This window comes from Nocardia sp. NPDC003345 (genome assembly GCF_053589395.1).
This window is the reverse complement of sequence record NZ_JBSFRU010000004.1, coordinates 1-57,671: the sequence shown is the minus strand read 5'-3', so window position 1 is coordinate 57,671 and position 57,671 is coordinate 1. Positions and strand designations below refer to the sequence as shown.

Annotated in this window: 40 protein-coding genes and 1 pseudogene (1 of these 41 running past the window's edge); 26 read left to right on the top strand and 15 right to left on the bottom strand. The window is 69.3% G+C overall.

The annotated features are described in order from the left end of the window. From ACWDU1_RS01265 to ACWDU1_RS01245, 5 genes are all read left to right on the top strand, one after another. A protein-coding gene (locus ACWDU1_RS01265) for a condensation domain-containing protein (protein WP_449994784.1) crosses the window boundary here: on the top strand, nt 1-2,801 show its 3' portion. It extends 1,564 nt beyond the left edge of the window; only the last 2,801 of its 4,365 coding nucleotides appear in the window; its start codon lies off the left edge, out of view; the stop codon is at nt 2,799-2,801. Next, entirely contained in the window at nt 2,798-3,652 is an 855-nt protein-coding gene (locus tag ACWDU1_RS01260) for a 3-hydroxyacyl-CoA dehydrogenase family protein (protein ID WP_449994782.1), read from the top strand. The genes ACWDU1_RS01265 and ACWDU1_RS01260 overlap by 4 nt, the downstream gene beginning before the upstream one ends. Further along, a complete protein-coding gene (locus ACWDU1_RS01255; RefSeq protein WP_449994780.1) occupies nt 3,639-8,621 on the top strand; it encodes an amino acid adenylation domain-containing protein in 4,983 nt (1,660 codons plus the stop codon). Before ACWDU1_RS01260 ends, ACWDU1_RS01255 begins: the two co-directional genes overlap by 14 nt. 25 nt (nt 8,622-8,646) lie before the next feature. Further along, on the top strand, nt 8,647-13,047 hold the full coding sequence (locus ACWDU1_RS01250; protein WP_449994778.1) for an amino acid adenylation domain-containing protein: 4,401 nt from the start codon (nt 8,647-8,649) through the stop codon (nt 13,045-13,047). 144 nt (nt 13,048-13,191) lie between these two features. Beyond that, nucleotides 13,192-13,623, top strand: a complete 432-nt coding sequence (locus tag ACWDU1_RS01245) for an ATP-binding protein (RefSeq protein WP_449994777.1) — start codon at nt 13,192-13,194, stop codon at nt 13,621-13,623. A 213-nt stretch (nt 13,624-13,836) separates the two neighbouring features. Here the strand turns inward: ACWDU1_RS01245 and ACWDU1_RS01240 are convergent, their stop codons facing one another. From ACWDU1_RS01240 to ACWDU1_RS01230, 3 genes are all read right to left on the bottom strand, one after another. Further along, nucleotides 13,837-14,922, bottom strand: a complete 1,086-nt coding sequence (locus tag ACWDU1_RS01240; protein ID WP_449994775.1) for a cobalamin B12-binding domain-containing protein — start codon at nt 14,920-14,922, stop codon at nt 13,837-13,839. Further along, nucleotides 14,919-16,457 carry a PP2C family protein-serine/threonine phosphatase gene (locus tag ACWDU1_RS01235; RefSeq protein WP_449994796.1) on the bottom strand — a complete coding sequence of 513 codons (1,539 nt, stop codon included), beginning with the start codon at nt 16,455-16,457 and terminating at the stop codon, nt 14,919-14,921. Before ACWDU1_RS01235 ends, ACWDU1_RS01240 begins: the two co-directional genes overlap by 4 nt. A 134-nt stretch (nt 16,458-16,591) precedes the next feature. Further along, complete coding sequence (locus ACWDU1_RS01230; protein WP_449994773.1) at nt 16,592-16,930, bottom strand: STAS domain-containing protein; 339 nt, start codon at nt 16,928-16,930, stop codon at nt 16,592-16,594. Nucleotides 16,931-17,253: 323 nt separating this feature from the next. Here ACWDU1_RS01230 and ACWDU1_RS01225 point away from each other — a divergent pair, with 323 nt between their 5' ends. The 5 genes from ACWDU1_RS01225 (at nt 17,254) to ACWDU1_RS01205 (ending at nt 23,883) form a co-directional block, all read left to right on the top strand. Then, nucleotides 17,254-18,534 carry a cytochrome P450 gene (locus tag ACWDU1_RS01225; protein ID WP_449994771.1) on the top strand — a complete coding sequence of 427 codons (1,281 nt, stop codon included), beginning with the start codon at nt 17,254-17,256 and terminating at the stop codon, nt 18,532-18,534. 432 nt (nt 18,535-18,966) lie between these two features. Then, on the top strand, nt 18,967-20,226 hold the full coding sequence (locus ACWDU1_RS01220; protein ID WP_449994769.1) for an ABC transporter substrate-binding protein: 1,260 nt from the start codon (nt 18,967-18,969) through the stop codon (nt 20,224-20,226). Nucleotides 20,227-20,307: 81 nt separating this feature from the next. Further along, complete coding sequence (locus ACWDU1_RS01215) at nt 20,308-22,311, top strand: ABC transporter permease (protein WP_449994767.1); 2,004 nt, start codon at nt 20,308-20,310, stop codon at nt 22,309-22,311. After that, nucleotides 22,304-23,104, top strand: coding sequence for an ABC transporter ATP-binding protein (locus ACWDU1_RS01210; RefSeq protein WP_449994765.1), 801 nt, complete (start codon nt 22,304-22,306; stop codon nt 23,102-23,104). The genes ACWDU1_RS01215 and ACWDU1_RS01210 overlap by 8 nt, the downstream gene beginning before the upstream one ends. After that, nucleotides 23,101-23,883: an ABC transporter ATP-binding protein gene (locus ACWDU1_RS01205; protein WP_449994763.1), complete on the top strand. Its 783-nt coding sequence runs from the start codon at nt 23,101-23,103 to the stop codon at nt 23,881-23,883. Before ACWDU1_RS01210 ends, ACWDU1_RS01205 begins: the two co-directional genes overlap by 4 nt. A gap of 33 nt (nt 23,884-23,916) precedes the next feature. On the opposite strand, the gene ACWDU1_RS01200 is transcribed toward ACWDU1_RS01205, so the two are convergent. Then, complete coding sequence (locus tag ACWDU1_RS01200; RefSeq protein ID WP_449994761.1) at nt 23,917-26,658, bottom strand: AAA family ATPase; 2,742 nt, start codon at nt 26,656-26,658, stop codon at nt 23,917-23,919. 235 nt (nt 26,659-26,893) lie between these two features. Here ACWDU1_RS01200 and ACWDU1_RS01195 point away from each other — a divergent pair, with 235 nt between their 5' ends. From ACWDU1_RS01195 to ACWDU1_RS01185, 3 genes and pseudogenes are all read left to right on the top strand, one after another. Beyond that, nucleotides 26,894-27,721, top strand: coding sequence for an alpha/beta fold hydrolase (locus tag ACWDU1_RS01195; protein WP_449994759.1), 828 nt, complete (start codon nt 26,894-26,896; stop codon nt 27,719-27,721). Between the two features lie 41 nt (nt 27,722-27,762). After that, nucleotides 27,763-28,482, top strand: a pseudogene (locus tag ACWDU1_RS01190) (alpha/beta hydrolase); the annotation flags it as partial. After that, nucleotides 28,449-29,201 carry an alpha/beta hydrolase gene (locus ACWDU1_RS01185; protein ID WP_449994794.1) on the top strand — a complete coding sequence of 251 codons (753 nt, stop codon included), beginning with the start codon at nt 28,449-28,451 and terminating at the stop codon, nt 29,199-29,201. The pseudogene ACWDU1_RS01190 and the gene ACWDU1_RS01185, both read left to right, overlap by 34 nt. Here ACWDU1_RS01185 and ACWDU1_RS01180 read toward each other — a convergent pair. Then, nucleotides 29,185-30,123, bottom strand: coding sequence for a LysR family transcriptional regulator (locus tag ACWDU1_RS01180; RefSeq protein WP_449994757.1), 939 nt, complete (start codon nt 30,121-30,123; stop codon nt 29,185-29,187). The genes ACWDU1_RS01185 and ACWDU1_RS01180 overlap by 17 nt on opposite strands. Nucleotides 30,124-30,225: 102 nt before the next feature. Between ACWDU1_RS01180 and ACWDU1_RS01175 the strand changes: the two genes are divergently transcribed. Both ACWDU1_RS01175 and ACWDU1_RS01170 read left to right on the top strand, forming a co-directional pair. Continuing rightward, complete coding sequence (locus ACWDU1_RS01175) at nt 30,226-31,278, top strand: YeiH family protein (RefSeq protein WP_449994755.1); 1,053 nt, start codon at nt 30,226-30,228, stop codon at nt 31,276-31,278. 195 nt (nt 31,279-31,473) lie between these two features. Next, nucleotides 31,474-32,733: a cytochrome P450 gene (locus tag ACWDU1_RS01170; protein ID WP_449994792.1), complete on the top strand. Its 1,260-nt coding sequence runs from the start codon at nt 31,474-31,476 to the stop codon at nt 32,731-32,733. Between the two features lie 19 nt (nt 32,734-32,752). On the opposite strand, the gene ACWDU1_RS01165 is transcribed toward ACWDU1_RS01170, so the two are convergent. Continuing rightward, nucleotides 32,753-33,355: a hypothetical protein gene (locus ACWDU1_RS01165; RefSeq protein ID WP_449994754.1), complete on the bottom strand. Its 603-nt coding sequence runs from the start codon at nt 33,353-33,355 to the stop codon at nt 32,753-32,755. 158 nt (nt 33,356-33,513) lie between these two features. Here ACWDU1_RS01165 and ACWDU1_RS01160 point away from each other — a divergent pair, with 158 nt between their 5' ends. Both ACWDU1_RS01160 and ACWDU1_RS01155 read left to right on the top strand, forming a co-directional pair. Further along, entirely contained in the window at nt 33,514-33,933 is a 420-nt protein-coding gene (locus ACWDU1_RS01160) for a hypothetical protein (RefSeq protein ID WP_449994752.1), read from the top strand. Between the two features lie 118 nt (nt 33,934-34,051). Continuing rightward, complete coding sequence (locus tag ACWDU1_RS01155; protein WP_449994790.1) at nt 34,052-35,272, top strand: styrene monooxygenase/indole monooxygenase family protein; 1,221 nt, start codon at nt 34,052-34,054, stop codon at nt 35,270-35,272. Between the two features lie 59 nt (nt 35,273-35,331). Here ACWDU1_RS01155 and ACWDU1_RS01150 read toward each other — a convergent pair whose 3' ends face one another. The 3 genes from ACWDU1_RS01150 to ACWDU1_RS01140 all read right to left on the bottom strand — a co-directional run bounded on the left by ACWDU1_RS01150 (nt 35,332) and on the right by ACWDU1_RS01140 (nt 40,297). Then, nucleotides 35,332-36,567, bottom strand: coding sequence for a cytochrome P450 (locus ACWDU1_RS01150; RefSeq protein ID WP_449994788.1), 1,236 nt, complete (start codon nt 36,565-36,567; stop codon nt 35,332-35,334). A gap of 170 nt (nt 36,568-36,737) precedes the next feature. Next, nucleotides 36,738-39,302, bottom strand: coding sequence for an ATP-binding protein (locus ACWDU1_RS01145; RefSeq protein WP_449994750.1), 2,565 nt, complete (start codon nt 39,300-39,302; stop codon nt 36,738-36,740). 59 nt (nt 39,303-39,361) lie between these two features. Further along, nucleotides 39,362-40,297, bottom strand: a complete 936-nt coding sequence (locus ACWDU1_RS01140) for a LysR family transcriptional regulator (RefSeq protein WP_449994749.1) — start codon at nt 40,295-40,297, stop codon at nt 39,362-39,364. Nucleotides 40,298-40,358: 61 nt separating this feature from the next. On the opposite strand from ACWDU1_RS01140, the gene ACWDU1_RS01135 reads away from it, so the two are divergent. After that, nucleotides 40,359-40,769 (top strand): DUF5997 family protein, encoded by a 411-nt coding sequence (locus ACWDU1_RS01135; RefSeq protein WP_449994747.1) that lies wholly within the window; start codon nt 40,359-40,361, stop codon nt 40,767-40,769. Nucleotides 40,770-41,111: 342 nt separating this feature from the next. Continuing rightward, nucleotides 41,112-41,960, top strand: coding sequence for a SigB/SigF/SigG family RNA polymerase sigma factor (locus ACWDU1_RS01130; protein ID WP_449994745.1), 849 nt, complete (start codon nt 41,112-41,114; stop codon nt 41,958-41,960). A 141-nt stretch (nt 41,961-42,101) separates the two neighbouring features. On the opposite strand, the gene mbp1 is transcribed toward ACWDU1_RS01130, so the two are convergent. Beyond that, entirely contained in the window at nt 42,102-42,344 is a 243-nt protein-coding gene (mbp1, locus tag ACWDU1_RS01125) for a microaggregate-binding protein 1 (RefSeq protein WP_449994743.1), read from the bottom strand. A gap of 223 nt (nt 42,345-42,567) precedes the next feature. Here mbp1 and ACWDU1_RS01120 point away from each other — a divergent pair, with 223 nt between their 5' ends. Next, nucleotides 42,568-44,091, top strand: a complete 1,524-nt coding sequence (locus tag ACWDU1_RS01120) for an FAD-dependent oxidoreductase (RefSeq protein WP_449994741.1) — start codon at nt 42,568-42,570, stop codon at nt 44,089-44,091. Nucleotides 44,092-44,103: 12 nt separating this feature from the next. Here ACWDU1_RS01120 and ACWDU1_RS01115 read toward each other — a convergent pair whose 3' ends face one another. The 3 genes from ACWDU1_RS01115 to ACWDU1_RS01105 form a co-directional block, all read right to left on the bottom strand. Beyond that, on the bottom strand, nt 44,104-44,838 hold the full coding sequence (locus ACWDU1_RS01115; protein ID WP_449994739.1) for a GAF and ANTAR domain-containing protein: 735 nt from the start codon (nt 44,836-44,838) through the stop codon (nt 44,104-44,106). A gap of 205 nt (nt 44,839-45,043) precedes the next feature. Continuing rightward, entirely contained in the window at nt 45,044-45,511 is a 468-nt protein-coding gene (locus ACWDU1_RS01110; RefSeq protein WP_449994737.1) for an SRPBCC family protein, read from the bottom strand. Between the two features lie 124 nt (nt 45,512-45,635). Then, the gene (locus ACWDU1_RS01105) at nt 45,636-46,238 is read right to left on the bottom strand and encodes a hypothetical protein (RefSeq protein ID WP_449994735.1); all 603 of its coding nucleotides are present in this window, start codon (nt 46,236-46,238) and stop codon (nt 45,636-45,638) included. A gap of 668 nt (nt 46,239-46,906) precedes the next feature. Here ACWDU1_RS01105 and ACWDU1_RS01100 point away from each other — a divergent pair. The 3 genes from ACWDU1_RS01100 (at nt 46,907) to ACWDU1_RS01090 (ending at nt 49,897) form a co-directional block, all read left to right on the top strand. Further along, complete coding sequence (locus ACWDU1_RS01100) at nt 46,907-47,692, top strand: spirocyclase AveC family protein (protein ID WP_449994733.1); 786 nt, start codon at nt 46,907-46,909, stop codon at nt 47,690-47,692. Nucleotides 47,693-47,732: 40 nt separating this feature from the next. Then, a complete protein-coding gene (locus tag ACWDU1_RS01095) occupies nt 47,733-48,935 on the top strand; it encodes a cytochrome P450 (RefSeq protein ID WP_449994731.1) in 1,203 nt (400 codons plus the stop codon). 83 nt (nt 48,936-49,018) lie between these two features. Continuing rightward, complete coding sequence (locus ACWDU1_RS01090; RefSeq protein ID WP_449994729.1) at nt 49,019-49,897, top strand: mycofactocin-coupled SDR family oxidoreductase; 879 nt, start codon at nt 49,019-49,021, stop codon at nt 49,895-49,897. Nucleotides 49,898-49,914: 17 nt separating this feature from the next. On the opposite strand, the gene ligA is transcribed toward ACWDU1_RS01090, so the two are convergent. Continuing rightward, nucleotides 49,915-51,906 carry an NAD-dependent DNA ligase LigA gene (ligA, locus tag ACWDU1_RS01085; protein WP_449994728.1) on the bottom strand — a complete coding sequence of 664 codons (1,992 nt, stop codon included), beginning with the start codon at nt 51,904-51,906 and terminating at the stop codon, nt 49,915-49,917. Nucleotides 51,907-52,223: 317 nt separating this feature from the next. On the opposite strand from ligA, the gene ACWDU1_RS01080 reads away from it, so the two are divergent. The 3 genes from ACWDU1_RS01080 to ACWDU1_RS01070 all read left to right on the top strand — a co-directional run bounded on the left by ACWDU1_RS01080 (nt 52,224) and on the right by ACWDU1_RS01070 (nt 56,250). Continuing rightward, on the top strand, nt 52,224-53,486 hold the full coding sequence (locus tag ACWDU1_RS01080) for a cytochrome P450 (protein WP_449994727.1): 1,263 nt from the start codon (nt 52,224-52,226) through the stop codon (nt 53,484-53,486). A 477-nt stretch (nt 53,487-53,963) separates the two neighbouring features. Beyond that, nucleotides 53,964-55,004, top strand: a complete 1,041-nt coding sequence (locus ACWDU1_RS01075) for a radical SAM protein (RefSeq protein WP_449994725.1) — start codon at nt 53,964-53,966, stop codon at nt 55,002-55,004. A gap of 19 nt (nt 55,005-55,023) precedes the next feature. Beyond that, on the top strand, nt 55,024-56,250 hold the full coding sequence (locus ACWDU1_RS01070) for a cytochrome P450 (protein WP_449994723.1): 1,227 nt from the start codon (nt 55,024-55,026) through the stop codon (nt 56,248-56,250). A gap of 14 nt (nt 56,251-56,264) precedes the next feature. On the opposite strand, the gene ACWDU1_RS01065 is transcribed toward ACWDU1_RS01070, so the two are convergent. Next, nucleotides 56,265-57,671, bottom strand: a 1,407-nt coding sequence (locus ACWDU1_RS01065; RefSeq protein ID WP_449994721.1) for a glucose-6-phosphate dehydrogenase, incomplete at its 5' end; no start/stop codon positions are given.

The following is a 57,671-nucleotide window of genomic DNA, read 5'->3' as shown; positions in this document are numbered from 1 at the left end:
GCGTGGTGCTGCTGCTGTCCCCCGACGCCGTTCCGGTCCCTTCGCACCCGGCCGGTACCGTCGCGGCGCAGCCGCCCACCCTGCCCGCCGCGCTGCCCGCCACCGGAACCACAGCGGCGGTGCTGGCCGGACAGATCGCGGTGCACGAAAGGCTCACCGCGTGCGGTGTCCGGCTCGCGGCACTGCTGAGCGCGGGATCGTCACGCTTCGCCGCCCGGTACCTGCTCGGCTCCCGCGACGGCGTCGAACCGGCCGACCTCGCCGACGCGCCGCCCACCGTCGACGGCGACCGGCTGATCGGCGCGGTGCGCACCCTCATGGCCGAAGGACCCGTGGTTTTCGTGGAGCCCGGCCGGGACGGCAGACTCGCCCGGCTCATCAGCGACGCGGTACCGGAAGCCGAGATCGTCCGCGCGACCGCCGATACCGCCGATCTGGACGAACTCCTGGGCCGGTTGTACGAATACGGCGTCGACCTCGACTGGTCGGCCGTCGCGCCCGGCCACGCCCGCCGGGTACGTCTGCCCGGCCACCCGATGCGCGAAACCGGCTGCTGGGTCGACCTGCCCCGCGCCACGGCGTCCGCGGTCGTACCGCCCACAGTGCCCGGCACGTCGCACGACCACTCCGATCCGGTGCGCTGGCTGCGCAGCACCCTCGCCGAACTGCTGTACACCGACGACGAGATCGACGAGAACGCCGACTATTTCGCCCTCGGCGGCAATTCGCTGATCGCGGTGCAACTGGTGGACCGGATCGAGGAGGCCTACGGGTTCCGGCCGAAACTGCTCGACGTCTACGAGCGCCCCCGGCTGGCCGATTTCGCCGAGCTGCTCACGACCGGCCGCACCGCCGGTACCGCGCGCGCACCGATCCCGGCCCTGGTCGCGCACGACGAACCGGTCATGTCCTCGGGACAGGAACGGATGTGGTTCCACCACCAGTTCGATCCGCGCACGACGCTGTACAACTACCCGGTCGTCCAGCTGTTGCGCGGGCCGATCGACCCGGACGCGCTGCACGGCACCTTCGACGACCTCGTCGAGCGGCACGAGCCCCTGCGGTACAACTTCGCCGAAGTGGACGGTGTCGCGGTGTTGCGTATCCGTGATCGGCTGGAAGGCTACGTCCGCCGCGTCGACGTCTCCGCCGAACCCGATCCGCTCGCCGCGGCCCGCGACCTCGTGCGCGCTGCCGCCACCGAGCCGTTCGACCTCGCGGTGGACGCGCTGCTGCGGGTACTGCTCATCACCGTGGGACCGGATACCCATGTACTGCAATTGACCTGCCATCACGCCGTCACCGACGGTGCGACCCCGACTATTCTCGGGCGCGAGCTGCCGGAACTCTACGCCGCGCGGCGTGCGGGACGGCCGCACCGCCTGGCACCACTGCCGATCCGATACCGCGACTACGCGGCCTGGCATCGGGCACTGCTGGCGAGTTCGGCGCTCGACCACGAACTCGACTACTGGCGCGCCACGCTGGCCGGTGCCCCGGTGCTGCGGCTGCCCACCGACTTCCCACGACCCGACCGCAAGACCTATGTCGGCGACCTGCATCCGTTCACCATCCCCGCGCGGCTGCTCACCGATCTGCGCGCGCTGGCGGGTCGCGCCTCGGTCTCGTTGTTCGTGGTCCTGCTCAGCGCCTTCTATCTGACTCTCGCGCGGCACAGCGGCCAGCGCGATATGGTCGTCGGCACTCCTACCACCGGACGCGGTCGCAGCGAATTCCAGGACCTGATCGGCTATTTCAACAGTACGGTCGCCTTGCGCACCGACTTCACCGCCGACACCACATTGCCGGAGATGCTCACCCGGGTGCGCTCGGTCGTATTCGATGCGCTCGAACACCAAGAGATCCCGTTCGACCGGGTGGTCAGCGCGGTGGCACCGCAGCGCGACCTGTCGCGCACACCGCTGTTCGATGTGCTCTACATCCACCAGGTGACGCCACGAATGGAGCGGCTCGACGAGGCGGGCACGGAACTGTTCGATCTCGAGCACGCCGCGAGCAACGAGTTCGGCGGATTGCCCACCGGCACCGCGAAATTCGATCTGACGCTGATCACCTTCGAATACACCGACAGCGTCGCCCGCGATATCGGCGCGTGCCTGGAGTTCAGTACCGAGTTGTTCACCACGCAGACGGTCGCCGCGCTCGGCGACGCGTTCCTGGAGATCCTGACGGCGATGGTGTCGGACGCCGCCGCGCCGATCGAGGCGCTGATCGCCGGACCCGGGCGCCCGGACGTGACGATGTCGATCCCCACCGATCGGCCACGCACCGGAAACACCGCGGAATACGAGGTGGTCACGCGTGCGATGGAGCCGGCTCGCGCGGAACTCGATAGCTTCGGAACCGCGCTGTTCTACGCATACGCGGTGCTGCTCGGCTGGTACAGCGGCGGTGACCGGTTGCGTATCGGCATGCCCGGCGGAGCCGATGGTGCGCGCGACATCATCGTCACCATCCGGCCGGACACCACCTGGCGGATGGTGCGCGACACCCCGCCGGAATCGGCCGCGAGTACCGGCGCGACGCCCCTGCGATACCTCGGCGACGCGCGGGTCGCGCCGGCGGACACCACGACCGAACTCGCGCTCGCATGGGCGCCCGACTCCGCCGAGCTGCGTGTGTACTACGCGACCGCCCTGTTCGACCGGTCCTCCGCCGAGACCATCGCCGACGAACTGGTCGCGCTGGCGCGGGCCGCGATCGACAGACCGGACGAACCGGTGCACGACACCGTGCTCGGCATCACGGCCTGCCACGACGAACAGGAGATTCATTCGTGACCGCACAGCACCGGGTCGGCGTGGTCGGCGCGGGCACGATGGGCGCGGGTATCGCCCAATGCGTGGCCGCGGCGGGTATCCCCGTCACCGTGGTCGATCCCGATCCCGTCGCCGCCGAACGCGCCCGGCGCGGCATCCGCGCCGCGCTGCGTTCGAGCGTGCTGCTGGGCCGCGGTCCGCGCCCCGGCGAGCTCACCGAGATCACCGGCCGCATCAGGTGGTCGCAGCGCGTCGAGGAGCTGCGCGAGGCCACCTTCGTCATCGAATCCGTCACGGAGCGAGTCGCACTCAAGTACCGCGTACTGGCCGAACTCGACCGCGTATGCGCGCCGTCGGCGGTGTTCGCCTCGGGGACCTCGGCCATTCCCATCACCGACCTGGCTGCCCGCACCACCCGCCCGGAGCTGATGCTCGGACTGCATTTCATGAACCCCGCGCCGCTGACCGAGGCGGTGGAGGTGATCACCACCGCGCAGACCACGCCCGCGACCCTGGCCACGGCGCTCGACCTGCTGAACGCACTCGGCAAACGCGGGATCGTGGTCGGTGACGGTCCGGGATTCGTCATCAACCGGGTGCTCATGCTCGCCATCGCCGAGGCCGCCGCTGTCACCGAATCAGGGACCGACGCCGCCACGGTCGACGCCCTGTTCGAGGGCTGTCTCGGCCATCGGATGGGGCCGCTGCGCACCGCGGATCTGATCGGCCTCGACAATGTGGCCGACACCCTCGCGGTGCTGCGCGAGGCCACCGGTGACGGCCGCTATCGCGTACCGGACGCGCTGGCCACGCTGGTCGGGAACGGGTATCTGGGCCGCAAATCGGGAAGAGGATTCCATGCCTACCCCTGAGACGAGCACACTCGACCGCCCGTTCGAGCAGACGCCGGGACTGGGCCCGCTGGCCCGGCGCAGCGGCGGCGGGACAGCGGCGGTGGTGCTGGCCGCGCTGGCGGTGTACACGCATCGCCGCACGGGCGCGGACCGGGTGACCGTCGGCTATCGATCCGGCACCACCGCGATCGGAATCGGCGTGACGGTGGCGGCACGCGGCGACTTCCGCGGCGTCGCCGCCCAGGTCGGGGCGCTGCTCCGGCAGCGTTCGACCGGCGCCGCCGGACCGGAATGCCCGACCGCGGTGTACGACAACGACAACGGGTGGCACATCGGGTTGCCCGCGGTCGAGGTGCCCATCTTCACAGCGCTTTTCGCGCGACTCGTGGCCGCGCCCGGAACCCCGGTCGCCCGGGTCGACCTCACCGCCGCGGCGGACCGCGCGCGCATCCTGCGCCGCGGCGGCCCGGTGCGCGCCCGGGACCCGTACGCCACCACCCTGACCGGCTTCGAGTCGATCGCACGCCGGTCACCCGAGTCGATCGCGCTGGTATCCGGTGCGGAATCGGTCACCTACGGTGAGCTCGACACGCGCGCGAATCGACTGGCACGCGGTCTGATCCGGCGTGGTGTCGGCCCGGATAGGGTGGTCGGCGTCGCGATGGTCCGGTCGGTCGAAGCGGTCGTCGCGGTGTACGCGGTGCTGAAGGCCGGCGGTGCGTACCTGCCGCTGGAACCGGGTCATCCGGCCGCACGGCTGAATCGGATCCTGACAGCGGCCGCACCGGTGCTGGTGCTGAGCACGCGCGGGGCCGGCTTCGCCACCGACGCCGTGCCCGTCCACCACCTCGACGAGCCGGATGATGTGGACGAAGACGGCGCACCCCTGCACGACACCGACCGGCACGCGCCGCTGCGCTCCGGCAATCTGGCCTATCTCATGTTCACCTCCGGCTCGACCGGCGTGCCCAAGGGCGTCGCGGTCCCGCACGCGGCGGTGGTGGACCATCTGCGGTGGATGAGTGAGCACATCGGCCTCGACGAGACCGACACCGTCCTGCAGAAGACGCCGGTCACCTTCGACGTCTCGATCTGGGAGCTGTTCTGGCCCACGAGTACCGGAGCGACCCTTGCCATCGCACCGCCGTCGGCGCATACCGACCCGGCCGAACTGACCCGGCTGATCGCCGCGCACGCGGTGACGACCCTCCAGTTCGTACCCTCGACGCTGAGCAACCACCTCACTGTGGCGTCCGGGTTCCCCGCGTGCGTCCGCCGCGTGCTGACCATCGGGGAGACGCTCACACCCGCCCTGGCACAGCGTTTCGGTGCGGCGACCCCCGCGCGGCTGCACAACCTCTACGGGCCGACCGAAGCGACCGGCGCCGTGACGGGATACACGGTGCGGATGCCGGCTTCGGCGTCGATACCCATCGGTTCGGTCGCCACGAATACGCGGGCCTACGTTCTCGACGCGCGGCTGCGCCCCGTTCCCGACGGGCTGCCGGGCGAACTGTATCTCGCGGGCGCGCAGCTGGCGCGGTGCTATCAGGGCGAGCCCGCGCGTACGGCCGAGCGTTTCGTCGCGGACCCTTTCGAACCCGGCGCGCGGCTGTACCGCACCGGCGATATCGTCCGGTGGAATGCGGCCACCGAGCTGCTGGAGTACCGCAGCCGAGCCGATCTCCAGGTCAAACGCCACGGTGTGCGTATCGAACTGGGCGAGGTGGAGGCCGCGCTCGCGGCATGCGCGACGGTCGCGCAGGCGGTGGCGACGCTGCGCCCCGACGGAAGGCTCCTCGGTTATATCGTGCCGGTAGCGGGCGCGGACTGTGTTCCGGACGCACTCCGCACGGAATTGTCCGGCGCTCTCCCGGCCGCCATGATGCCCGACGATATCGTCGTGCTGGACGCGTTCCCCGCCACAACCGCGGGCAAGGTGGACCGGGCGGCACTACCCGAACCGGCGCCACGCGACATCCCGTACCGGGCGCCGTCGACGCCGGTGGAGCGGATATTGACCGATGTGTTCGGGCAGGTACTCGGCCGGGACGGGGTCGGTGTCGACGAATCCTTCTTCGCCATGGGCGGCGACAGCGTCATGTCGATTCTGCTGGTCTCCCGGGCGAAATCGCGGGGCGTTCACATCACCCCCGCGCAGGTCTTCGAACGGCCCACCGCGGCGGGGCTGGCCACGGTCGCCACGACCGGAGAACCCGGGCGGCAGGTGCTCGCCGAACTACCCGGCGGCGGGGTGGGCGAGATGCCACCGCCGCCCACCGTCCTCGCGCTGATCGAGCGCGCCGCCGCCGGTGGCGTGCCGTTCGACCGATACGCGCAGCACATGGTGCTCGACCTGCCCGCGGGCATCACCGAGACCACGCTGCGACAGGTGATCGGGGCGGTCGTCGCACGGCACGATATGCTGCGCGCCCGGCTCTACCGCGACGCGGGCGGCCAGTGGCGCCTGTTCGCCGACCCACCCGGATCCGTGGAGGTCGGCTCCGTTCTGCGCCGGGTCGATATCTCATCGGCCGATGACGTCGAAGAGGCCGCGATCCTCGCGCGTGAAACGGACGCCGCGACCGGCCACCTCGACCCGGCGAACGGGGTGGTGCTGCGGTGTGTCCTGCTCGATCGGGGCCCCGGCGATCGCGGTGGACTCCTCGTCGTCGTGATCCACCACATCGCGGTGGACGGTGTGTCCTGGCGCATCCTGATCCCGGACTTCGTCGCGGCGTGGGCCCGGCTCGAATCGGGCCGGTCACCGCGGGTGCCCGCCTCGGGGACCTCGGTGCGGCGATGGGCACACGCACTGCGTGACAGCGCGGATGACGTCGAACTGCTCGCCCAGGGCGACATCTGGCGGGAACAACTGCGCGGGCCCGATCCACTGTTCACCGATCGCCGGCTCGATCCGCGTATCGACAGCGCCGCCACGATGCGCCGCATCGTCCGCCAGTTCGACGAGGCGACGACGTCGGCCGCCGTGACCACGCTGCCCCCGCGCTACGGCACCGATACCAACACCATCCTGCTCACCGCGCTGACCGTGGCGATGGTCGCGTGGCGCGGCGGTGACAGCTCCGTCGTCCCCGTGCGGATGGAATCCCACGGCAGAAACGGCGATCTCGTGCCCGGCACCGACCTGTCCCGCACGGTCGGCTGGTTCACCGCGGCCTATCCGTGCCGCTTCGACCTGGCAGGTATCGATATCGCGGACGCGATCGTGGGTGGGCGCGCCCTCGCCGCCGCGGTGAAAACCGTGAAGGAACAACTACGTGCCATACCCGGGGGCGGCGTCGGCTACGGGTTGCTGCGCTACTTCGATACCGGCGTCGACCTCCCGGCCGACACCACTCGAGTGTCGTTCACGTATCTGGGCGCGATCTCCACGGCGAACGGCCCCTGGCTGCCCACGGACCTCGCGACCGACCCTGATCCGATCGACCCCGGCCTACCCGCCGATGTGGCCCTCGCGATCGATACCGCGGTGGTCGGTGGACGGCTCACCGCGGGCTTCTCGTTCCCCGAGACCCTGATCGGACCCGACCGCGTCCACGAGTTCGCCGAACTGTTCGGAACAGTCCTGCGCACCCTCGCGCGGCATGCGGCCGACCCCGCCGCCGGCGGGTGGACCCCCTCGGATTTCGCCCCCGCCGGTCTGCGGCAATCCGAGATCGATCGCTGGGAGCGCCATTACGGCCGGTTGTGCGATATCCGGGCGCTCACCCCGATCCAGGAGAAGTTCGCCGATCTCGCACCCGCGGACGGACCGGAGGTCCACACGCTCCAGGTGGTGCTGACCTGCGAAGGGAATCCCGATCTCGTACGCCTGCGCGCGGCCGCGCAGCATATCGTGGATCGGCATTCCGCGCTGCGGGCGGCGTTCGTCCGCGACGGCGGCGGCCGGTGGCGTCAGCTCGTCGTCGCGACCGCGCCGATCGAGGTCCGGGAAATCGACCTGAGCGAACGCGGTACCGAACTGGACGATGTCCTGGCCGCGGAACAGGTGCGCCCATTCGATCTGGAAACGCCGCCGCTCCTCCGATTCCTGCTGATCCGGACCGCGGAGCGCCGCTGGGTGCTGTCGGTGACCAATCACCGGCTGCTGTTCGACGGCTGGTCCGCGCCGATCCTGATGCGAAACCTGCTGAGCGCCTTCGCGCTCGGTGTGGCCCGCCCCGGCGAGGTGGACGACGGGTTCGCCACCTTCCTGCGCTGGCGGGACGCCCGGAACCGGGAGCCCGCCGCCGCGGCCTGGCGCGCTGCCCTGCACGATCTCACCGCGCCGACCCTGGTCGCCGCGCCGGGCGGCGCACCACGGGATCCGGTGCGGTCGCATACCGAACACCTGGTGACACTGACGCCCGCGCGCACCGCCGCGCTGGCCGGTGTCGCCGCCGCATCCGGTGTCACGCTGAACACCGTCCTGCAGTACGTGTGGGCGTCGGTGCTGGCCGATCTCACCGGGAGCGACGATGTTCTGTTCGGCGCGGTGGTCTCCGGCCGGCCCGCGAGTATCCCCGGTATCGACGCCATGGTCGGCTCGTTCATCAACACCGTGCCGGTGCGGGTGCGCCGGGGCGAGGACCAGCCGATGGGCGCGCGGCTGCGGGCGCTGCAGGCCGAGCAGGCGGCACTACTCGACCACCACTATCTCGGACCGGCCGAGATCGAGGACGCGGCCGGTGTTCCGGTGCGCGAGTACTTCGACACCCTGCTGGTGTTCGAGTCGTATCCGGCCGACGTCGCGCCGACCCCCATCACGGTGGGTGACCTGGTGCTGACCGAGCTGTCGTCGCGGGAGATCACGCTGTTTCCGCTGACCGCGACGGTATGGCCGCGCGAGCAGCTGACAGTGGCACTGCACTGGCACCGCGATCTGCTGGACGACGATCAGGCCCGCCGGGTGATCGCCCGGCTGGAAGCCGAACTGGAACGGGTCGCGACCCTGCCCGCCGACGGCGCGAACGGAATGAGATGACGCAGACGACCGCGGACGGAGTGGGATGACGCAGACAACAGAGTGCCGGATCGATCACCCGCTGACCGCCGCGCAGCAGGAGATCTGGGCCTACACCGCCCTGAACGGCGCGGATCATCGCTATCGCCTGGAGGGCTACATCCATCTGCGCGGGCGTATCGATCCCGGCCTCTTCGAACGCGCGCTGCGCGGTGTCGTCGCGGCCGCCGAGACCTTACGCGTCCGGCTCGGCACCGCGGGCCCCGAACCACGTCAGGTGATCGAGGACTGCGCCGAATGGGTCCTGCATCGGGGTGATTTCGGTGCGGCTCCCGATCCGGTCGCGGCGGCACTGGCCCAACTGCGCGCCGCGCCACCCGCCTTCGACCTGACCGTCGCACCGTTGTTCGACCACCATCTGCTGGATCTCGGTGCGGCGGGACACCTCTGGGCCCTGCGGGCCCACCACATCGTGCTCGACGGCGCCGCCGCACTGGCTCTCATCCGGGCGGTCGCCCGGGCCTACACCGCATTGCTCGCCGGCGGGAGCGCGCCGGAAGTCGCCGACACCGTCGCGGGATATGTCGAGCAGGACCGGCGGTATCGCGCCTCGCGCCGGTTCACCGACGACCGCGCGTTCTGGTCCGGACGGCTCGCCGGGCTGCCCGACGCGCCGATGTTCACCCATCAGCCCGCCACCGCCGGCGCATCCGGGCCCATCCGGCATTCCGGCCGGCCCGGCGCCGGCACCTGGCGCGAATTCCAGCGGGCGGCGGACCGATTCGGTGTCGACCGGTCGGCATTGCTGGCCGCCACGACGGCACTGCTGCTGCACGCCGACTCCGGCGCGCGCACCGTGGTCCTCGGTCTGCCGGTACCGGCCAAACGCTCCTGGCGCGCGCTCGGGATGACCTCGAACGTCGTCGGACTGCGCGTCGAGGTCGATCCCGGCGCGTCCATCGGGGCGCTCGCCGCGGCGACGCAGGCCGAGCTGCGAGCCGTACTGCGGCACCAGCATTACCGGCGATTCGATCTGCTCGCCGACGGCACGTCCCCGGGCGGTGAGCACCGGATCACCGGCCCGGTGCTCAACATCCTGCCCGCCGCGCCCGATATCTGCTTCGGCGACGTGGTCGCCCGGCTGATCCCGGCATCCAGCGGATACACCGAGGCCTTCGGTATCGCCGTCTATCTCGGTGACGGGCCGCCGCGCATCGATATGGACACCACCGCCGATCGGTGCGATCCCGCGGCGCTGGCGAGTCTGCACAGTCGCTTGCTGACCACGATGGACGACGTGGCGGCGGCTTCCGCGGAGACGCCCGCCGGCCGGGTGCCCCGCGCATCCGCGGTGGTCGTGCCGCGCAATCCGCACGAGGATCCGGCGGGCGTGACGGATCGCGGGATCGCGGAGGTCTTCGATTCGGTCGTTCGCCGGCACCCCGAGCGCCATGCGCTCTGGTACGAGGGCGAGCACATCGGTTATGGCGAACTGCGGGTCCGTGCGCGACGGTTCGCCCACCACCTCGCTTCCCGGCACGGTGTGGGACTCGGGACGCCGGTGGGTCTGCGCCTGCCGCGCTCCCCGGAGCTGGTCGTCGCCGCGCTGGCGCTGCTGCGGCTCGGCGCGATATGCGTTCCGCTGCACGAGCAGGACCCGCCCGACCGGGTCGCCTGGATACTGGACCACACCGGCACCGAACTCGTGGTCGACGATATCGCGGTGGTGCGCGGCGTCTCACGATCCGACGGGCCGGTCCCGGCCACCCCGGCCGTCCCGGTACCCGCCGACGCGGCGGCCTGGCTGATGTTCACCTCCGGATCGACCGGCGCGCCGAAAGGCGTACTCGCCACGCACCGGGCGATGGTGGCGCGCGCGGTCGACCGGATCGCCGCGGGCCCGGAATACGCACGAATGCTGATGCATTCGCCCCATGTCTGGGACATGGTCGTCTGGGAACTCTGGATGCCGCTGTTACAGGGGCACACCGTGGTGATCGCGACACCGGACCGGCTCGGAGCCGATGACTTCCGCCAGGTGCTGCGCGAGGGCGAGGTCACCGCGGCGCTGCTGGCGACCGGGCTGTTCCAGGTGCTCGTCGACGATATACCGGACAGTCTCGCCCGGCTGCGCACGCTGTCGACCGCCGGTGACATCCTGCCACTCGATACGGTGCGCGCGATGCGCGCGACGGCGCCCGACCTGCCCATCGTCAACATCTACGGTCCGGTGGAGGCCACCGCCTACGCCACCACCTACTCGATTCCGGCCGGACCGCTGCCCGACGAGGCGATTCCGGTGGGCCGGGCAGTGGACCACACCGAGGTCCTGATTCTCGACGCCCTGCTGCGCCCGGTACCGCCGGGCATGGTCGGGGAGATCTACCTGACCGGAGCCGGTCTCGCCCGGGGGTATCACCGGATGCCCGGCCGTACCGCGACGGCTTTCACGGCCAACCCCTTCGGCGCCGCCGGGTCGCGCATGTACCGAACCGGCGATCACGGCAGCTGGGGTATCGACGGCGCCGTGCGGTTCCTCGGCCGGGGTGACCGGCAGGTCAAGGTCAACGGCATCCGCGTGGAGCCCGGCGAGATCGAGCACGCGATCCGGGAGCTGCCGGGGGTGACCGCGGCGGTCGTCACCGCGCACCGGGTGGCGGCGGGCAAGAGCCTGGTCGCCCATGTGGTCGCCGCCGAACCTGTCGACACGGCGGTCATGCGGAGCCGGCTGGCGCGGGTTCTGCCCGCCTATCTGCTGCCGGCCGTTATCGTGCGGATCCCCGCGCTACCGCTGACGGCCAACGGAAAGGTCGACCGCACCGCGTTGACCATGCCCGCCTCGGCCGCCGCGGAGCCGCCGCGGACACCGCGCCGGCAGATTCTCGCCGGACTGTTCGCCGATGCCGTCGGCCAGCAGCGGGTCGGCGTGCAGGACGACTTCTTCCGTATCGGCGGGAACTCGCTCGCGGCGATCCGGCTCTCGGCGGCGGCGAGCCGGACCTTCGGTGTCGTGGTGAGTCCGCGCGATCTCCTCGAGGCGCCCACCGTCGCCGCGCTGGAGCGGCTTATCGCCGGGCGGGGCGGAGGTCACGGCGCCGCCGACCGGGAAGCAGTGGATGTCGTACACCGGGAGAGCGACGGTACCGCGTCCCTTCCCGAGGACGCGATTCCGCTCACACCGAGCCAGCAGCGACTCTGGACGGTCAACTATCTCGGCGACGGCGCGGCCGATTATTTGATGCCCGCCGCCGTGGACCTCATCGGTCCACTCGACGCGGCGGCCATGGGGGCGGCGGTCCGCGATGTGGTACGGCGGCACGAGATATTGCGGACCACACTGCCTTTCACCGCTTCGGGTCCGGTCCAGCGGATCGCGGCCTTCGACCCGGACGCTGTCGACTACCGCGAGGTCACCGATATCGAGGACCTGAACCGATTGCTGGCAGGGGAGCTGGACCGGGGTTTCCGGCTGCTCACCGAGGCGCCGCTGCGGGTGCGGTTGTACCGGCTCGCGCCCGATCATCATGTTCTGCTCGTGATCCTGCATCACTGCGCGGGTGACGCCGAATCACTGGCGCTGTTGCTGCGTGAATTCGAATTCGCCTACCTCGCGCGGGCCGAAGGCGCGGCACCCCGGTGGCCGACGCCACCGGTCCAGTTCGGCGACTACGCCCGGTGGTTGCGTGACCGCGGCGACGATCCCGTCCACGCACGGTACTGGAGTGACCTGCTGTCCGGGTCGGAGTACACCCCGCCGCTGGCCGTCGACCACCCCCGGTCCGCTACCGGTGGATACCCGGCGGCGCTGCTGCCGTTCACCCTCGACGCGGCCACTCACACCGCGGTGCGCGATACCGCTCGCCGCCGCGGGGCGACCACCTACGCGGTCCTGCACGCGGCTCTCGTCCACGCCCTCACGGAAATGGGCGCCGGCCCCGATCTGGTCATCGGCACGGCACTGAGCGGACGCGATCGTCGCGAACTCGACACCATGCTCGGCTGCGCCGCCGATATCGTGCCGATCCGCACCGACCGCACCGCCGCACCGGAGACCGGACAACTGATCGACCGGATTCGCGACCGCATCCTCGAAGCCCACGAGCACAGGCACTACCCGTTCGAGCGCGCCACGGCCGGCCACGCCGGACCGGACCGCCCGCTGCCCCAGATCGTCACCACGTTCTTCCGCGATATCCCGGTCGCGGGCGACACGGGCGATATCGAGGTCCGGCTGCGCGCACTGCCACCCCAGCGAGCGGAGTTCGAGATCCTCATCCAGCTCGGAGAATCCACCGGCCCCGGCGGCGAACCGGCCGGCATCCACGGCGACATCCGCTACGCCGCACCGCTGTGGGAGGCCACGACGATCACCGCGCTCGCACACGGCCTGCGATCCGCGATCACCGCACTGTCGGACGAGTCGGTTCCGGCCGATTGCGCGCCGTGAATGCGCACGGCCCGGCCGAGCGCCGGTGAAATCCGATGAGCGGGCCCGCCGGGTACGGACCCGGTGGCAGCGGCCGGGTTTGCTCCGGTGAGTGCCGGGTAGGTCGTAGGGGCTGGAGCTGTTTCGGGGCGGGGAAGGAGCGATATGGGCGTGATGACACCGAGCCCGGTGACAGGCGGCCGCGGGTGGGATGAGCCGGCCGTCGAGCTGGATCTGGAGCGGGTGACACCGGGACAGGTACGCGCGCAGGTACGCCGGCTGGTGACCGGCCGCGGCGGGATCGAGGTCTGCGACGCCGTGCAGGTCAGCGACGAGCTGATCAGCAACGCCGTCCGCCATACCCGCGGCCCGTGCACCTGCCGGCTGCGGGTCGACTCCGGCCGGTTCGGCGTGGAGGTACGCGACGGATCCCCGGCGCCGGCGCGGATCCGGCCGCCCGACGACACCGGGGGCCGCGGGCTGCTGCTGGTATCGCGGCTGTCGACCCGATGGGGAGTGAACTACCACCCCGGCGGCAAAACCGTGTGGGCCGAACTCGGCGACCATCCCAACCCTTTTCACGTGCGGTCGCCGTGAAATCGGTGCGAGCGGCGGATGTGGCCGCCGCGTCGATTCAGCATCTGAGGAGACCGGTGACCGACCACCGGACCCGGATATCGGACGGGTGATCCCCACCGAACGCCGGTCGGTGAAGGCCGCGCGACCCGCACCCATGACCCCGTGTGATGGATTCATCCGTGGCGGGTGCGCCAGCGGGGCATTCGGTGCCGGCCCCTGGTCCGGGCGTGATCAGCCGACCGGGTGTATCGCCGCGCTCACCGGAACCGAGCGGGCACGGTGCAGGATGCGTTGGGCGCGAGCCGATTCCGGCAGCCGGACCGACAGGGAGTCGAGAACGAGGTCCAGTGCCGGTGCGGGTACACCGCGTGCCGCCAGGACGCCGGTCGTCCAGGCGATGAACGAGCCGAAGAGGACGTCGTCGTCGACATACAGCGCCGAGGCCAGGAAGTCGACGATATGCGCGATATCCTCCGCCGTGCGCTCCCGCTGGAACTCGGTGTAGGCATCCATCGGTGGGTAGGTGTTCCCGAGATCGGCCAGGACGCCGGTGACCAAGTCGGCCTTCGCCCTGGTGACCAAGGCGTACTCCCCGTCCGTGCGGGGCGTCGGTGGCCGGGATGGTGTCCGCGCCGAGGCTCGCGGTGGGCGTCGGACGACCCGCTCGATTTCGGCGGCGGCGCCGCGTGCGTCGGGCGCCCAGCCGTCGGCCCCCAGCATTCGCGCGTAGCGGCCGTCGGTCCCGAATGCCGCGCCGCCCACGAGTACGGGGACCGCGGCCGCCTGGCACGCGGTGATCGTGGCGTGAGCGGTGGGGAGCCGGGTGGGCAGTGAGGACGACAGCAGTACGGCGTCGGTGTTGTGCTGATGGAGGTGGGTGACCAGGTGCCGGGTGGGTACGTGCGCGCCGAGGAACTCGACGTGCCAGCCGCGCAGTCGCAGCACCTCGGCGACCAGACGTGCGGGCAGCGTGTGCCACTCACCGTCCACACAGGCGACGGTGACGTGGCCGGCCGTCGTGGGGGTTGCGGTGGCGGGGTGGCAGGCCAGTGCGGCGATCGCGCGATCGTTGATCGCGGTGGCAGCGTGTTCCTGGGCGACCGTGAAACGGCCGGCCGCCCATTCCGTGCCGACACGTAGCTGTACCGCCGCGATGACGTCGAGAAGTATCTCCTGCGGGTCGCTGAGGTTGTCCAGAGCGGCGATCACGGTGGCCGTGGCGGTGCTTTCGTCGCGCCGGACAACCGCTTCCCAGAGTTGCTCCCGGAGCGCGCCCGTGTCGCGGTGCGCCACCGTGTCGGTGCGCGGCTCGCTCATGGTGTCCGACCTCCGCTCAGCGCGTTGCTCGCTGCCGCCGGCCGCGGTGCCGGTCGAGGCGGCGTGGCGATCACCACCAGCGCGATATCGTCGTGCTGGCGGGGTCCCGCCCACTGCGTGGCGAGCATCTGGACGTATTCGGCGGTCGCCCCGGCAGGCATACCGGCGCACCGCGACAGCGCCTGCCGAAGGCGCTGCTCACCGAACATGCCGGTACCGAGTCGCCCGCCCCGGGCCTCGGTGATCCCGTCGGTATAGAGCAGGCAGCTTTCACCCGGTGCGAGTGTCGTTCGCATAGTGGTCGCGCGGACCCGCGGTAGAACGCCCACCAGTTGCCCTCGGGTGTCGGCCTCTTCCACGGTGCCGTCGGCGCGCACGATCAGCGGGGGTGGGTGGCCGGCGGACGTCAGCCGAAGCCGCACCCCGTCGTCGCGAGGGGTCAGGGAGGCCAGGACCAGGGTGGCGAATCTATCGTGCCGCGAGGTGAGCAGTGCCTGGTTGAGAAGGTTCAGTACTTTCTCGTGGTCGCCGGACAACGAGACGAGTGCGTGCAGGGTATTACGGATCTTGCCGGTCGAGACGGCGGCTTCCATGCCCTTCCCGCATACGTCGCCGAGAACGATGAGTGAGTGGTCGCCGGTACCAGCGGCCGGATGCACGTCGTAGAAATCACCGCCGACGATCTCGTGATTCGCCGAGGCCCGGTAGGCACTGGCCAGGTCCACGCCGGGGATGCGTGGCAGCCGCGGCGGCAGCAACTCACGCATGAGCAACCGGGTGATTCCGGCCTGCTCGGCGTAGAGACGGGCCGCCGACAGGGCTGTCCCGGCGCGGGACGCGAACAGTTGGACGAGTACCTCGTCCCGCTCCTCGAGATGAGTGCTGTCCCGGTGGAGCAGGACGAGCGCGCCGGCGGACAGTCCGTGTCCGGGAAGTGCGACGATCAGCACCGAACCGGGTGGATCACGGAAGCCCGGCGGCAGGAGCCATTGTGGAAGGGCCGTTGGATCGATCCGGTGCGAGGGTGCGGGTGGGTATTCGAGCAGGGTTTCCGCGAGGCCCGGCACCACGGCGGGATCCTCGTCCACGATCCGATGCCCCACATCGTCGCCGGAACAGGTGGCCACCGGCAGCCGGGAGTTCTCGGCGGAAGCCACGACGACCGCCGCGTCGGCGAGACGAGCCCCGAACCGGACGACGGCTTCCATGCACCGCTCTACGTTCAGCGACGCCGACAGGGCCGTCGACGCTTCGATGAGGAAATCGGTCCGGTTACGCTCCGCCGCGAGTTCGGCACCGGTGGTACGCAGCGAATCGGCGGTGTCTCCGAGTAGCCACCACAGCACGGTTCCCGCCTCCAGCGGCGTGGGTTGTGCCGCCAGTGGCCCGCCCTCCACGGCGCCGGCAACTATGTATCCCGTCTCGCCGGTCTGTTCCTGGTGGGCGCGAGCCAGCCATTCCGGCGCCGCGTCATCCAGCCTCGTGCCCGGATCGGCCCGGGGGAGCAGCGCCCGCGCTGCGCTGTTCACGGCCAGAACACAACCGGTGCCGTCGACCAGCACCGCCGGGTGCGGAACCGAGGACAATCGCGCCCCGAACGCCGAAGGGTCGGGCGGACGGCTATCCTGCCGATCCAGGGTCTGGGCTACGCTTTCCGCTTGTTCCGGGGTCACGCGATCGCGTCGGCGGCACTGTCGAAGAGGCGAAAATGCTCGGTGAGCCCGGTGACTTCGATCACCCGCCGCACCGCGGGGGATGCCGCGACGCGCACATCCATCGCCTCTCGCCGGATGCCCAGCAGCACCTTCAGTCCCGAGGAATCGAAGAACTCCACCTGCGACAGGTCGACGATCAAGACCTGGGGCCGTCGGCCTATAGCGCTGGTCAGCGCCTCGTGCAGGCGCGGAGCCGTATTGATGTCGACCTCGCCGGCGACGCCGACTTCGATGCACGCACCATCCGGCCGGGTCTCGATCGTGAAATCACGTCTTCGTTCCTCGTAATGCACGCTGGCGGCCTACCCTGTTCTGGCGTCTGAGCGATTTCTGCACGACTACGGGCAGGTCGCGGCCGTGCCGCAGAGCCCTCCCTGATGAACGGCTCGAAATCGCCGCTCGGGTCGTGTCGTGTTCGATCGGGTTGCTCCGCGGGGCTGCGTTATCAACCGCCGCATGGATCTGTCACTCTACGGGCCGGCTCGGACTTCCGTCCCGGCCGGTCCCGGCTTCCGGCTCACTCGGTGCCGGCCCGGGGTTCGGTGTCCAGTCGATTCCGTGACCCCGGCGCCCAGGGGTGCCACCATGAGGAGAGACATTCGGTTCGGAGGCGGTCATGACACAGACAGGCAGCGCGGCGTCCACGCGGCCCCATCATGAGGTCGATATCTCCAGTTACGAGTTCTGGGAAAAGGATTTCGACGGCCGGGAGGCGGCGTTCGCCCGGTTGCGCGCGACCGAGGGCCTCACCTGGCATGCCCCGCCGGATTCACTGATCTTCGCCGATCCCGACCCGGGCTTCTGGGCTGTCACCCGGTACCGGGATGTCGTGCAGGTCAGCCGGAATCCGGAGCTGTTCTCTTCGGAAGACGGCACGACCCTGGGGTATATGCCGCCCGATGTCGAATACCGCACCAAATTCTTCATCGCCCTGGACGCGCCCCGGCACACCCGCTACCGGAAATTGATCAGTTCGGCGTTCACGCCGCGCCAGATCCAGCGGGTGGAAGAGCAGGTCCGCGCCGATGCCGTCCGGATCGTCGACGATTTCGTCGCCGATCTGCGGACCGGCGAGACCCTCGATTTCGTCGACGCGGTATCCCGGAAACTGCCCATGCAGACCATCTCGCAGATGATCGGCATCCCCGAGGCCGACCGGGAGGCGGTCGCCTTCGCGACCGAAGCCCTGTTCGGCACCACCGACCTCGAGTACACGAGCCTCGAGGAGCGCGCCGAGTTCTTCTACAAGCAGATCGGCCTCCTCCACTCCGCCGGCACCGGCCTGGCCCGGCGGCGCCGCGCGGAACCGGGCAACGACCTCATGACCGCGATGATCGACGCCGAATTCGACGGCCATCGCCTCAGCGACGAGGATATCGGCGCGTTCATGGTGCTGATCTCCGCCGCCGGCAACGACACCACCAAACAGACCACCTCCCACGCCTTCAAAGCGCTCGTGGAGCATCCCGGCCAGATCGACTGGCTGCGCGAGGATCTCGACGGGCGGATGAACACCGCGATCGAGGAGTTCATCCGCTGGGGCAGCGTCGTGGTGCACTTCGCCCGCCGGGCGACCCGCGACACCGAGATCGCCGGAACCCCGATCGCGGCGGGTGAGAAGGTCGTGATGTTCTACAGTTCCGCCAACCGCGACGAGTCGGTCTTCGACGATCCGGGCTCGTTCGATATCACCCGCGACCCCAACCACCACGCCGGATTCGGTGGCGGCGGCCCGCATCACTGCCTGGGCGCGTGGCTGGCCCGCATGGAATTGAAGCATCTGTTCCGGGAGCTGATCACCAAGGTTCCGCCGGTCGAACTGGGTGAACCCGAGTACGGGCACAGCGCGCTCATCCACGGCATCAAACGTATGACGGTCCGGTCGGCCACCCCTTGACCTCCGCCGGCGGCGATGCCGACGGCAGGGCCCGACCGAGGTCGGCGAATGCGTCCCGGACCGCGAGGCGATCGATACCGGTCTGCTGCGGGGTGTGGTTCGACCCATGGAGGCGACCGCGGCTCGGAACGTGACGGGAAGTGCCGGGCTTCACATTTCAGCGGCCGGCCCGCAGCCCGGGAGCGGAGATTCCGCCCGTACGGTGCGAACGCTCGATCACGAGTCTGCAGATCGTAGTTTCATTCGGTACAGAATTACCATTTACTTTCTCTCTTGACACCCCTCGTGTGCGGCGTTAATTTCTAGTGGCTCAGATCACAGCGATGATCGAGCCGCTGAAGTCACCGGGGGTGTGACGCGGTGTCGAATAGTGAGCTCGACGGGTCACCGGGCGCTGACCGCCGGCACGACCGGCCTGGAAAGGCATGCAGAATGGGTATCAGAACCGGCCGGATCGCCGTCGCGGCGCTGGCAGTCGTATGCGCACTTTCCGCTGTCTCATGTGGTGACGACAGCAGTTCGCAGGGCGGTGCCCCGAGTGGCATCGCGCCCGGTGTGCAGGCGAGTGGGGAGCCGATCAAGGTCGGACTGTTCAATCCGTCGAAAGGCCCGGCGACCCAGGCGGGAGTGACCACGGGCCGGGACGCGGCGGTCGAGTACATCAACAATCAGATCGGCGGCATCGGCGGACGCCCGATCGAGGTGGTGGACTGCGGAGTCGACAACACCTCGCCGGAGTCGACGATCTCCTGCGCGAACCAGTTCGTCCAGGCCGGTGTGGTCGCGGCGATCGACGGATACAACGCCGAATCGTCGGCGGCGATGCCGATCCTCACCTCGGCGGGCATCCCGCTGGTCGGCCAGATCCCGTTCAATACCGCGACCGGCGCGGTCGCCGAGAACCGGGTGTTCTTCGGCCCGCCGCCCGCGGCCTTCCTCGTCGGATTCCTGCAGTCGCTGAAACAGGCGGGAAAGCCTTCGCTGACGCTGGTGAACGCCGATCTGCCGCAGGCGCACCAGGTATTCGACGGACTCCTCTCGCCCCTGGGCAAGCAGCTCGGGATCGAGGTCAAGAGCGCGTATTACCCGCCCACCGGCCCGAACTTCACCGCACTGGCATCCACCATCGCCGATGGCGCACCGGCGGCAGGTGGCCTGATGACCGCACCCAATGACAACACCTGCAACAAACTGTTCCAGGCGCTGCGGTCGGTGAAGTACACGGGCACGGTGTTCCTCGCCGCCTGCACGGACTTCGTCGAGACGATGGGCGCGCAGGCCGTGGGCGCGCAGACGTACTCGCCGGTGTGGCTGCCGCCCGCACTCGATTCGGCCCCCGAGCCCGCGAAGACCAATCTGGCGGCGGCGCAGCAGTTCATCGAGAATGCCGGTGGTACGGGCGGTTTCTACGCCTACGGCACCTTCGCCACATTCGTCGATTTCGCACAGGCGCTGAGCGCCGCGCCGCCGGCCGAGTTCACCGGGCCCGCCATTCTCGGCGCACTGAAGAAGCTGACGGACTACCAGAGTTTCCTCGGCCCGAAACTGAACTGCGGCAAGGCCACCAGCCCGAACTGCACCACCGATATGTTGCTGTTCGAGGTCACCGGCGATAAGAAGCAGACTCCGGTGACCGGCGGATTCCTGACCCCCGACCCCCGGATCCTCCAGCTGATCCCGGGCGCGGCGTAACCCGACCGGACCACTGGTGGGCCGGTCGCCGAATCCTCCGGCGACCGGCCCGCCCCCGGCTCTTCACAGGAATCAGAGGTCATGGGCCAGTTCCTACAGTTCGTTTTCCTCGGCTTGTCGACCGGCGCGGTATACGCGGTCCTGGCATCGTCGCTGGTGGGAGTGCACGCCGCGACAGGAATCATCAATTTCGCGCAGGGCGCGTTCGCCCTGTGGGCCGTCTACGTCGTCGCGGCACTGCAGACCGACGGCCTCTTCGTCCTGCCGATCGGCAGTATCGCGCTCGGCTCCGAAGCCGATCCGGTGCCGATGCCGGTGGCGGTCGCCCTGGGTGTCGCCTCGGCGGCGGCGTGGGCGCTGCTGGCGCATCTCGCAGTGTTCCGGCCGCTACGGCACGCGCCGATCCTGGCGCAGGTGGTCGCCTCGGTGGGACTGATGCTGTTCGTCCAGGCGCTGGTGGGGCTGCGGTTCGATACCGAAAATCTGTTCGCCGCACCGATTCTGCCGGAGGGCACCGTCACTGTCGCCGGTGCGCTGATCAACGTATCCGACCTGATCCTGGCCGGTGTCGCGATCGCCGTCGCGGCCGGCCTGCGCCTCTACTTCACCCGCACAACCCTCGGTATCGCGACCCGCGCCGGGTCCGAGGACGACCTCGCGGCCCGGCTGACCGGATATTCCCCCGATCGGCTGGCGGCGATCATCTGGACCGCGACCGGCGCGGTCTGCGGACTCATCGGGGTACTGGCCGCCTTCACCATCGGCCTCAACGAGACCAGCTACACCTTCTACGTCATTCCGGCCTTGGCCGCGGCGCTGGTCGGAAGGTTGTCGTCCTTCGCCGTGGCCTGCGCGGCGGGTCTGCTGCTCGGCTCGTTCCAGGCGGTGATCCTGTGGGCCGACACCAAGGATTTCTGGCCGGGCTGGGCGCAGGCCGGACTCGGCGACGCGGTGCCGTTCGTCATTGTCGTCATCGCGCTGTTCCTGCTGGGCGGGCGGATTCCCGCGCGCGGGTCGCTGGGGGCGGTACGGATGCCCGCGGTCCGGATTCCGCGCCTGCGGTTGCTGCCGACGGCGGGGGTCGTGGCGGTCACCGTCGCGGCGATCGTGGCGACGACGGGTACGTGGCGGTTCGGCATCGTCACCTCGATCATCCTGTCGCTGATCGCGCTGTCGCTGGTCCTGCTGACCGGCTATCTCGGTCAGATCTCCTTGGCGAGCACCGCTTTCGCGGGAGCGGCGGGATTCGCCCTGTCGAAACTGTCCGAGGGCTGGCACCTGCCGTTCCCGGTCGCCATGATCGCGGCCGCCCTCATCGCCACGCTGCTGGGTGTTCTCGTCGGTGTGCCCGCATTGCGGATCCGGGGCGCGCAGCTCGCGGTGGTGACACTGGCCGCGGCGCTGGCGATCCAGAGTTTCGTCTTCAACAATCCGGCCTTGACCCCGGCCGAGGGCAATCTCATCGCCGACCCGGTGTTGTTCGGTGTGAACCTCGGTGTCCGCGACGGTACCGATCTCGTCACCCTCCGCTTCTCGCTGCTGGTCCTGGTGATCGTGGCACTGTGCACCCTGGCGGTCATGCGGATCATGGCCGGCACCACGGGCCGCGCGCTGCTGGCGGTGCGCTCCAACGAGCGGGCCGCGGCCTCCGTGGGCATCGATGTCGCGGCGACGAAACTGCTCGGCTTCGCCGTCTCGGCCTTTCTCGCCGGAATCGGCGGATGCCTGATCGGTTACAGCCGAGGACAGCTGTCGGCCGGTTCGTTCACGGTGCTGATCGGGCTGACCGTCCTGGCGATGACCTACGTCGGCGGAATCACCTCCGTCTCGGGAGCCTTCGTGGCCGGGCTGGCCGGACCGCTCGGAGTCGGCTACGTCTTTCTGCATCAGACACTCGAACTGGGCGAATACTACGAACTCATCGCCGCCGGATCACTGCTGCTGATGGCGGTGCTGAATCCCGTAGGCGTCGCGGGAGCCGCGGCTTCGACGATCGAACGTGTCTCGGCGGCGCTCCGGCGCGAGTCGGCGCACCGCGAAACCGCCATCGCGGGAGTGGACGAGGAGGCCACGGTTCATGCCTGACAACGCTCTGCTCCGCACCCGGGGACTGTCCGTGCGCTACGGCGGGGTCGCGGCGAACACCGATATCGAGATGACCGTGGAAGCCGGTGAGATCGTGGGCATGATCGGGCCCAACGGCGCGGGGAAGACCACCTTCGTGGACGCGGTCACCGGGTTCACCGACTATGCCGGTGAAATCACCCTCGGCGGCCGTGCGCTCGACCGGCTCGGCCCGCATCGGCGCCGCCGCGCCGGCCTGGCCCGTACCTGGCAGGCCGGCGAATTGTTCGAGGATCTGACGGTCGCGCAGAATCTGGCCGTCGCGGTCCAGACCAGCGGGCTGCGCACCCTGTTCACCGATATCGTCGGCCGCTCCGCGCTCCCGGGCGAAACGATCGAGGCCGCACTCGAATTGGCGGGGGTACCGGGTACCGCGGCGCGGCGGCCCGGTGAGCTGACACTCGGGCAGCAGAAGCTCGTCGGGGTGGCGCGGGCCCTGGTCGGCGGGACACGCGTGGTGCTGCTCGACGAACCAGCGGCCGGACTGGATACCCACGAGTCCCGGGAATTCGGTGCCCATCTGCGGCGCATCGCGAGCTCCGGGGTGGGCGTCCTGCTGATCGACCACGATATGTCACTGGTTCTCGATATCTGCCGGCGGCTGTACGTGCTCGATTTCGGCATCGTCATCGCCGCGGGGGAGCCCGGCCGGGTCCGCGAGGATCCCCGGGTCGTCAGCGCCTATCTGGGCACCGCGGGGCGGGCGGAGGAGCCGGCGGCCGCACCCGCCGAACCGGCAGGAGACACCGAATGAGCGAGATCACCACGACCGGTTCCGCGGCCCCGCGATCCGGAACGGACCGGGACGTACCGGCTTTGACCCTCGACGGTGTGACCGTCGGATACGGCGGCGTCCCCGCGGTACGGCAACTGGACGTGCGGGTGCGTGCGGGGGAGATCCTGGCGCTGCTGGGCCCGAACGGCGCCGGTAAGACCACGACGCTGCTCGCCGCCGTCGGTGCGCTGCCGTTGTTGTCGGGCCACATCACGGCGCTGGGCGCACCGCTGGACCGGCGCGTCGAACGTAATGCGCGCCGCGGTGTGGTGCTGGTACCGGACAGCCGCGGAATATTCCACCGGCTGACGGTCGAGGACAATCTGCGGCTGGCCCGGCGCGGGCGTCGATCCCGCCCGGACGACATCTTCGACTACTTCCCCAAGCTGCGGTCGATGCGTTCCCGGCGCTGCGGCACGCTGTCCGGTGGGGAACAGCAGACGCTCGCCTTGGCGAAAGCGCTGCTGTGCGAACCGCGAATCCTGCTCATCGACGAGCTGAGTCTCGGACTTTCCCCCATCGCGGTCGACGATCTGCTACCCCGGCTGCGAATGATCGCCGACGACCGCAAGATGGCCGTCGTCCTGGTCGAACAGCACATCGATCTGGCACTGTCCATCGCCGATTCGGCGATGGTGCTGCATCACGGCACGGTGGCACTGGTGGGCTCCGCGACCGAGTTGCGTGCTCGCCGCGATATCGTCGAGGCGGCGTATTTCGGCGGCGCCGATGCACAGGCCGCCGACGGCGGCGGGTAACCCGGCCCGGCGGACCAGGCGGGGGGCGACGGGTCAGTGCCGGTCGAGAACGGCGGCCAGTTGCCGGCGCGAGGTCACCTCCAGTTTCCGGAAGACCTTGCGCAGGTGGTAATCGACCGTGTTCGGGCTGAGGAACAGCTGTTCGGCGATCTCCTGGTTGGTGGCGCCCCGCCCGGCCAGATTCGCGATCAGCTCCTCCTGAGCGGTCAGGCGGGTCGCGCGGTCACCCACCGAGGTGGCCTCCACACCGAGGGGTAACAGCTCCCGGGCCGCGCGGGCGTGCCAGCCGGTGGCCTTCTGGGTGTTGAACAGATGCGCGGCCTGCCGCAGGTGTGTGGTCGCCTCCGCGCGTCGCCGCTGTCTGCGCAGCCATTCACCGAACTGGAGGTGGGCGCGTCCGCTGAACATGGGTGTATCCGCCGCCGCGAGTTGTTCGATGGCCCGGCGATAGTGGATTTCGGGGTCGGCGGACCGGATCGCCCGGGCGAGGGCGCTGAGCCCGGTGCCCAGCGGGGTGCCCAGGATCCGGGCCCGCCGGTCGAGCAGGTGCTGCAATCGGTCGGCGGTCTCGGTCCGGCCCGCCCGCACCGCGGCCTCGATGAGATCGGCGGTGAGACAGGCCTCCGGGTGTTCGGTGCCGGACAGGATCCGCTCGGCGGCCTCCCATGCCGGTCCGGGGTTCGCCGCCGCGAGGTGTTCGTGCAGGCGGGCTCGTTGCCAGAGGTCGACACCGAAACCGAAGGCGGCCCGCCGGCAGATCTCCTCCGAGTCCGTACTCTCGTCGTGCCCGATACCGGGTGTGCCGGTCCAGCCGCGGATTCCGGCCCGCAGGGCGGTGATGGTCGGATGGTTCTCCCTGTAGCCGCACGCGGTGAGCAGTACGACGGTCTCGGCGAACTGCTCTCGCGCCGTGACGACCCGCCCCACCTGGATATCGAACAGGCACCGGTAGACCAGGATGTTCGCCAGCAGGTATTTGCTGCTGTCGCGGCGGGTGCAGTCGACGAGACCCCCGAGCACCGCATCCCGGGTGACGTCGTCGATCAGCAGGGTCGCGATATGGACCGCGCCGCTGTAGGTGTGGATACAGCGCAGTGCGGACGAGGGGTGGTCGATGAGATGGCGTGTGGCCGTCCGGTAGGTATCGATGGCGGTGCCGTGGTGGAGAACGAATTCGGCGTAGGCGCGCAGCGACAGCTCACCCGCGTCGGGCGTATCGGCGGACACGATGTTCAGCGCGGTTTTCGCGATATCGGTATCGGTCGCGCCGGCGGTCAGATGGGTGGACAGCCAGGTCGCCCGAATGGCCCTGCCCACCGCGTCGACGGCTTCGTCGTGCTTTCCGGCATCGTCGAGGGCTACGGCGAAACGGATCAGCGCGTCGGCGCGGGGTCCGAAGGTGTTGTCTCCCGCGGTCGGTAACTGGGCTTCGTTGCGCAGTACGGCGAGGCTCGCGCGTTCCTCCGCGAGCAGCGAATCCTCGTCCACTTCCGCCATCAGCGCCAGCGCCTGCTGCAGTGCCCCGGCGAAGACGGCCGATTCCGCGGCGGCCAGCAGCCGGCGGCCGCGATCGGGCGGAGTGCCGGTATCAGCGGCCCGCACCAGCAACCGGGTCCGGGTGGCGAAATCGCCGCGCCGGCCCGACAGGGCGGCGACCTCCTCCAGCCCGGCCGCCAGTACCTCGTCGATTCCGTCCGTGGCGGCGGCGCGGTGCAGCAGCGCGCGCTGGTTCAGGTTCAGTTGCGCCGACGCCTGGCTCAGATGCCGATGCGCCGCCCGGCGTTGTTCGGAGGTACTCGCGGTGTAGACCGCCGAACGGATGAGGGGATGCCGGAAGGTCACGTGATCGGCGACGATGACCAGTTCGGCGACCTCGGCGGCGGCCGACGCCTCGCGTGGTAGCTCCGCCGCCGCGGCGGCTGCCGCGATGGTGCCGGCGTTACCGTCGGTCTCCGCCGCGGCCAGCAGCAACCATTGCCGGCAGGACGGCGGGAGGAGCCGGATCCGGCGCAGATAGTGGGCTTCCAGCCGCGTGCCGATCGGGCCCGGGTCGGGCAGCGGGGACACACCGGCCAATTGCCGGTCGGTGAGCTCACCGCACAGGTCGCGCAGGGCCAGTGGATTCCCGCCGGTGGCCACGGCGATCTGTTCGGCGACGGTGGGTTCGATCCGCGCGTGCAGTACCGAGCGCAGCAGCAGGACCGAGTTCGTCACGCTCAACCCCGGCAACTCCCGGAGCGGCAGTCCGGCCAGATGAACACTCACCGCGGTATCGGAGCGCCGCCCGAAGACCATCACCACCGGGTCCGCGAGCAGCCGGCGCCCGGCGAAGGCGAACACCGCCAGCGACTGCTCGTCGACCCAGTGCGAATCGTCGACCCAGAAGAACACGGGTCCCCGGGCGGCGAGAGCGGTCACCAGCGCCAGCACCGCGACGCCGATCGCCAGCCGATCGGCGACGGCGCCCTCGGCAAGGCCCGCGGCGACCAGCAGGGAGTTCCGGTGTGCCTCGGAGAGATCGTCGAGGGCGGGCCGATGGGCCAGTACCAGTCGCTGCAAGGCGGCGAACGGCAGGTCGAATTCGGCCTCCACCCCGGCGACGGCGACCGTCCGGAAGGCGTCCGACTGTGTGATCGCCTCGGCGACGAGGGTGGTCTTGCCGATACCCGCGTCGCCGGTGAGGACGACCACCGAGCTACGGCCCGATATCGCGGCGGTGCACAGGGACCGTATCCAGGCCAGTTCCGCGTCTCGACCGACTACCGATGCCGCCACGGAAACCTCGTGATCCGTTGAATAAAGAGGAACGGTGCCGAAAATATAACACCCGTCCCACTATTTGGGTGTGGTGGATTGTCCGTTTCGCCCTGGCGGCGGACGGACCTCCGTTCGGCGCCGCGGGTAGTCGCCGGACGGTGGGAGGCGGTGGGGACTACGTGCTCCACGGGATTCGCCGGCGCACCGCCGTGCGGGAACGTGAACAGGTGTCACCAGGCCCCCAGGAGGACCGATGCCCTATGTGAGCACCGAGGACAAGACCGAGATCTTCTACAAGGACTGGGGTCCGGCCGACGGCACCCCGGTGCTGCTCAGCCACGGCTGGCCACTGAACTCCGACGCCTGGGACGCCCAGGCGCTCTACCTGGCCGAGCACGGCTGCCGGGTGATCGCGCACGACCGGCGCGGGCACGGCCGGTCGACGCAGACCTGGGCCGGCAACGAGATGGACACCTACGCCGATGATCTCTCGGTACTGCTGGAAACCCTCGATCTGAACGGGGTCACGCTGGTCGGGCACTCCACCGGCGGCGGCGAGGTGGCGCACTATATCGGCCGCCACGGCTCCGGCCGTATCGCGAAACTCGTTCTCGTCTCCGCGGTTCCGCCGTTCATGCTGCGCACCGACGACAACCCCGAGGGTCTGGCACCGGAGGTGTTCGACACGATCCGGGCCGGCGAGCGAGGTTCGCGGTCCCAGCTGTACCGGGATCTGGCCGACGGGCCCTTCTTCGGCCACAACCGCTGCGGTGACATCGCGCAGGGCATACGCGACGCGTTCTGGCTGCAGGGCCTGGCCTCCGGTCATCGCAATGCCTACGAATGTATCGCCGCGTTCTCCGCCACGGATTTCCGCGGCGACCTCGCCGCCATCGACGTACCGACCCTGATAGTGCACGGCGACGACGACCAGATCGTCCCCTTCGAAGTGGGCGGGCAGCGCTCGGCGAAGCTCGTCGCCGGGGCCGAACTGCGGGTCTACGCGGGCGCAGGCCACGCGTTGCCCGCCACCGAACAGCAGCGACTCTCCGAGGACCTGCTCGCATTCATCCGTTCCTGAACACCGCCCCGCCGCACCGAACCGATAGGACATCGACCGCCATGAACACCGCCGCCCCCGGCAAACCGCCCATCGTCCTCGTCCACGGCCTCTGGATGACCCCCAGCAGCTGGGACACCTGGGCCCGGCGCTATCGCGAACTGGGACACGAGGTCATCGTTCCCGGCTGGCCCGGTATCGATGACCGCAGTCCCGCCGCGGTGCGCTCGGACCCCGGCCCACTCGAAGGCGTCGGCCTGGTGCAGATCGTCGACTCCTACGACCGGATCATCCGGTCCCTGCCGCAGCAACCGGTGATCATGGGGCATTCCTTCGGTGGGATCTTCACCCAGATGCTGCTCGATCGGGGGCTCGGAATCGCGGGGGTGGGCGTGGCGCCCGGCCAGCCCGCCGGAATTCTGACCCTGCCGTTCTCCACGTTGCGCACCGGCTTTCCGATCCTGTCGAATCCGCTCCGGATCAACAGGGCGAATCCGCTGTCGAAACGGCATTTCCACTACACCTTCGGCAACGATCTCGGCCGCGCCGACTCCGACCGCGAATGGGAGAAGAGCGCGGTCAACTCGGTCAACCGGGTCTTCTTCGAAGGTGTGCTGTCACTGCCGCGCAAGAAGAACGGGATCACGGCCGTGGATTTCACCAAACCGGATCGGGCACCGCTGCTGCTGATCTCCGGCGAAAAGGACCACGTCGCCCCACCCGCCATCCAGAAGGCAACGTTGCGGAAATACGCCCAGGGACCCGCGGTGGTCGAGCGGATCGAGTTTCCGGGCCGCACCCACCGGCTGGTCTCCCAGGAGGGATGGGAGGAGATCGCCGACTACGCCCTGGACTGGTCGCTGAAACAGGCGGCGGCGCACCCGTCGCGGGCCAGATGACACGGCCGGCCCCGCTGCGCGGGCCGGCCGGTGACGCGCAGGTCGTACAGCGCACCCTCGATACCATCGACGGCCCCGTCGTCCTCGTCGGGCATTCCTACGGTGGTGCGGTCATCACCAATACGTACGACCCGAAGGTGAAGGCCAACGTCTATATCGCCGCGTTCGCTCCCGCCGAAGGGGAGTTCGTGCAGTTGCTGCTGGATCCGTTCCGGTTCCCCGGCAGCAGGCTCCTGCCGCCCGCGCTGCAGTTGCGACCCGGTCCCGCCGGGGTCGACGGCTCGATCGCCGAACCGTACTTCCACGAGATCTTCGCCCAGGACGTCGACTCCGCCACCGCGGCGACGATGTTCGACCACCAGCGTTCGGCCGCGCTGTGGGCGAATCTCGAGCCCAGCGGCGAACCGTCGTGGTCGACTACCCCCAGCTGGTACCTGATCTCCCGGGACGACAATGTGATCCCGGCGGCCGCGCAGCGATTCATGGCGGGGCGGGCGGCGCCGTCCCGTACCGCGGAGATCACCGCCTCGCACGCCTCGCCGGTGTCACAGCCGGAACTGGTGGCCGACACCGTCGAAAGGGCGGTCACCGGAACTCGCTGACCCGGTCGCTGTGCGGCGTGCCGCCGGACGGGGTTCGCCGCACCAGCCGTACGAGATCACCGGCGGGTCCTTCCAGTTGCCGCGGCGGCCGCCAGACGGCACGCAGGGTGCGGTCGAGGTGGAGGCCCTCCACCTCGACCACCTTCAGCTCGCCCCGCTCCACCTGCACCGACACCGCGAGAGTGCTCAGGACCGCCGGTCCGACCCCGCCCAGCACGCTCGTCCTGACGGCCGCACCGCTGCCGAGCTCGAGCAGGGGCGCGGCCCGGTCGTATTCCTGCAGCGCGAGGTCCAGCGTGGTCCGGGTGCCGGAACCCGGCTCACGGACGATGAGCGGAGTGCGGGCGAGTTCGGCGATCGACAGCGGGTGCCGGCGGCGGGTCCAGGGATGGCGCGGATCGACCACGACGACGAGCCGGTCGCGGGCGACCGCGACGGTATGCAGTGCCCGGGGCACGGCCGGGGATTCGACGAACCCGATATCGCACTGCCCGGCGGCGACGTCGTCGCAGACCTGCCGGGAGTTGTGGACCCGGAGGTGGATCGTGACATCGGGAGCGGTGCGCCGGAACCGCCCCAGCCATGCGGGCATCAGATGTTCGGCCACGGTCATACTGGCGCCGACGGTGAGTTCCGCGGCGCGCTTCTCGCGCATACCGGCGGCGACGTCGAGTAACTGCCGGGCCTCGTCGAGAACCTTGCGGGACCAGTGGGCGATCACCGTGCCCTCCGGCGTCAGGGTCGAACCGGTCGGCTTGCGTTGTAGCAGCGGTGTGCCGACCTGTGCTTCCAGTTTCTTGATGGCGCGGCTCGCGTTCGGCTGCGCGATACCGGCGACCCGGCTCGCCGCACCGAGGCTGCCGTGATCGTCGACCCCGACGAGTAGCTCCAATACTCCGAGGTCAGGCCATCCGTTGAACATGCCCGAAGTATATGTCTCACTCAATTGCCATATCATTCTGATATGTACCGATAGCGAATCGGCGGCTACCGGGGGCGGGCCGGCCGCGGCAGAGTTCTCGGTATGTCCAGTACTGTTCGCCCGGCCGCCGGTGCGCGACGCGACCCGGCCCCGGAAACCGGCACTCCCACGAGGCGGCCGGGCCGCGTGCGCGGTGCGGCGGCCGGTATCGCGCTGTGCGCGGCCGGTGCGGCGGCCGCGATGGCAGCCGGTCTCGTATTGCCGGGGGTGAGCCCGCTGTTGATCGCCATCGCGTTCGGTGCGCTGCTGGGCAATATCGTCGTCGTGCCCGGCGGGCTGAAGCCGGGCCTGGACTTCTCGGCCAAGCGGCTACTCCGGGTGGGAGTCGCGCTGCTCGGCCTGAAACTGGTGTTCGGCGATATCGCCGGTCTCGGATGGGGTGTGATCGCGGTCGTCGTGGCGGTCGTCGTGCTGGGTATCGCGGGGACTCTCTACGCCGGTGCCGCGCTCGGGCTGCCCTGGACGCAGCGGATACTGATCGCCTGCGGATTCTCGATCTGCGGCGCCGCGGCGGTCGCGGCCACCGGCGGGGTGATCGACGCGGAGGAGGAGGAACTGCTCACCGCGGTCGCGCTGGTGGTCGTCTTCGGGACGCTGCTGATGCTCGTCGTTCCGCTCCTCGCGAGCACGATGGGGCTGTCCGGGCGGCAGGCGGGTGCGTGGGCCGGCGGGTCGATCCACGAGGTGGCGCAGGCGGTGGCCGCCGGCGGCATCATCGGCGGCGGCGCGCTCGGAGTCGCCACCGTGGTCAAACTGGCACGGGTCCTGATGCTGGCTCCGGTACTGGCCTATCTGGGCGTCCGGCAGCGAAGGCGTGCCGGCGCGGGCGCCGCGCGGCCGCCGATCGTTCCGCTGTTCGTCGTCGGCTTCCTGGTATGTGTCGCGCTGCGCTCGTCCGGGCTGCTGCCCGCGGACGTGCTCGATCTGGCGCAGGCCCTGCAGACCGCCCTGCTCACCGCGGCGATGTTCGCGCTGGGGCTCGGTGCGCGTATATCACTACTGCGCTCGGTGGGGCCGCGCCTGATCGTGCTGGCGGCGCTGTCCACCGTCTGGGTGGCGGCCATCGCGCTGGTGGGTGTGCTGCTGGTGGTCTGAAGCCTGGCTCGCGCCGCGGCCCGCCCAGGGCGGAACCCGAACCGCGCATTGCGAATCGACTACGAAGTGATCAATTCCGAGCGGTCGGTCCGAATCGGGCGGCTCCCTCGAATAGTCTTCGCCGCGGGCGTTCCGGTGCCGGCAGCCGCTCTGCTTCCGGGCGCCACATCCGCCTGCGCATCTGGAGTGACACAGTTGATTTCACCGCCGCCCGCCGCCCGCTCCACCGAACTGCCGCTCGTCCACGGATCCCCACAGAGTTCCGACGGGCCCCGGGTTCCGTTCTACGCCGAGGAGATCGCCCAGGCCCCGCACCGGGCCTACCGCGAAATGCGCCGCCGATACGGTGCGCTGGTGCCGGTCGAGCTGGCGCCCGGCATCCCGGCGACACTCGTCGTCGGCTATCACACCGCGGTGCGGATTCTCAACGACCCCGAGCACTTCCCGGCGGATTCCCGGATCTGGCAGCGCGATATCCCTCGTGACTGCCCCGTCCTGCCCCTGCTGGAATGGCGCCCGTCGGCCGTCCGGAATTCCGGGTCCGTGCATGCCCGGTATCGGCAGGCGACGGTCGCCGGGGTGACCGGGGTCGATCTGTACTCGCTGCACAGCCGGGTGGAAAAGATCGCCGTCCCACTCATCAACGCCTTCTGCACCACCGGTTCGGCGGAACTCATCCAGCAGTACGCCTTTCCGCTGACCTTCGCGCTCATCAACGACATCCTCGGCTGCCCGGCCGAGATAAGCCGTCGCGCGGCGGCCGGAATGGCCACCATGATCGAGGGATCCACGATGGCCGCGGCCGAAGGCAACGCCATGCTCGAACAGGCCATGGCCGATCTGGTGGGCCTGAAGCAGACCGAACCGGGCGAGGACATAGTCACCCGGATGGTGCAGGACCCGGCGAACCTCGACGACGAGGAAATGCTGCACAACGTCTACAGCTTCTACGGAGCGGGAATCGAACCGCTGCAGAACCTGATCGTCAACTCGCTGCGGCTGATGCTCACCGACGAGCGTTTCGCCGGTGGGATTCTCGGCGGCAGCCTCTCGACCCGCGACGCCGTGGACGAGGTGCTCTTCACCGATCCGCCGGTGGCGAACTACGCGATCTCCTTCCCGCGGCAACCGATGCTCATCGACGGCGTCTGGCTACCCGCCCATCAGCCGGTGATGATCAGTATCGCCGCCTGTAACAACGATCCGGCGATCGACACCGGGGAGTACACCGACAACCGCGCCCACCTCGCCTGGAGCGTCGGGGCGCATACCTGCCCGGCGAAAGAGGTGGCGTACCTGGTGGCGCAGGAGGCGATCGACCAGCTGCTCGACGCCCTGCCCGAACTGCGCCTGTCCGTACCGGCCGAACAGCTCACCTGGCGTCCCGGACCCTTCCAGCGTGCGCTGACCGCGCTGCCGGTGGAATTTCCCGAATCCGCGCCGCTGACGATCTAGTGCCGGCCCGACCGCGGGGTCAGGGCTGCCCGGTGGCGAAAGCCTGTACGGCGTCGAGGAATTCCGGGCCGCCCTGCACGTAGCCGCCGACGGTGCCGCCGACCAGCACCCCCACCGGGATACTGACACCCCAGATCAGGAACAGGCAGGCCCCGAGCAGGCCGCCCACGATGGCGCCGCCGACCACACCGGGCAGGTTCTTGGTGATCTGATCCGCGAGGCGGTTGTAGGAACCGATATCGCGCACCCGCGCGATATCGGCCGCCGGCGCATCCGGTGTCAGCGTCAGCGTATGGCCGTTCGCGGCTATGTGCTGCGCGACCGAGATCGAACGGCCGTCGGCGGCGTACCGCAGCGGCACTTCCATGACGGGGGTGCCGTCGCCGGTGGCGAGCAGGACCGCGCCGTCGCGGGCGGGTTCGAACGTGCCGTTCTCGACGGTGGCGACAACGGTCCCGTCGGCCGGTGAAACGTGGATCAGGTAGCCGATGCCGTGGTCCACACCGGAAATCGCGTCTCCCGCGGCCGGCCGCGGCGCGGGCTCCGCGGGCGCGGTCGCCGACGTGATTCCCATGGCCGCGATGGTCATGAATACGGCGGCGGTCGTTCTCCCGAACTTCATTCTTCGAACCCCTCCACTCAGCTGCCCCGGATGGGCGGATCGAGTCAGACCTTAAGCCGTGCCGAATGAAATGGTGGGCACGCCACACAGTTCGGTTGTCGTGGCGCCGGGGCGGACGGTCGGCGCGGGGTCCGGCCGGGCCGCTAGAGTCGAGCACCGTGGGTGCGTGGGGCGTCAAGGCGCTGGACAGCGACGAGGGTCTGGAAGTACTGGCGCTGGTAGCGGAGGTCGCCGGCGGCCGGGACCGGGTCACGGCCGATGAACTGGTGCACGCGGCCCGGGCGGAAGGCCTGCTCGGCGCCGATCCCGCCACCGACGAGTACCTGTACGACGTGACGGCCCTGGCGCTGGCCGAGATTCTCACCGGTGACACCGCGCAACTCGCGGATCCGGCATTCGGTGGGACGGTTTTCGCCCCGACCCCGGACGGTACCGGTGTGCTGATCACCTGGTTGACGCAGTCGATCGCGCCGGGCGCGGATCGTGAGTTCCAGGACCTGTGGTCGGGCGACCCCCGGCACCGCGGCCACATCCTCGCCGTCCTCGCGGCGCTGGATCGCACACGGGATTCCGGATAGGCCGTCGGCTCGCCGGACCTACCTGCCACCGGTCGCGTCCGGCCGGTACCGATGTGCCGGTTCTACCTATTCGCCGACGATCACACCGACGACACAGCAGGTGAGGAAAGGGCGTGTGATGGTAGGTATCCGGATTCTGGGAGCGGGTGAATGCGGGCTGCCGCTGGCGCATCGGCTGCGGCGCGGCGGGCTGCCGGTCACGCTGGTGGCCGCTCGTGAAGCGGCCGCCGTCCTGAACGGGGCGGTGACCAGTACCCAGGTGAAATTTCCCGCGACGCTCGACCTGGAGGAGGCCGCGGGCCTGGGGCATTGGCAGGCCACGGCGCCGCGGATACGTGGTATCCGGCTGTCGATGGTGATGGACGCCCAACGTGTCCTGTCGTGGGCCGGACGGTTCACCCGGCCGGCGCAGAGCGTCGATCAGCGCACCGTGTTCGCGCGCTGGCTCACCGACTACGTCGATGCCGGTGGGGAATTGGAGATCGCCGACCCCTCGGTGGCCGAACTCGAACGCCATGCCTCCGGTGCCGAGCTGACCGTCCTCACCCGCGCGTCCGGGCAGACGGCCGCGTGTTTCCCGCTCGATCCGGAGTGGCCGGCGCCGGCACGGCCCGCCCGGCAACTCGCGGTCTTCTACCTGGACGGTGTCGACGCCGACCCGGACGATCTCGGGACCTACATCGGACTTCCCGGACTGGGCGAGATCGTCTCCTATCCCGGTCTCACCGGCGCGCCGGGCCGGGAACGGCAGTGCGAGATGCTCCTGATCGAAGCCCTGCCCGGTGGTCAGCTCGACGTTTTCGCCGGCTACCGGTCCGGCGCGCAGCGGTGGGAGCGGGCCCGCCGGTTGCTTGCGTCGGTGCTGCCCGCCGACCTCGCCGACCGCTATCGCCGGGCGGAGCCGACCGATGCCGGAGCCACGGTGACCGGCGCGGTGACCCCGGTGGTGCGACTGCCGGTCGGTGTACTGCCGTCGGGGCGCCCGGTGCTCGGCGGTGGGGACGTGGTCTGCCGAATGGATCCCGGCGGCGCCCAGGGCGCCAACAGTGCCGCGCACTGCGCGGCGGCGTACGCGGCGGCGATACTGGCGCGTCCGGCAGGCCCCTTCGACCGGGAGTGGATGCTGTCGGCGGCGCGACCCTGGCTCACCGGGACCGCCCATCCGGCCGCACGGTGGACCGCCACCGTTCTCGCTCCGCCTCCGGAGTTGCAACGGATCATGCAGGCCGCGCAGGACGATCCGGTCCTGGCGAACGCGTTCGCCGATACCTTCGCCCGCCCCCGTGATATGGCGCGCCTCGTCGAACTCGGCGAAAGGGCTGTGCGGCAGGTCCGCTGATCTCGTCTCGGTGCCCACGCCGCAGCTGGACGATTCGCAGGTCCGCGGGCCCGTGACGGTCAGGACACCATATGTGGCGGCGCCGGTGGGAACGTCACGGGCAGCGCGGCGAGCGCGCGGTGGAACGGGCCGGGACGCCAGACGAGTTCATCGGCGGTGACCGCGGGACGCACATCCGGCAGGGCGTCGAGCAACTGGTCTATCGCGCCCTGGGCGATCAGGTAGGCCGCGGATCGCGCCGGGCAGGCGTGCGGGCCCGCGCCCCAGGCCAGATGGGACCGGTTACCGGTGTGGTCGCCGGCCTGGATCGCCGGATCGTTGTTGCAGGCGGCCAGGCTGATCACCACCGGCTGGTGCGCGGGCAACCAGACCCCGTCGATCAAGATCGGTTGCCGGGGGTAGGTGACGCTGAAATTCGCCATGGGCGGATCCTCGAAGAGCACCTCGTCCAGGGCGTCCCGGGTGGACAGCGCGCCGCCGAGCAGACTGCCGCCGAACCGCTCGTCGGTGAGGATCAGCAGTAGCGCGTTGACGATCAGGTTCTGCAGCGGCTCGATCCCGGCGCCGTAGAGGACGACGATCTGATGGATCAGCTCCGACTCGTCGAGATCGGCCGGGTGGGCCAGCACCCGCGAGGTGATGTCATCGCCCGGTTCGGCCCGTTTCAGGTCGATCAGTTCCAGCACCGCCGCGCCCAGCATCCGGTTCCCGTGCTCGGCGTCCACGCCGTCGAACACGGCCTGGGTCGCCGCCGCGACCTTGCCGCCGATCTCGGGCGGGCACCCCAGCAGCGCGTTGATCGACTCGAACGCCAGCGGGAAGGCGTACTGGGTGACCAGATCGGCACCCCCGGATTCGCAGAACGCGTTGATCAGCGGCCCGGCGATCCGCCCGACTACGCTGTGCAGCGCGTGGAGGTCGATCCCGTCGATCCCGGCCGTGTTGACCCCGCGGTACCGGATATGTTCGGCGCCCGCGCTGCGGATGGCGCTGGGACGCCACTCCAGGACGGGCAGCACCGGGCAATCGGCCGGGATATCGCGCTGCCAGGCCCGGGGGTCGGCGGGAAAACGTGCCGGATCGTTGAGAATTCGCAACGCCGCCCGATACCCGACCACCAGCGTCGCGGGAACCCCCGGCGCCAGTTCGATCGGGACCAGGGAGCCGTATGCGTCGCGCATCTTCCGGTAGGCGCCGTGCGGGTCGGCGGCGAAGTCGGGGGAATACAGCGGAACGCGCGGTGTGTCGGCGTCGGCGGGCGAGGCCGGGTGACCGGTGGCGGCGGTGGGCGGTATGGGCACGGTGGCGGACTCCAGCGAGGGACGGTGGGCATCGGCAGGTGAAGATGCTTGCGGCCGTTGGCCTTCGACGGCCGCACGCGGTACCGAGGCTCACCCAATAGGTGGATGCGCGGCATCGGTAGAGACGCGCGTGCGCCGCCGCCGCGGCCCCGGACGGCAATCCGCTACGAACGCCCCGGACGCGGGGCCGACCTGCGCCGTTGCGGTCTTCGTGCCGCCTCTTCGGCGACCTGATCCCGGCGCCCGGGCGGCACCAGGGGCCGGATCTCGGCTCGCGAACCGATCATCAATTTGTGCAGTACGGCCGCCATCTGGGCATCGACGGTCTTGTAGGAGCTACCGCGCCGGGCGGCGATGGCCGTATTGGTCCAGCCGGCCGCGGCCAGGACGGCGACCTCTTGTTCGGCCGCCGACAGTTGCCGCCACGCCGACGGGCGGTCGCGACGGACCGGGTGGTCGACGGGCAGCCGGTCCATCTCGAGGTTTCCCAGTGCCAGTTGCGCGACCTCGCCGGCCTCCGGCCGCAGCCGGGCGCCCTCGCGCTCCGCCGCCGCGAATTCGTCGTCGCCCAGAATGTCGCGGGCGATCGTCGCGGCGAATTCGGTCTCGGCGGCGAACGGACCCAAATTGGCGATATTCACACCGAGCCGTTCACGTAGCGTGGCGCCACCGCCGAGGAGCCGCGCGATATCACGCGCTCGCGCGGCCGAATCGCTCGCCGGATCGTCGCTCGCGCCGGCCGCCAGGCGCGCCAGCGTCCAGGCCTGGATCTGCACGGCCCATGCCTCGCCCCAGCGGTCACGCATGGCCAGCTGATTCGACAGGGCCGCGCGGCCCAGGGCGAGCGCCTCGTGCGGGTCGCTGTGTTTGCCCATCGCGATCACCGCGGCCAGGGTCGCCCACGATATCGCCCACGGGGCACCGGAATGTTCCGCGTTGCGCAGGTGGGCGCGACAGGTGGCCAGCGCCTGTTCGGGCGGGCCGAAGAACGCCGTGGCCAGTGCTTCGAACAGTTCGGCCATGGCGGCCCCGCCCTCGTCCCGCTCGGCGGCGAATCGGGCCCGGGCCCGGGCCAGCACATCGATCGCCCGTACCTCGCAGCCGACCAGCATCAGCTCCGCACCGCGCGCGAATTCGGCCGCGGCCGGCAGGCCCAGGTCTCGTTCGGGTTCTTCGCGCCAGCGCGACCGGGCCGCCGCGTCCGGGACACAGCGCGCGACGCATTCGTCGAGCACGAGTTCCGCGTCCCGGTGCATGCCCTGGCACAGGCCGACCCAGGCGATCAACGACATCGCCGCGACCTGCAGCGGCGCCGGCTCGGGTTCCGAAGACCGGCCGGCCTCGAGTGCGCGCTCGGCCCACCGGCGCAGTTCCCGCAGTGAGCCGGTGAAGAACGGTGTTCGCAGGGCGATCAACCCGGTGGCGATCTCGAGGCCGACCGCCGCCTCGCCGGGCGTGGCGAGACTGCTCGCCATGGCGCACTGCAGATTGTCCCAGGCGGCCCGCGCCCATTCGAGCAGCTTCTGCTCATCGGGCCCGAACCACCCGGTCCGGGCGGCGACGACCTTGTCGCGGTAGTAGCGGCGATGCCGGCGTGCCAGCCGGTCGGCTTCCACCGGGTCTTCGTCCAGACGCTGCCGGGCGAACAGCTGGATGGTCTCGGCCAGCGAATAGCGTACGGCGTTCTCGCTCAGATGGATCGAGACCAGGGACTGGTCGACCAGCCGCTCCAGCAGGCCCTCGATATCGGCCGGGGCGAGGCCGCCACCGTGCGGGGATTCGTCGGCGCAGATCCTTTCGACGGCCTCGAGTTCGGCGCCGACATCCGGTCCGGGACCGTCGGTGCCGTCCTGGTCCGCGTCGTAGCCGGCGGCGAATACGGCGAGACGGTCGAACAGCAGCCGCTCCTCGGGACCGCACAGATCGTAGGACCAGGCGATGACATCGCGGATACCCCGGTGCCGGGCGTCGGCGCCCACCCGGGGCCCGTTGCGCCACTGCAACCGCCGGTCGCCCGCCTCACCGCTGAGGTCACGCAGGATCGCCGGCAGGGGCTGACGCGACAGCCGTGCGGCCGCCAGCCGGATGTACAGCGGATGATTGTGGACATGCCGGCAGATCGCCGCTGCCGTCTCGGTCTCGCTCTCGGCGAGGCCGTGCCCGGTGAGGGACGCGCGAGCGCGGAACAGGGACAGCGCCTGGCCGGGGGAGAGCGCGGGCACCGGCACCAGCTGCTCGTCGACCCAGCCGATGGCCTCCCGGCTGGTGGCCAGCACGGTCAGCCCGGGTGCCGCGTCGAGCAGGTCGGCGATCACCGTGCCCGCTCCGTCGAGCACATGTTCGCAGTTGTCCATGACCAGGATCGTCTGCACATCACGTCCGGTCGCGTCGCGGCGGCGCAGCGTGTCCAGCACCGCTTCCCAGGCCGGGCGTCCCGAGAAATCGGTCTCCACCACCGAAGCGGCGACCTGCTCCTCGACCGCGGTCGCGTCCGCCCGCGGGGACAGCAACGCCAACCGCACCCAGTGCACCGGCAGCCGGCGTGCCCGGCGGAACCGGTGCACGGCCTCGGTCGCCAGCCGGGTCTTGCCGATCCCGCCCGCGCCGATCAGCGTGACCAGCCGGGTGCCGCCGAGCAATGCCATGCCGATTTTCTGCAGTTCCCGGTCGCGGCCCACGAAATCACTGGCGGCCGCGGGCAGCAGTCCCGGCCCCGAAGCATGTCGCACCGGGGCAGCGTAGTTCACAACGGCTCCGGCCGGGGCGGAGCCGAGCTGCGCGGTCCGCGCTAGCGTCTGCGTCCCCGCGCGGGTTTCTTCGCGGCGGCCGCCGGCTTCTTCGTGGGGCGGGGCTTCTTCGCCGCCGCCGCCGGTTTCCGCGACTCCGATCGGGTGCCTTTTCCGGCGGGGGAGCGGGAGCTGCGTTCCGAACGGCCGCGTACCACGCCGACGAACTCCTCGATCAGTTCGGTGGTCCGTGGCGCGGGCCAGGCCAGCGCGATCTCGGTATCGCCGGTATCGGTCACCGTGCGATAGACCAGATCGCGCCGGTGGTGCAGGCGGGCGATGGAATGCGGCACGACCGCGACCCCGACGCCGGCGGCGACGAGTTCGATGGCGTTGCGGACGGAGTCGATATCGGCGGTGTCCTGCAGGCGTTCGTCCGCGAGATCGGCCATGCGGACCTCGTCGAACAGCGCGATCTCGTGATCCTTGGGTACCACGACGACGGGCAGCTCCCGGTACAGCGGGATCGCGTTCATACCGTCGCGGTCGATCGGCAGCCGGACGAAGCACATATCGACCAGTCCCTCGCGCAGCGCGTCCTCCTGGCCGGCCTGGGCGACGGGGACCAATTCGAGGCGGGTCTCGGGGAACCGCTGTCCCCAGATCCGCTCCCATTTGGTGACGGTGACACCGGGGACGAACCCCACCCGCAGCGCGGCGGGGACCTCGGGCGCCGCGCTGTCCCGCTCGTTCTCGGCGTGCGCGAGGATAGCGCGCGCCTCCCGCAGCAACTCCTGCCCCGCGTCGGTCAGCCGGGTCGGCTGCGCCCCGGGCACGAACAGCTTCGTGCCGAGCTCGTTCTCCAGATCGATGACCGTATGACTGAGCTTCTGGCGGGAAATACGCAACGCCTTGGCGGCCCGCGCGAAATGCAGTTCCTCCGCGACTGCGGCGAACCAGCGCAGGCGCTGCACATCGATCGAGGAGAACCGGCTCATATCGGCAAGCGTATGGCACCGCGGCATCCGGACCGGGCTCGCGGCCCGATACGCTGTCCCGGTGAGCCCGGATAAGAAACCGCAGATGATGAAGCCGCTGACCGCGGCGAACAAGCTCGGCATCCATCTTCCGGCGGCTCCCGAAGAGTTCCGGAACACCCCGATATCACGGGCCGAGCTCGAGGAACTGCGGGCGAACCCGCCCGGATGGCTCACCGAGCTGCGCCGCACCGGGCCCTTCCCGCGTGACATCGTCGCGCGCAAGCTCGGCGTCTCCAACAGCGGCCTGACGCGGGCCGGGGTGTCGGATTCGCTCACCGCGGACGAGATCGCCGCCTTCCTCGCCGACCCGCCGGAGTGGCTGGTCCGCGAACGCGAGAGTTATGCCGCGGTGCGCGCCGAGGACGAACGGGTCCAGGCCAAGGAGGCCGAACGCCGGGCCGCGACCAACCGGCCGGCGAAGGGCCGCTAGCCGGCCACGCGGCACCCGGAAATCTTCTTTCGCGCGCAGGTCATACCGCGCGTCGGTACCAGGGGCGGCTTCGACGGGGTTGCGGGATGATGCCGGTGGCCTAGGCTGGAGTCGCGGGCTCGTTTACCTTGAGCACCCAGGGCCGAACCTCTCGCGATGCGTGTGCCGAGGTGGGCACCGGATGGACCACAGCGCAATCCCCGCGATGCCCAGCGTTTCTTCCAGCTGACGATCGATCGTGTCCGATAGAGATCCGCGTGACCGATTTCGACCCTTCACGACCTCGATCGCGCATCGAGTGAGCCGCAGCAGGACGCGACGAAAACGATTGAGGAGGCCGCAATGGCCGAACCATCCGGATACACCCGCCCGCCGCCCTCTGCCTCGGCGCAGCGGAGTCACCGTGGACGCGACCCCTACGACGACCTCGAACCCGCGTTGGGCGAACTCGCCGCCCTCGATTCCGCCGATCCGGCCCGCACACGCGTGCGGGAGGAGATCATCGACCGCTGTCTACCCCTCGCCGATCACATCGCCCGCCGCTACGCCGGCCGCGGTATCGATTTCGACGATCTGCTGCAGGTGGCGCGCCTGGGCGCGGTCAACGCGGTCGACCGCTACGACCCCGCGGTCGGCACCCAGTTCCTCGCTTTCGCCGTTCCCACCATGCTGGGAGAAGTGCGCCGATATTTCCGCGATCAGGGCTGGGCCGTACGGGTGCCCCGCCGCATGAAGGAACTGCAGGCCCGCATCAGCGCCGTGACGCCCGCGCTGACCCAGGAGCAGGGCCGCGTACCGTCCGCTCGCGAACTCGCGGCGGTACTGGACACCACTGTGGAAGAGATCACCCAGGCCATGATCGCCGCCAACAGTTACACCTGTGACTCGCTCGATGGCGTCCCCGAGGCGAACGACAGCGGTGACGGCGCGTCCCCGGTGGACCGGCTGGGTGAGACCGACCCGCATTACAGCCTGATCGAGGACGCCGAGGCGGTGGGGCCGCTGATCGCCCGGCTGCCCGAAACGGAGCGGCGGGTCCTGCTGTTGCGCTATTACGAGGACAGGACCCAGAGCCAGATCGCGGCCGTGATGGGCTGCTCCCAGATGCATATCTCGCGCATGCTCACCCGGGTCGCGCGGACACTGCGGGAGCAGGCCCTCGCGGAACCGGGTTCCGGGAAGGCCGCCTGAGCCGCCCGCCGGTCGACCGGCATACGTGCAGGAGAAAGGGCAGTGGCCCGGCCGATCGGCCGGGCCACTGCCCATTTTTAACCGTTCCCACCCCGAACCACCGAAGCGGCCGGCGTGGAACTTTTCGCGGCCGGGCCGGTGTCACCGCCCCTGATGCGACTGCTGCCGCGATTCGTCGGCGTCGGCCTCGGCGCGGGCCTTCTCGGCCTCCGCCTCCTTCTCCGCGACCTTGCGCTGGGATTCGGCCTTGTCCTGCTGTGCGACTCCCTCGTCACGCAGGTCCTTGTTGTCGAGCACGGTGCCGCCGACTTCCTTGGCCTTGCCCTTGACGCCCTCGACGACGCCTTCGATGCCCTCGCGGGGGCCGGTGCGTTCTTCCGCCACGATAACTACCTCCGAATATCGGTTCGTTCGGTGGACCTATGGCGCCTACCCGGCATCTGCCGGTTGAATCCGCGGATCGCCGATTCTCTCCGCTGTGGTCCGATATGCCCTGTGCCGGCCCTCACGTCGGCACCGGGGACCGCTGCCGAGCGTGGCGGCGACCGGATCGCCGGGCGCCGGGGTGATGCTGTGTCGAATCGGGTCCGCGGGGTAGCCGCCGGCTATGAAGGAATCGATCGGAACAGGCGAGTCGTACTGGATCGAGTCGAGCGAAGCCACCTCGTATCCGCGTTCCGCCGGCGATATCGACGTGGATGTCGCGGTTGTCGGCGCCGGTATCGCGGGACTGTGCTGCGCCTGGGAGATCGCCGCAGCCGGTCGATCGGTCACCGTAGTGGAAGCCGATCGGATCGTCAGCGGTACGACCGGTTACACCACGGCCAAGGTCAGCGCCCAGCACACGCTGATCTACCACTCGCTGGAGTCGTCGTTCGACGCCGAGACGGCCCGCGCCTACGCCCGTTCCCAGCAGGACGCGGTCGAGCATCTCGCCACTACGGTGGCGACGCTGGGTATCGATTGTGATCTGGAGCGAGCACCCGCCTATACCTACGTGACCGATCCGGAGCGAGCCGACCCGATCCGGGCGGAGGCCGAGGCGGCCGAACGGGCGGGATTGGCGGCGTCGCTGGTCACCGACACCGGACTCCCGTTCCCGGTGGCCGCCGCGGTCCGGGTGGCCGATCAGGTCCAATTCCACCCACGGCGGTATCTACTGGAACTCGCCGCGCGCCTGGTGCGTGCCGGTGGGCAGATCTACGAACGCACCCGCGTCGTCGGCCTGGACGAGGGCGAGCCCTGCCGGCTGACGACCGAACACGGTACGACCGTCCGGGCCCGCGACGTCGTGGTCGCCACGCACTATCCGGTGTTCGACCGCGCGCTGCTGTTCGCGCGGTTGCAGCCGCGCCGGGAACTGGCGGTGGCCGGTCCGGTCGACGACGCGCACGATCCCGGCGGTATGTACATCACGCCGGAGCTGAACACCCGGTCGGTGCGTACCGCGCCGTATGGGGACGGCCGCCGCCTGCTCATCGTCACCGGCGAACATATGCGCCCCGGTACGGAATCGACCGCGGCGGGGTTCGATCGGCTGGCTTCCTGGGCCCGGGAACATTTCCCGGTGCAATCCCTCGACTGGCACTGGGGCGCCCAGGACAACACCACCACCGACGGCCTGCCCTATATCGGGCGCTTCCATCCCGGAGCCCGTAATGTGTACGTGGCCACGGGTTTCGGCGGCTGGGGGATGACACACGCGGTGATGGGCGCGCGGTTGCTGGCCGGCGAGCTCACCGGGCATCCGGTGCCGTGGGCGGGAATCTACGATCCCCGTAGGCTGCATCCCGGCGTGGAGACTGCGACCCTCCTGAAATCCGGGCTGGAAGTCGGGCGCCATCTCGTCGGTGATCGTCTCGCCCCGGGCACATTCGTGGATTCCGCCGCCGACCTCGAACCCGGCCACGGGGCGGTGATGCGCCGAGCCGGTAAACGGTGCGCCGTCTACCGCGACCCCGAGGGCGAACTGCATTCGGTGTCGGCGGTCTGCACCCATCTGGGTTGCGTGGTCGCCTTCAACGACGCCGAAACGAGCTGGGATTGCCCGTGTCACGGCTCTCGATTCGATATCGACGGCAAGGTGCTCGAAGGTCCCGCCGTGGCGCCTTTGCGGCCGCTGCCGGAGTGATCGCGGTGCCGGTCAGTGAGCCGGCGGGAGTTCGCCGCTGTGACAGAGGTATTCGGCTATATCGGCGAGTTTGGTGTTGGTGTGCTGGCTGGCCCGGACGAGTAACGCGAAGGCCTGATCGGCGGTCAGTTTGTGACGTTCCATGAGAATGCCCTTGGCCTGCCCGATGAGGTCGCGGGTGTCGATCGCGCGTTTCAGCTGCGAAACCTGTTGCGCCGCAGCCATGGCGACGGCGGCATGCGCGGCGAAGAGCAGACCGATGCGTTCGGAGTCGGCGCCGAAGGAGTGGGGACGGGCAGCGTAGAGATTCAGGGCTCCGAGGTCGTCGCCCACGACATACAGCTGGAAGGACAGCATGCTGCCGACCCCGAGGGCGGCGGCCCGGCCGGCGAACAGCGGCCACCGGTTCTCGGTGCCGGTGTCGGGCAGTGCCACGGTGTGCCGCTTGTACAGCGCGTCCAGGCAGGGGCCCTGCTCGAGTTCGATCTGAGCTCGATCGACCGCGTGGACGAGTTCGGCCGAGGCGATCGGAGTGGTCATCGCCTGGCGGCGGGCGACCACTGAGAGGCCGGCGTACAGTGCGCCGGGAACCGTCTGCACCGCGGTATCCACGATCCCCTGCAGCGTCGCTTCGCCGTCGTCCAGTGATTCCAGGTACCGTGCCAGGTCGCCCAGCTGTGCGGCCAGGTCGGCGGGCAGGCGGGACGACTCCTGTGGCGATCCGGAGCCGGTCTCTGCGTCGGACATTGCGGTGCGCCTTTCGCCGGCGGTGGCCCCGCCGGGGTCGCGTGACCGGCGCGGTCGCGACCGGACAGCGGGCAATGCTGTCGTCTTCTCAGCGTACGTGTGCCCACGGCGGGTCGTACCCCAGCGGCACGCCCCCGTGCCGGGATGCCTCAGGACGGTGGTCACCGGCGGCTGCCAGGACGTCGTGTGTTCCGCCTCCGGGCCCCTACGGCTCCGCGCCGGGCTCACTGTGCGCCGACCGCCCGACGGCGAGCGCGGCGAGCCGCTGCAATGATTCTTGATTGCGCGGGAGCAGCGCAAGGTCCTGGAGAGGCCCGGGTATGAACCTGCCGGGGCCCCCGCTGATGCGCTCGGCCATGCCGACCTCGGTGCGGCCGGGTGCCGTCTCGGTGAGGTCGAGCCGGATACGCGCCTTTCCGGCGGGCCACAGCCGTGCCTCGAGTTCGAGTCCGTGTGGTGCGTCGAGGACGCGGACCTCGGTGCTGTCGTGCCGGGACAGCGGCCAGCCCCCGACGCTGTGGTGGATACGGGTGCCGACTTCCGGCCAGCCGCTGTCCACCGCCCGGATATGAGTGGCACCCACGACCCACAGTCCGTACAGCCAGCCGTCCGCGAGGATCGCGAACACCTCGCGGACCGGCACCGGGATCGTCACACTCGCTTCGGCGGTCATGCTCCCTCCGATCTCTCGAACGGCATCGGGTACCGGAAGGCCATCGGCCCGGTGTGCGAACCGGTACGTGATACCCGGGATCAGGGGTGGGAAACCGGATGCGATCGAGGCCCGTACGTCCGCGCTACGACCGGTACGGCATCGACCGGGTGGCCACCGTGCCGCGATGGCCGTCGCCCGGTGCCGCGATGGTCTGCCCGGCCAGGTAGTGCGGCGGCCGGGTTCCGGTGTTGCCGGACTCGTCCGCGGTGATCTGCGGTATCCGGGGCCGGGGCCGGCTGTCCGGGGGCGGGGCACCCCGCCGGGACGGCTTCAGCAGTGTCTGCGCGGCCACCACCGTGGAGCGAATGGGGAGGGTCGCGGTCCGCGGATCGCGGGTGGCGAAGCGACCCATTCGCCGATCGCCGGTGACCAGGCAGATCCGGACGCCGCTGCGGGCAAAGTACTCGGCATCCGCGGCCAGGGCGGCCAGCGTACGCAGCGATAGGAACTCGAGCCTGCCGGCGTCGACGATCAGCGCGCCCCCGGTGGCCGGGATCGCCTCGGCGGTTTCGCGTAGCTTCTGCCGCCACAGCGGCAGGGTGAAGGCGTCCGCCGCACCGCGGACGGCCAGCACGACGGTATCGCCGCGGAGCCGGAGCCGGAATGTCAGTTGACTGCCCGGCGATCTGGACGGTGCGGCCGAACCGGAGACCGGGCGTTCCGGCAGGGGAGCGTGAGAATCCATAATGGCTCGAATCGGTAGAGACGCTCATAGCGACTGGAACCGGGCCGACCCTGGATTCTCAAGGTGATGTCGTGAGCCCGTACTGCACAGCCTACGCGACTCGTCCTGCCCAGCGATGAGATCACCGGCGCCGACCGCTTGGTGGACGTCGGCAACCGGGGCAACGAGACGGATCACACTCCCGACCCCGGAGCGGAGGCGACCACGCCAGGGTGAGCGATGGGAAGCCCGGAGGCCGGATCGGTGGGGTGCCCGGATCTCGGTGGGCGGGGTTCGTGCACGCCGACATTTCGGAACAGCTATTTGGTTGCCTTATCGTCGGCTGGTTGGGCGAGATGGTCGTCGAGGCGACTTCTCTGGATGGTTCGACTTGGGTGACAGGGGCGAGTAGCACGCCAATAAGGCTGCTGAAGCGTGAATTCGTGTCCACTGGCCGACGGGAGTGGGTACGGGCTATGGGAGCGAAAGTCGGCGTGCGGACGCGAGCTGTGCGGTATAAAGGAACAACTATTAGGTTCGAGGCTGGCGTTGTTGGCCGATGGAGGGTTTCGAAACGTGGGTCAAGTGATCATGATCGGTTCGATGCTGCTGATCTTCGTTGTCGTCGTCGGTCTCGTCTTCCGGTTCGATCCGGAAGCCCGGCGCCGCCCCGGGCGGGATCGTGACCGATGAACACCGAACTGACGCCGCTGCTGACCGCGTCCATCGCGTTCGCGTATATCGGGGGATTCACCTTCGTCGCGCTCGGCACGTATCTGTCCATTCGCCGGCGCCGGCTCCATCCGCTGCTGCTGGTGTGCATCGCCGCCATCTCGATCTCCTGGATCGAGGCGCCGTACGACTGGGCGATGTACGCGCAGTTCCCGCCGGCGATTCCGCGGATGCCGTCCTGGTGGCCGCTCGATATGACCTGGGGTGGATTGCCCGCCTCGGTGCCGCCGGGATATATCGCCTATTTCGTGCTGCCCGCCTTCCTCGGCGTCGCCATCGGGCGCCTGCTGATCACACGGTTCGGCTGGCGGCGCCCGCCGGTATATCTCACCGTGGGATTCTTCGTCGGCTTCACCTGGGCTTTCGTGTTCAACGCCGTCATCGGCGCCCGCCTCGGCCTGTTCTATTACGGCCGGGTGATCCCGGGGCTGGCGATATTCGAAGGTACGAAGCACCAGTACCCGATCTACGACACCGTCGCCATGGCGCTGCAGATGATGGTGTTCACCTACCTCCTCGGCCGGACCGACGAGCGGGGGCGCACCATCATCGATATCTGGGCCGATTCGAAGGCGAGGTCCCGGATCGGCTCCTCGGCGCTCTCGGTCGTGGCCGTGGTAGCGCTCGGGACCGCGCTGTACGGCGCGGTCTTCGCGCCGCACCTCGCCACCAAACTCGGGGGCTGGGTGACGGCCGGCCCGGCCGAGCAACTCTTCCCAGGTGTGCAGAACCAGCCCGAATAGCGAGATCTCGTGCTCGCTTCCGGCCGAGAGGATGCCGACCATGACCGATACCGACGCGGTCACGCTGTACTACGACCCGTTCGACTTCGATATCGACGACGACCCGTACCCGGTGTGGAGACGTCTGCGGGAGGAAGCGCCGCTGTACCACAACGACAGGTACAACTTCTACGCGCTGAGCCGGTACGACGACGTCGCCGCGGCACTACCCGATTGGGAGACCTATCGCTCCGGGCGGGGGACAACCGCCGATATCCTGTTCAACAATCTCGAGGTCCCGCCGGGAATTCTGCTGTTCGAGGACCCGCCGATACACGATCTGCACCGCAAACTGCTGTCCAAGGTTTTCACGCCGCGGCGCATGCTCGCGGTGGAGGATCTCGTCCGGAGCTTCTGCGAACGGGCGCTCGATCCGCTCATCGGGGCGGGCGGGTTCGATTTCATCGCACATCTCGGGGCCATGATGCCGATGCAGACCATCGGTTACCTGCTGGGGATTCCGGAACAGGATCAGGCCGATATCCGCGACCGGGCCGGTTCGCGGATCGAGCTCGCCGCCGGTTTCACGCCCGGGGAGATCAACCCGAAGTTGTTCGAGGAATCGATCGTCGTGTTCGCCGAGTACATCGAATGGCGCGCCGCCCACCCCTCCGACGACCTGATGACCGATCTGCTGAACGCGGAGGTCGAGGAGACCGACGGTACCGTTCGCCGGCTCACCCGCACGGAGGTTCTGGCCTATACGGCGATGATCGCCGGTGCGGGCAACGAGACCACCACGCGGCTGATCGGCTTCCTGGGTCAGCTACTGGCCGATCATCCCGATCAGCGGCGCGAACTCGTCGCGGATCCCGGCCTGATTCCGGGAGCGGTCGAGGAGACTCTGCGCTTCGAGCCACCCTCCCCGGTGCAGGCGCGCTATGTCGCGCGGGATATCAGCTGGTATGGGCGCACCGTGCCCGAAGGGTCGTTCATGTTGCTGCTCAACGGTTCGGCGAATCGAGACGCCGCCCGGTACACCGATCCCGATACCTACGATATCCACCGCGACACCGGGCATCTCGGTTTCGGGCACGGTGTGCATTTCTGTCTCGGCTCGGCACTGGCCCGTCTCGAAGCCAGAGTGGCTATCGAGGAGGTACTCCGGCGGTGGCCGGATTGGCAGGTCGACTACGCGAATGCCGAACGCGCGCATACCTCCAGCGTCCGGGGGTGGGCCCAGCTGCCGGTGCTGACGACGTGAATCCCGGCCGGTGCCGCGCGGCGCCGGCACCCCGCGTACAGGACGACCCGATCCTCCCGGGCCGCGAACGAAGGAGACAACTCATGGCAGGCAAACTGGCGGGAAAGGTCGCCCTCATCACCGGCGCGGCGCGCGGCCAGGGCCGCGCCCATGCGGTGGCGATGGCGCGGGAGGGCGCGGATATCGTCGCGCTGGACATCTGCCGCGATATTCCCTCCAACCCCTACCCGCTCGCGACCCCCGAGGATCTGGCGGAGACCGAACGCGCGGTCGAGGGCCTGGGGCGAAGAGTGCTGGCCCGAATCGCCGACGTCCGCGAACGCGCCGAGCTACGGGAGGCGGTCGACGTGGCCGTCGACGAACTCGGCGGTATCCATATCGTCGTCGCCAATGCCGGGATCCTGCCGATGGCGATGGGACAGCCCGATCCGATGCAGTTCGTCGATGCCTCCGATGTCGATCTGCTGGGTGTGATGAACACCGTGGCGGTCGCCATCCCGCACCTGTCCGCCGGCGCGTCGATCATCGTCACCGGATCTACCGCCGGGATGATCCGGGGGACCACCGACAATCCGGATATGGGCCCCGGCGGCGCTGGCTACGGCTGGAGCAAACGAATCGTCATGGAGTACGTGGACGAGATGTGCCTGGTACTCGCGCCGAAGATGATCCGTATCAACGCGATCCACCCGACCAACTGCAATACCCACCTGCTGCAGAACGAAGGTATGTACGGTGTGTTCCGGCCCGATCTGCGGGCCGCCGGCACCACCGCCACCCGTGCGGACGCCGAACCGTTGTTCACCATCTTCCAGGCGATGCCGATCCCGTATATCGAACCGGAGGATACGGCGAACCTGGGAGTCTTCCTGGCGAGTGACGACAGCCGCTACATCACCGGCCAGCACATCCGGGTCGACGCCGGATCGATGCTGAAATGGCCCAACGGCCCCGGCGGGTAGGGCCGTTGGGCCTCGGGTCAGACGACTTCCGCGGCGATCAGCAGCTGCCAGATCTCGCCCTGATCGACGACCTCGACACCGAGTTTCTCCGCTTTCGCCAGCTTGCTGTCGCCGACGCCCGCGCCGGTGATGAGCAGATCGGTATTCGCCGACACCGAGGAGGCCGCCGTCGCCCCCGCCCGCTCACACAACCGCTGAAACGTCGGCCGGGCGACCTTCTCCCCGGAGCGGGGATCACTGATGGCGCCGGTGATCACCACCGTCTTACCTGCCAGCGGTGCGCCGGCCGCGACCACCGGCGGCAGGTCCTCCTCGAGAACATCGAGGCAGACGCCCGCGGCCCGCAACCGCTCCAGTTCCGGCCGCAGCCGGGTCAGGTGCTCGACCAGTGAGGCCGCGACCTTCGGGCCGATATCCTCGACCGCTACCAGCTTGTCCGCGCCGGCGTCGGCGACCTCCTCCAGCGACCGGAAACCGGCGCGGGCCAGCCGGGCCGCGGTGCCGTCGGAGGCCATCGGAATCGCCAGCCCGATCAGCGCCCGCCGCAACCCCACCCGGCGGCCGGCCTCGATCGAATCGATCATGCGGGCGGCGGAGACCTCACCGATGCGCTCGAATTCGAGCAGCCGATCCTTGGTCAACGTGTAGAAATCCGAGGGGTGTTCGAGGATGCCCGCTTCGGCCAGCCGCTCGATCCATACCTGCCCGAACGCGTCGATATCGGCTGCCGCCCGCGATGCCCAGTGGATGAGACGGCGCACCGTCTGCGCGGGGCAGGAGACATCGGTGCAGAACAGTTCCCGGCTGTTTCCCTGTTCGGTGACCGGCTGCCCACAGGACGGGCATACCTCGGGCGCCACGATCTCGCGCTCGTCGCCGGTGCGTTTCGAGGCATCCAGTACTCCGGCCACGAACGGGATCACATCGCCGGCGCGGCGCACCAGCACGGTGTCACCGATCTTGATATCGCGGGCGCGGATCACCTGCTGGTTGGCCAGGGTCGCTTTCGTGACCGTGGTACCGCCCACGAAGACCGGTTCCAGCCAGGCGACGGGGACGATCTTGCCGGTTTTTCCGACATCCCAGACCACCTCGTTGAGCAGGGTGGTCTTCTCCTCGGCGGCGAATTTGAAGGCCAGCGCGCCACGCGGGGAATTCGACCGGGTGCCGGCCGCGGCGTAGGCCGCGCGGTCGGCGAGCCGCAGTACCGCGCCGTCGATATCGTAGTCGAGGTCGTTGCGACCCTGCTCGATCGCCGTGATCACGGCCTGCGCCTGCTCGGCGTCGGCACACAGGCGCATCCGCGCACCGTCGATCCCCAGGGCCCGCAGGCCCTCCTCGAGATCGCGCGCGGCCTCCCCTTCTGCGGCGTCCAGATCGAAACCGAAGAATCGCAGCCGCCGCTCGGCGACCGATGACGGATCCTTCGCGCGTAAGGTGCCGGCTGCGGCATTACGCGGATTGATCAGCGGTTTGTCCGGGTGCGCGGTGTTGTAGGCGAGGAAGGTCGACCTCAGCATCACCGCCTCACCCCGCACCTCCACCCGCCCGGTGGCATCGATCCGCTCGGGCACTCCGTCGACCAGCGCCCGGACCAGGTAGGTCACATCGTCGCCGGTGGTGCCGTCGCCGCGGGTCACCGCGCGCAGCAGCCGCCCGTCCTCGAAGACGAGCGCCAGCGAGAGACCGTCGAGTTTCGGCATCACGACCACCGGTTGACCCGGGAAGCGGTCGAAGAACGCCGTGACCTGCTCTGGCGTGGTGGACTTCTCCAGCGACAGCATCGGGCGCGAATGCCGGATGGGAGCGTGCAGCACCGCGGGCGCCCCGACCTGATCCAATGGGTTCGGGTCGGGGGTGAGGTCGGGACGGGCCGCGATCAGGTCGCGTAGCTCGTCCTCGATCGCGTCGTACTCGGCATCCGCGACGAGCGGCGAGCCCCGATAGTAGGCGTCGCGCAGCGTCGTGATGCGGTCCGCGAGCTCCTGGATACGTTCACCGGCTTCCACAGGATCAGACGCTACCCAGGAACACCGACAGGCCCGACCGATGGTGCGGGTGTGTCCGTCCCGGGCCCCCGGGGGCAGCCCGAACTGCACCGCGGAACGGCGCGGAGTCGACGCGGAAGCCATTTCGGCGGAAATGTGACATCTAAAAAAATTCATCGATTGTTGTGAATTCGCAGACCGGACCCATAGTGGCCGATCGCACTTTCCTCTCGGTTGCGACCGGTGCGCGACACCAATACTGTTCCGACACAAGAGATGTCCCAGAGGTGACATTTTCTCCTGTTCTGTCGCTGTTGATTTCATTGGAGTTCCCGGCATTGACCAAGTCTCTACCGTCGCCCGAAACCGGTACCGCCGGATGCCCTTACTCCACCCCCGGCCCGGCCGGCGCACCGCCTCGCGTTGCTCTGTACACCGAGGAGTACGCCGCCGATCCGCATCGTGTTTTCGAGCTGATGCGCCATCGGTACGGGACGCTCGCACCCGTCGAACTGGCCCCCGGAATTCCAGCGACGCTGGTGCTCGGCTATCAGACCGCGATTCGTATCTTCAACGACCCCGACCATTTTCCGGCCGATGCCCGGGCGTGGGAGCGGACCGTTCCCCCCGACCATCCGCTCATGCCGATGATGGCGTGGCGTCCCAATGTGATGCGCAGTACCGGACGCGAACATGCCCGGTACCGTCAGGCGATCACCGCCGCTCTCGACGGGGTCGATCTGTTCTCGATGCACCAGAATGTCGAAGCGGTGGCCGCACCGCTGATCAACGGCTTCTGCCTGGACGGTGAAGCCGAGATCATCGGTCAATACGCTTTCCCGCTGACCTTCCAGGTGCTCAACGCCATGCTCGGCTGTCCCCTGGATCTGGGGCAGCAGATCGCCGCCGGTATGGCCGCCATGTTCGAAGGCGGCGCCGCCGCCACCGACGCGGATGCCAGGATCAACGAAGCGCTGCTGGAGCTGGTCGCGCTCAAACGCGCCCGGCCCGGCCGTGATATCACCTCGCGCCTGGTGACGCACTCGGCGGGGCTGCAGGATTCGGAGATGGTGCACCAGCTGGCCGTGTTGTACGGCGCGGGGATCGAGCCGCTGACGAATCTGACGGTGAACACTCTGCTGCTGATGATCACCGATCCGCGGTTCATCGGTACGGCATCGCCCGGCGCGGCCCCGACGACCCGGGACGCGCTCAACGAATTGCTGTACACCGACCCGCCGATGGCCAACTACTGTCTGAGCTACCCCCGCCAGCCGATGATGCTCGACGGTGTCTGGTTGCCCGCGGATCAGCCGGTCGTCATCGGAATGTCGGCCTGTAACAACGATCCGGCGATCCACTCCGGCCAGTACACCGATAACAACGCGCATCTGGCGTGGGGTTCGGGTCCGCATGCCTGCCCGGCCAAGTCGATCGCCTATATGGTCGCGCAGAACGCGATCGATCAGCTGCTCGACGCACTTCCCGAGATGCGGCTGGCCTGCCCGGTGGACCAACTGCGTTGGCGGCCGGGCCCTTTCCACCGCGCGCTCGCCGCGATGCCGGTGCAGTTCCCGCCCTCACCGCCGCTCGGCGTGTGATGCCGTTCCGGTGCGGCCGCGGGCGTGCCGCACCGGATGGCTTCGCGTTACGCGAGCGCATCCAGCCCGGCCTCGGGGTAGGGGAGTGTCGGATGTCCGTGACGAAACCCGTTGCGCCGGAATAAATCCGACAATTCGGGCGGTGGGCGCCAAAAGTGCCAGTGATCATCCGGAATGATCGCGCTGTATCAGGGTTTGTCCTAGAATCATTTCTAGCGCTAACGAGCTCAGTACCGTCGAACCGCTCCGTATCCGCCCTCTCGCCAACCACCTGCCGAACCCGTGATTCGGCAGCGCATCGGCAGCACCGTCGGCCCTTCCGACACCGTAGACCTGCCGGTGACATCCAGCAGCGCGCAAAACCTGCCGCATCGCACCGAGGAGGATGTCGTGCCTCAGCCCGTTTTTCTGGACGTCAGGCCAAGTAAGGAACGCATACTAACCCGCGCATTCGAACTCGCGCAAGAGGATCCGGCATTGGCGGAGCGATTGCTGCGCGTGAACGAGGTGGCCCGGGGAATCCGCACCGTGGAGGTCTGGGTTACCGATGCCTGTAACCTGCGCTGCAAGGGCTGCTGGTTCTTCGAACACGATATGGACAAGCAGAGTGTGGAGATCCGCGATCTGGACACCATCCGCGCGTTCGCCGAAGATCTGCGCGATACCAAGAAGATCACCAGCACCCTGCTGATCGGCGGGGAACCGGCGCTGGTGCTGGACCGGGTCCGGGTATTCGCGGAGACGATCCGCAATGTCACGGTGGTGACGAACGGGACGCGGCCGATCCCCTTCGAAGGGTTCGAGAATCTCGCCATCGCCGTCTCGCTGTGGGGTGGTGGTCCGGTCGACGACGAGTTGCGTGGTCACGGGCCCAACGGCCGGCGGATCAGCGGGTTGTTCGGCAAGGCACTGCGCCACTATGCCGGTGACCCGCGGGCCACCTGGGTCTACACGCTCAGTGAGGCCGGGATGCCGTACCTGGAACAAACCGTCGAGGCCATCGCGGAGAACGGTAACCAGATCAACTTCGGGTACTACAGCGACAACGGCACCGATCCCACCGCACGCCTGCACAACGAGGAACGGGCGATCCAGGAAATGACCCGGATGCGCGAGACCTATCCCGAAACTGTCATCGGGGATCCCTACTACTACCGCACCCTGGTCACCGGCCGTACCCACTGGGGGACCTTCGGCGCCGAGACCTGCCCCAGTATCAGCAACGACCACCCGGCGCACACCCGCCGGCTGACCGAGGGACATCCGATCGTCGGCCGTTTCAACGCCTACCGGACCGATCACAGTGTGCAGTACTGTGCCACCACCGGAGACTGCGACAACTGCCGGGACAGCCAGGCCGTATGGAGCTGGCTGCTGGTCAATATGCACCGCTTCCTCGGCGATCGCGACCGGCTGAACACCTGGGTGACGCTGGCCGAGAACTTCTATCGCCAGTACTACTGGTCCGGCTACCACCCCGCCCGCCGGACACCCGCCGAATCGGCCGTCGGCGCCTAGGGCGGGCGGTATCGCCACCATGGCAGCACTCTCGCTGGAGAAGGCGCGGCTCTTCTCGGATGTCCTTCGCGGTGATCCCGGCGCCCGGATACTCTGGGCCCCGCCCGGGGCCGACCGGCATCGGCAATACGAGAAGGTCCGTGCCGCGGGGGGCCTGGTCGCCAGCCGCCGAGGCCTGCTGTTCACGGCCTCGCACGCGCTGTGCCACCAGGTACTCACCAGTGGCGATTTCGGTCCGGCACCCATCGGCGCGTCGGCCCGGCGCCGCAACGAGACCGGCGACGTCACCCTCGTGCACCCGGTGGACGATTCCTTCCTGAAGCTCGAACCGCCCAGGCACACGGAACTGCGATCCGCGGTCGCGCCGGTATTCCACCGGCGCGAACTCGCCGATCTCGGACCTCGGATCGAGAAGATCGCCGGACACCACCTGAACGAACTGCCACGGGGCCGGTCCACCGACCTGATCACCGGGTACGCCGAAGCCGTGCCGATGGCGATGATCTCGCATCTGCTCGGCCTGCCGGAGACCGACGCCCCGCTCTTCGCCACCTGGGGGCATGTGCTCGCCTCATTGCTCGACGGTGCCAGGACAGCGCAGGAGCGGCAGCGGTCGCGGGAACTGGTCACCGAGATGACCACGTACTTCCGGGAGCGTCTGAGCGGTACCGACCCGGGTGGCCCCGGGATCGTCGCGGGCCTGGCAGCGCAGTGCCCGGAGCGGCTGACCCTGCGCGAAGCCATCGCCACCTGCAGCATGCTGCTGGTAGGCGGTTTCGGCACTGCCACCCACCTGCTCGGAAACACTCTGCACACCCTGCTGCGCTATCCCCATCTGCGGCCGGCCGACGGGGATTACACCGCGGTCATCGAGGAATCGCTACGCTACGACACCCCCGTCCAGTACGTCGTCCGGGTCGCCAAGACCGAAACCCCGCTGGGCGGGCGGACCGTCGGCGCGGGGACGCCGATCGTCCTGCTGCTCGCCGCCGCCAACCGGGATCCGGAGATATTCACCGACCCGCAGGTATTCGACCCGGGACGGCGGGAACCGCACCGCCACCTGACCTTCGGCGCCGGAATCCACTTCTGCATCGGGGCCGCGCTGGCCCGGGCGGAAGCCACGGTCGCGGTACAGCGGTTCTTCGAGAGGTATCCGGACGCTCGCCTCGCGGGCCGGCCCACCCTCCTGCAGTCCCGCGCGCTGCACGGCCTGCGCCGGCTGCCCGTCGATCTCGGGACCTGATCACCGGCGGACCGTCACGGCCCATCGTGGTGCCGCGCCGCGTCCGGGGGAAGACGCGGATCCGGGCCGGGAGAACCGGCCGGATATTCCTCCAGGGGAACCAGATCGCGGGACCACGCCGCGATGATCGGATCGACGACGCGCCACGCCGCCTCGGCTTCGTCGGCCCGGATGGACAGTGCCGGGTCGCCGTTGAGCACATCGAGGAGAAGGCGACCGTAGGCCGGTAGGTCCGGGTGCTGGATCCGCGCCGACATCGTGAGCGGTACGAGGCTCTCGGCGCTGCCGCCGATCGCGTTCAACGCGAGCGTGAGTGTTTCGGGATCGAGGCCGAATCGCAGGATATTGGGCCGCGCCGTCGCGTGCCGGTCGAAGGGTAGATGGGGGACCGGGCGGAAGTGGACGGCTACCTCCTTGCGGTCGGCCCCGAGCGCCTTCCCGCTGCGCAGGATGAACCGGGTACCCGACCAGCGCCAGCTCTCCAGGGCCACTTCGATTTCGGCGAACGTCTCGGTGCGGTGCCGGGGATCCACACCGTCCTCGTCGATGTAGGACGGTATGTCGCGATCACCGATGGTGCCCGCCGAATAGCGGGCCCGGCGCGTGCGTCGCGGGATCTCCGCGTCGGTCAGCGGCCGCAGTGCGCGCAGCACATCCACCTTGCGGTCACGCAGGTCGCGTTCGGACAGCGTGATCGGCGGCTCCATGGCGACGAGGCAGAGCAGTTGCAGCAGATGGTTCTGCACCATGTCCTCGAGCGCGCCGACGTGGTCGTAGTAGCCGGCCCGGCCTTCGAGGGTGAGGGTCTCCTCCCAGATGATCTCGACCTTGTCGATATGCGCGCTGTTCCAGAGGGGTTCGAGGACGCGGTTGGAGAGCCGGCTGCCGAGCAGGTTCTGTACGGTCGTCATCGCCAGGAAATGGTCGACCCGGAAAATCGCCTCTTCGGGGACCAGGTCCGCGAGCAGCCGATTCAGTTCCACCGCGCTCGCCAGATCCTCGCCGAACGGTTTCTCGAGCACGATCCTGCTGCCCGCGGGCAACCCCACCCGGTCCAGTGTCCGTACCGCGACGGGGAACAGTGCCGGTGGTAGCGCGAGATAGACCGCGACCGGTCCGTCACCGGCCACCGCCGCGGACACCATCCCCGGATCGGAGATATCGGCCTGCCGGAACCGCGCCGCGCCGGTGACAGCGCGCCGCGCGGAAGCCGGGACCTCACCGGCGTGCCGATCGAGCTGTACTTGCACCCATCGCGCGAAATCCGCGGCGTCGCGATCTTTGCGATCGGCACACACCACGTGGAAGTCGCTGTCTATCCGGCCGGCGGGGCGCCGCGCCGCCCGCCCCGGCCGCAGATAGCGGGCGGGGGGGTGGCCGGGGGCGCCGCCGATCACCCAACGGGAGAAGAAAGGAAGAGC

Coding starts and splice junctions, on each gene's coding strand:
- ACWDU1_RS01255 (WP_449994780.1), top strand. CDS start 3,639: ATGCCTACCCCTGAGACGAGCACACTCGACCGCCCGTTCGAGCAGACG.
- ACWDU1_RS01250 (WP_449994778.1), top strand. CDS start 8,647: ATGACGCAGACAACAGAGTGCCGGATCGATCACCCGCTGACCGCCGCG.
- ACWDU1_RS01245 (WP_449994777.1), top strand. CDS start 13,192: ATGGGCGTGATGACACCGAGCCCGGTGACAGGCGGCCGCGGGTGGGAT.
- ACWDU1_RS01240 (WP_449994775.1), bottom strand. CDS start 14,922: ATGAGCGAGCCGCGCACCGACACGGTGGCGCACCGCGACACGGGCGCG.
- ACWDU1_RS01225 (WP_449994771.1), top strand. CDS start 17,254: ATGACACAGACAGGCAGCGCGGCGTCCACGCGGCCCCATCATGAGGTC.
- ACWDU1_RS01220 (WP_449994769.1), top strand. CDS start 18,967: ATGGGTATCAGAACCGGCCGGATCGCCGTCGCGGCGCTGGCAGTCGTA.
- ACWDU1_RS01215 (WP_449994767.1), top strand. CDS start 20,308: ATGGGCCAGTTCCTACAGTTCGTTTTCCTCGGCTTGTCGACCGGCGCG.
- ACWDU1_RS01210 (WP_449994765.1), top strand. CDS start 22,304: ATGCCTGACAACGCTCTGCTCCGCACCCGGGGACTGTCCGTGCGCTAC.
- ACWDU1_RS01205 (WP_449994763.1), top strand. CDS start 23,101: ATGAGCGAGATCACCACGACCGGTTCCGCGGCCCCGCGATCCGGAACG.
- ACWDU1_RS01195 (WP_449994759.1), top strand. CDS start 26,894: ATGCCCTATGTGAGCACCGAGGACAAGACCGAGATCTTCTACAAGGAC.
- ACWDU1_RS01180 (WP_449994757.1), bottom strand. CDS start 30,123: ATGTTCAACGGATGGCCTGACCTCGGAGTATTGGAGCTACTCGTCGGG.
- ACWDU1_RS01175 (WP_449994755.1), top strand. CDS start 30,226: ATGTCCAGTACTGTTCGCCCGGCCGCCGGTGCGCGACGCGACCCGGCC.
- ACWDU1_RS01165 (WP_449994754.1), bottom strand. CDS start 33,355: ATGAAGTTCGGGAGAACGACCGCCGCCGTATTCATGACCATCGCGGCC.
- ACWDU1_RS01155 (WP_449994790.1), top strand. CDS start 34,052: ATGGTAGGTATCCGGATTCTGGGAGCGGGTGAATGCGGGCTGCCGCTG.
- ACWDU1_RS01140 (WP_449994749.1), bottom strand. CDS start 40,297: ATGAGCCGGTTCTCCTCGATCGATGTGCAGCGCCTGCGCTGGTTCGCC.
- ACWDU1_RS01130 (WP_449994745.1), top strand. CDS start 41,112: ATGGCCGAACCATCCGGATACACCCGCCCGCCGCCCTCTGCCTCGGCG.
- ACWDU1_RS01120 (WP_449994741.1), top strand. CDS start 42,568: ATGAAGGAATCGATCGGAACAGGCGAGTCGTACTGGATCGAGTCGAGC.
- ACWDU1_RS01115 (WP_449994739.1), bottom strand. CDS start 44,838: ATGTCCGACGCAGAGACCGGCTCCGGATCGCCACAGGAGTCGTCCCGC.
- ACWDU1_RS01110 (WP_449994737.1), bottom strand. CDS start 45,511: ATGACCGCCGAAGCGAGTGTGACGATCCCGGTGCCGGTCCGCGAGGTG.
- ACWDU1_RS01105 (WP_449994735.1), bottom strand. CDS start 46,238: ATGGATTCTCACGCTCCCCTGCCGGAACGCCCGGTCTCCGGTTCGGCC.
- ACWDU1_RS01100 (WP_449994733.1), top strand. CDS start 46,907: ATGAACACCGAACTGACGCCGCTGCTGACCGCGTCCATCGCGTTCGCG.
- ACWDU1_RS01095 (WP_449994731.1), top strand. CDS start 47,733: ATGACCGATACCGACGCGGTCACGCTGTACTACGACCCGTTCGACTTC.
- ACWDU1_RS01090 (WP_449994729.1), top strand. CDS start 49,019: ATGGCAGGCAAACTGGCGGGAAAGGTCGCCCTCATCACCGGCGCGGCG.
- ACWDU1_RS01070 (WP_449994723.1), top strand. CDS start 55,024: ATGGCAGCACTCTCGCTGGAGAAGGCGCGGCTCTTCTCGGATGTCCTT.